The 57,671-nt window shown below is 50.5% G+C and carries 47 protein-coding genes and 1 pseudogene (2 of these 48 only partly in view); 32 read left to right on the forward strand and 16 right to left on the reverse strand.

Annotation, left to right across the window (positions count from 1 at the left end):
* A protein-coding gene (gene dmsC, locus ACJHW7_RS01080) for a dimethyl sulfoxide reductase anchor subunit DmsC (RefSeq protein ID WP_000534647.1) crosses the window boundary here: on the forward strand, window positions 1–260 show its end. 604 nt of this gene lie to the left of the window's left edge; the window shows 260 of its 864 coding nt (coding positions 605–864); its start codon lies off the left edge, out of view; the stop codon is at window positions 258–260.
* A 35-nt stretch (window positions 261–295) separates the two neighbouring features.
* Here the strand turns inward: dmsC and ycaC are convergent, their stop codons facing one another.
* Entirely contained in the window at window positions 296–922 is a 627-nt protein-coding gene (gene ycaC, locus ACJHW7_RS01085) for an isochorismate family cysteine hydrolase YcaC (protein ID WP_000165876.1), read from the reverse strand.
* 314 nt (window positions 923–1,236) lie between these two features.
* Between ycaC and ACJHW7_RS01090 the strand changes: the two genes are divergently transcribed.
* Both ACJHW7_RS01090 and ACJHW7_RS01095 read left to right on the forward strand, forming a co-directional pair.
* Window positions 1,237–2,385 (forward strand): MFS transporter, encoded by a 1,149-nt coding sequence (locus tag ACJHW7_RS01090; RefSeq protein ID WP_000109295.1) that lies wholly within the window; start codon window positions 1,237–1,239, stop codon window positions 2,383–2,385.
* 209 nt (window positions 2,386–2,594) lie between these two features.
* Window positions 2,595–4,025 (forward strand): APC family permease, encoded by a 1,431-nt coding sequence (locus ACJHW7_RS01095; RefSeq protein WP_021556649.1) that lies wholly within the window; start codon window positions 2,595–2,597, stop codon window positions 4,023–4,025.
* Here ACJHW7_RS01095 and ACJHW7_RS01100 read toward each other — a convergent pair.
* From ACJHW7_RS01100 to ycaO, 5 genes and pseudogenes are all read right to left on the reverse strand, one after another.
* Window positions 4,026–4,136 (reverse strand): annotated as a pseudogene (locus ACJHW7_RS01100) (LysR family transcriptional regulator); the annotation flags it as partial.
* Window positions 4,137–4,234: 98 nt separating this feature from the next.
* Complete coding sequence (gene pflA, locus ACJHW7_RS01105) at window positions 4,235–4,975, reverse strand: pyruvate formate lyase 1-activating protein (RefSeq protein ID WP_000111043.1); 741 nt, start codon at window positions 4,973–4,975, stop codon at window positions 4,235–4,237.
* A gap of 191 nt (window positions 4,976–5,166) precedes the next feature.
* Window positions 5,167–7,449 (reverse strand): formate C-acetyltransferase, encoded by a 2,283-nt coding sequence (gene pflB, locus ACJHW7_RS01110; protein ID WP_001292812.1) that lies wholly within the window; start codon window positions 7,447–7,449, stop codon window positions 5,167–5,169.
* 54 nt (window positions 7,450–7,503) lie between these two features.
* Window positions 7,504–8,361: a formate transporter FocA gene (gene focA / locus ACJHW7_RS01115; RefSeq protein WP_000642546.1), complete on the reverse strand. Its 858-nt coding sequence runs from the start codon at window positions 8,359–8,361 to the stop codon at window positions 7,504–7,506.
* A 405-nt stretch (window positions 8,362–8,766) separates the two neighbouring features.
* Window positions 8,767–10,527: a 30S ribosomal protein S12 methylthiotransferase accessory factor YcaO gene (gene ycaO / locus ACJHW7_RS01120; RefSeq protein WP_001307695.1), complete on the reverse strand. Its 1,761-nt coding sequence runs from the start codon at window positions 10,525–10,527 to the stop codon at window positions 8,767–8,769.
* 129 nt (window positions 10,528–10,656) lie between these two features.
* Between ycaO and ACJHW7_RS01125 the strand changes: the two genes are divergently transcribed.
* The 14 genes from ACJHW7_RS01125 (at window position 10,657) to ACJHW7_RS01190 (ending at window position 26,539) form a co-directional block, all read left to right on the forward strand.
* Window positions 10,657–11,349, forward strand: a complete 693-nt coding sequence (locus ACJHW7_RS01125) for a DUF421 domain-containing protein (RefSeq protein ID WP_000642849.1) — start codon at window positions 10,657–10,659, stop codon at window positions 11,347–11,349.
* A 198-nt stretch (window positions 11,350–11,547) separates the two neighbouring features.
* Window positions 11,548–12,636, forward strand: a complete 1,089-nt coding sequence (serC, locus tag ACJHW7_RS01130) for a 3-phosphoserine/phosphohydroxythreonine transaminase (RefSeq protein WP_000057154.1) — start codon at window positions 11,548–11,550, stop codon at window positions 12,634–12,636.
* Window positions 12,637–12,706: 70 nt separating this feature from the next.
* Window positions 12,707–13,990 (forward strand): 3-phosphoshikimate 1-carboxyvinyltransferase, encoded by a 1,284-nt coding sequence (gene aroA, locus ACJHW7_RS01135; RefSeq protein WP_000445231.1) that lies wholly within the window; start codon window positions 12,707–12,709, stop codon window positions 13,988–13,990.
* 168 nt (window positions 13,991–14,158) lie between these two features.
* Entirely contained in the window at window positions 14,159–14,923 is a 765-nt protein-coding gene (ycaL, locus tag ACJHW7_RS01140) for a metallopeptidase YcaL (RefSeq protein WP_000799175.1), read from the forward strand.
* A 172-nt stretch (window positions 14,924–15,095) separates the two neighbouring features.
* Entirely contained in the window at window positions 15,096–15,779 is a 684-nt protein-coding gene (gene cmk, locus ACJHW7_RS01145; protein WP_000125016.1) for a (d)CMP kinase, read from the forward strand.
* A gap of 110 nt (window positions 15,780–15,889) precedes the next feature.
* Window positions 15,890–17,563, forward strand: a complete 1,674-nt coding sequence (rpsA, locus tag ACJHW7_RS01150; protein WP_000140327.1) for a 30S ribosomal protein S1 — start codon at window positions 15,890–15,892, stop codon at window positions 17,561–17,563.
* Window positions 17,564–17,722: 159 nt separating this feature from the next.
* A complete protein-coding gene (ihfB, locus tag ACJHW7_RS01155; RefSeq protein WP_000167336.1) occupies window positions 17,723–18,007 on the forward strand; it encodes an integration host factor subunit beta in 285 nt (94 codons plus the stop codon).
* A 206-nt stretch (window positions 18,008–18,213) separates the two neighbouring features.
* Complete coding sequence (locus tag ACJHW7_RS01160) at window positions 18,214–20,478, forward strand: ComEC family protein (RefSeq protein WP_021556650.1); 2,265 nt, start codon at window positions 18,214–18,216, stop codon at window positions 20,476–20,478.
* A 36-nt stretch (window positions 20,479–20,514) separates the two neighbouring features.
* A complete protein-coding gene (gene msbA, locus ACJHW7_RS01165) occupies window positions 20,515–22,263 on the forward strand; it encodes a lipid A ABC transporter ATP-binding protein/permease MsbA (protein ID WP_000551270.1) in 1,749 nt (582 codons plus the stop codon).
* Complete coding sequence (gene lpxK / locus ACJHW7_RS01170) at window positions 22,260–23,246, forward strand: tetraacyldisaccharide 4'-kinase (protein ID WP_000570541.1); 987 nt, start codon at window positions 22,260–22,262, stop codon at window positions 23,244–23,246. Before msbA ends, lpxK begins: the two co-directional genes overlap by 4 nt.
* A gap of 36 nt (window positions 23,247–23,282) precedes the next feature.
* Window positions 23,283–24,515 carry a crosslink repair DNA glycosylase YcaQ gene (gene ycaQ / locus ACJHW7_RS01175; protein ID WP_000056539.1) on the forward strand — a complete coding sequence of 411 codons (1,233 nt, stop codon included), beginning with the start codon at window positions 23,283–23,285 and terminating at the stop codon, window positions 24,513–24,515.
* 51 nt (window positions 24,516–24,566) lie between these two features.
* Window positions 24,567–24,749, forward strand: coding sequence for a protein YcaR (gene ycaR, locus ACJHW7_RS01180; protein ID WP_000350058.1), 183 nt, complete (start codon window positions 24,567–24,569; stop codon window positions 24,747–24,749).
* Window positions 24,746–25,492, forward strand: coding sequence for a 3-deoxy-manno-octulosonate cytidylyltransferase (kdsB, locus tag ACJHW7_RS01185; protein WP_000011613.1), 747 nt, complete (start codon window positions 24,746–24,748; stop codon window positions 25,490–25,492). Before ycaR ends, kdsB begins: the two co-directional genes overlap by 4 nt.
* A 153-nt stretch (window positions 25,493–25,645) precedes the next feature.
* A complete protein-coding gene (locus tag ACJHW7_RS01190; protein WP_000436922.1) occupies window positions 25,646–26,539 on the forward strand; it encodes a YcbJ family phosphotransferase in 894 nt (297 codons plus the stop codon).
* On the opposite strand, the gene elyC is transcribed toward ACJHW7_RS01190, so the two are convergent.
* Window positions 26,516–27,295 (reverse strand): envelope biogenesis factor ElyC, encoded by a 780-nt coding sequence (gene elyC / locus ACJHW7_RS01195; protein ID WP_000899607.1) that lies wholly within the window; start codon window positions 27,293–27,295, stop codon window positions 26,516–26,518. The genes ACJHW7_RS01190 and elyC overlap by 24 nt on opposite strands.
* 135 nt (window positions 27,296–27,430) lie before the next feature.
* On the opposite strand from elyC, the gene cmoM reads away from it, so the two are divergent.
* From cmoM to gloC, 7 genes are all read left to right on the forward strand, one after another.
* Window positions 27,431–28,216: a tRNA uridine 5-oxyacetic acid(34) methyltransferase CmoM gene (gene cmoM, locus ACJHW7_RS01200; protein WP_001298300.1), complete on the forward strand. Its 786-nt coding sequence runs from the start codon at window positions 27,431–27,433 to the stop codon at window positions 28,214–28,216.
* Window positions 28,213–29,535: a chromosome partition protein MukF gene (gene mukF / locus ACJHW7_RS01205; protein WP_001288850.1), complete on the forward strand. Its 1,323-nt coding sequence runs from the start codon at window positions 28,213–28,215 to the stop codon at window positions 29,533–29,535. The genes cmoM and mukF overlap by 4 nt, the downstream gene beginning before the upstream one ends.
* Window positions 29,516–30,220, forward strand: coding sequence for a chromosome partition protein MukE (gene mukE / locus ACJHW7_RS01210; protein ID WP_001295347.1), 705 nt, complete (start codon window positions 29,516–29,518; stop codon window positions 30,218–30,220). Before mukF ends, mukE begins: the two co-directional genes overlap by 20 nt.
* Entirely contained in the window at window positions 30,220–34,680 is a 4,461-nt protein-coding gene (gene mukB / locus ACJHW7_RS01215; RefSeq protein ID WP_021556651.1) for a chromosome partition protein MukB, read from the forward strand. Before mukE ends, mukB begins: the two co-directional genes overlap by 1 nt.
* Before the next feature lie 260 nt (window positions 34,681–34,940).
* Entirely contained in the window at window positions 34,941–36,788 is a 1,848-nt protein-coding gene (gene ldtD / locus ACJHW7_RS01220; RefSeq protein ID WP_021556652.1) for a L,D-transpeptidase, read from the forward strand.
* A gap of 180 nt (window positions 36,789–36,968) precedes the next feature.
* Entirely contained in the window at window positions 36,969–37,517 is a 549-nt protein-coding gene (locus ACJHW7_RS01225) for a YcbK family protein (RefSeq protein ID WP_001295932.1), read from the forward strand.
* 26 nt (window positions 37,518–37,543) lie between these two features.
* Window positions 37,544–38,191: a hydroxyacylglutathione hydrolase GloC gene (gene gloC, locus ACJHW7_RS01230; RefSeq protein ID WP_001109487.1), complete on the forward strand. Its 648-nt coding sequence runs from the start codon at window positions 37,544–37,546 to the stop codon at window positions 38,189–38,191.
* Between the two features lie 50 nt (window positions 38,192–38,241).
* Here the strand turns inward: gloC and aspC are convergent, their stop codons facing one another.
* From aspC to pncB, 4 genes are all read right to left on the reverse strand, one after another.
* Window positions 38,242–39,432, reverse strand: coding sequence for an aspartate transaminase (gene aspC, locus ACJHW7_RS01235; RefSeq protein ID WP_000462687.1), 1,191 nt, complete (start codon window positions 39,430–39,432; stop codon window positions 38,242–38,244).
* A gap of 184 nt (window positions 39,433–39,616) precedes the next feature.
* Window positions 39,617–40,690 carry a porin OmpF gene (gene ompF, locus ACJHW7_RS01240; protein WP_000977905.1) on the reverse strand — a complete coding sequence of 358 codons (1,074 nt, stop codon included), beginning with the start codon at window positions 40,688–40,690 and terminating at the stop codon, window positions 39,617–39,619.
* A gap of 601 nt (window positions 40,691–41,291) precedes the next feature.
* Window positions 41,292–42,692, reverse strand: coding sequence for an asparagine--tRNA ligase (gene asnS, locus ACJHW7_RS01245; RefSeq protein ID WP_000117881.1), 1,401 nt, complete (start codon window positions 42,690–42,692; stop codon window positions 41,292–41,294).
* 167 nt (window positions 42,693–42,859) lie between these two features.
* Complete coding sequence (gene pncB / locus ACJHW7_RS01250) at window positions 42,860–44,062, reverse strand: nicotinate phosphoribosyltransferase (protein ID WP_001382979.1); 1,203 nt, start codon at window positions 44,060–44,062, stop codon at window positions 42,860–42,862.
* 265 nt (window positions 44,063–44,327) lie between these two features.
* Here pncB and pepN point away from each other — a divergent pair, with 265 nt between their 5' ends.
* Window positions 44,328–46,940 carry an aminopeptidase N gene (gene pepN, locus ACJHW7_RS01255; RefSeq protein ID WP_021556653.1) on the forward strand — a complete coding sequence of 871 codons (2,613 nt, stop codon included), beginning with the start codon at window positions 44,328–44,330 and terminating at the stop codon, window positions 46,938–46,940.
* A gap of 42 nt (window positions 46,941–46,982) precedes the next feature.
* On the opposite strand, the gene ssuB is transcribed toward pepN, so the two are convergent.
* From ssuB to ssuE, 5 genes are read right to left on the reverse strand one after another with little or no spacing between them, the layout of a single operon-like run.
* Entirely contained in the window at window positions 46,983–47,750 is a 768-nt protein-coding gene (ssuB, locus tag ACJHW7_RS01260; protein WP_021556654.1) for an aliphatic sulfonates ABC transporter ATP-binding protein, read from the reverse strand.
* Window positions 47,747–48,538, reverse strand: coding sequence for an aliphatic sulfonate ABC transporter permease SsuC (gene ssuC, locus ACJHW7_RS01265; protein ID WP_000235203.1), 792 nt, complete (start codon window positions 48,536–48,538; stop codon window positions 47,747–47,749). Before ssuC ends, ssuB begins: the two co-directional genes overlap by 4 nt.
* 11 nt (window positions 48,539–48,549) lie before the next feature.
* A complete protein-coding gene (gene ssuD, locus ACJHW7_RS01270) occupies window positions 48,550–49,695 on the reverse strand; it encodes an FMNH2-dependent alkanesulfonate monooxygenase (RefSeq protein WP_000055980.1) in 1,146 nt (381 codons plus the stop codon).
* A complete protein-coding gene (gene ssuA, locus ACJHW7_RS01275; RefSeq protein WP_021556655.1) occupies window positions 49,692–50,651 on the reverse strand; it encodes an aliphatic sulfonate ABC transporter substrate-binding protein SsuA in 960 nt (319 codons plus the stop codon). Before ssuA ends, ssuD begins: the two co-directional genes overlap by 4 nt.
* Window positions 50,644–51,219, reverse strand: a complete 576-nt coding sequence (gene ssuE, locus ACJHW7_RS01280; RefSeq protein ID WP_001263919.1) for an NADPH-dependent FMN reductase — start codon at window positions 51,217–51,219, stop codon at window positions 50,644–50,646. Before ssuE ends, ssuA begins: the two co-directional genes overlap by 8 nt.
* Window positions 51,220–51,574: 355 nt before the next feature.
* On the opposite strand from ssuE, the gene ACJHW7_RS01285 reads away from it, so the two are divergent.
* From ACJHW7_RS01285 to ACJHW7_RS01315, 7 genes are all read left to right on the forward strand, one after another.
* On the forward strand, window positions 51,575–52,114 hold the full coding sequence (locus tag ACJHW7_RS01285; protein WP_000750295.1) for a fimbrial protein: 540 nt from the start codon (window positions 51,575–51,577) through the stop codon (window positions 52,112–52,114).
* An 82-nt stretch (window positions 52,115–52,196) separates the two neighbouring features.
* Complete coding sequence (locus tag ACJHW7_RS01290) at window positions 52,197–52,898, forward strand: molecular chaperone (RefSeq protein ID WP_000845152.1); 702 nt, start codon at window positions 52,197–52,199, stop codon at window positions 52,896–52,898.
* 24 nt (window positions 52,899–52,922) lie between these two features.
* Window positions 52,923–55,523 carry a fimbrial biogenesis usher protein gene (locus tag ACJHW7_RS01295; protein WP_021556656.1) on the forward strand — a complete coding sequence of 867 codons (2,601 nt, stop codon included), beginning with the start codon at window positions 52,923–52,925 and terminating at the stop codon, window positions 55,521–55,523.
* The gene (locus tag ACJHW7_RS01300) at window positions 55,514–56,584 is read left to right on the forward strand and encodes a fimbrial protein (protein WP_001165673.1); all 1,071 of its coding nucleotides are present in this window, start codon (window positions 55,514–55,516) and stop codon (window positions 56,582–56,584) included. Before ACJHW7_RS01295 ends, ACJHW7_RS01300 begins: the two co-directional genes overlap by 10 nt.
* Before the next feature lie 11 nt (window positions 56,585–56,595).
* Window positions 56,596–57,138, forward strand: coding sequence for a fimbrial protein (locus ACJHW7_RS01305; RefSeq protein WP_000730614.1), 543 nt, complete (start codon window positions 56,596–56,598; stop codon window positions 57,136–57,138).
* Window positions 57,139–57,145: 7 nt separating this feature from the next.
* Entirely contained in the window at window positions 57,146–57,661 is a 516-nt protein-coding gene (locus ACJHW7_RS01310; protein WP_032154038.1) for a fimbrial protein, read from the forward strand.
* Window positions 57,627–57,671: the beginning of a fimbrial chaperone gene (locus ACJHW7_RS01315; RefSeq protein ID WP_161954305.1), read on the forward strand. The gene runs 693 nt beyond the window's last position; only the first 45 of its 738 coding nucleotides appear in the window; its start codon is at window positions 57,627–57,629; the stop codon falls past the right edge of the window. Before ACJHW7_RS01310 ends, ACJHW7_RS01315 begins: the two co-directional genes overlap by 35 nt.

A 57,671-nucleotide genomic window follows, 5' to 3' on the forward strand; every position in this document is an offset into this window, starting at 1 on the left:
AGGGCGCAGAGCTGGCGACTATTCATAGTTCTGTGCAGCAGGCCGCAGCGCTGGTGCCGGACTATGGTGCGCTGATGTCCTGGCGGATCGTGCTTTTGGCTGTTGCCCTGTGCTTGTGGATTGCACCACAGCTAAAAGGTTATCAGCCTGCGGTTCCGCTACTATCTGTCTCATTCATTCTGCTTCTGGCAGGGGAATTAATCGGTCGCGGCGTATTCTATGGTTTGCATATGACCGTGGGGATGGCCGTCGCAAGCTAATCAGTAACAACCGGGGTTTCGGCCCCGGTTCTCTTTTATTTCTGCTTCGTTAACGTGTCATAACTGGTCATCAAATTACGATAATCAGGAATATGGTTAGAGAACAACGTCGCCAGTCCTTCAATATCATTACGCCAGTCACGGTGCAGCTCGCAAGCCACGCCGAACCATGTCATCAATTGCGCACCTGCTTGCGACATGCGATCCCATGCCGAATGCCGGGTAATTTCATTAAAGGTCCCTGACGCGTCAGTCACAACGAAGACATCAAACCCTTCTTCAATGGCTGAAAGCGCCGGGAATGCCACGCAAACTTCGGTTACCACACCGGCAATAATTAACTGTTTTTTACCTGTCGCTTTGACTGCTTTTACAAAATCTTCGTTATCCCAGGCGTTAATATTGCCCGGGCGAGCAATGTAAGGTGCATCGGGGAATTGTGCTTTCAGTTCTGGAACTAATGGGCCGTTAGGACCGGTTTCAAAACTAGTGGTAAGAATAGTTGGTAAGTTGAAATACTTAGCCAGGTCACCCAGCGCCAGCACGTTATTTTTAAACTTATCGGGTTCGATATCCCGTACAAGGGAAAGTAAACCAGCCTGGTGATCAACAAGCAAAACGGCAGCATCATTTTTATCAAGACGAACATACGGTTTGGTCATCCTCTTCTCCTTTCGAGAGTCAGTGGTACGTCTGAAATCGGTCAGACGCGATGCATTGCTCTGAAAGCATAGACGGGAAATATGAGTTTGCTGTGACCATGAAATTTTTCGACTGAACGAAGCGTATGAAATTTGTGTTAGATCAATAAAAACAATCAGATGAGATTAATCATCTCTTCAGTATTAGCGTTATGAATGAGTAATATAAATCGATAATACCGCCGTTGCGATATGCGCGTATTTTCACCCATTGACAATGTTTTTGGCGGTGGCATGATGCGCATGAAATTTGAACTTCCTCACGGTTTTAATTCATGTCCACGTATACCCGGCCTGTCATGCTTTTGCTGTCTGGCCTGCTTTTGTTGACTCTGGCGATCGCGGTGTTAAATACACTCGTGCCGCTTTGGCTCGCCCAGGAACACATGTCCACATGGCAGGTAGGCGTTGTCAGCTCATCCTATTTTACCGGCAACCTTGTCGGTACATTGCTGACAGGGTATGTCATTAAACGCATTGGCTTTAACCGCAGCTATTATCTGGCCTCCTTCATTTTTGCCGCTGGCTGTGCGGGCCTTGGCCTGATGATTGGTTTCTGGAGCTGGTTGGCGTGGCGTTTTGTCGCGGGCGTCGGCTGTGCCATGATTTGGGTAGTCGTTGAGAGCGCGCTGATGTGCAGTGGGACGTCACGTAACCGTGGGCGTTTGCTTGCTGCGTATATGATGGTTTATTACGTGGGAACGTTTTTAGGCCAGTTACTGGTCAGCAAAGTCTCAACCGAGCTGATGAGCGTATTGCCGTGGGTTACAGGTTTGACGTTGGCAGGGATCTTACCGCTGTTGTTTACGCGTGTCCTGAATCAGCAGGCTGAAAACCATGATTCGACGTCAATTACGTCAATGCTAAAACTCCGTCAGGCGCGGCTTGGCGTGAATGGCTGCATTATCTCAGGAATCGTTCTGGGATCTCTATATGGCCTGATGCCGTTGTACCTCAATCACAAAGGGGTGAGCAATGCCAGCATTGGTTTCTGGATGGCGGTACTGGTCAGTGCGGGTATCCTCGGACAATGGCCGATTGGACGTCTGGCGGATAAGTTTGGTCGACTGCTGGTGTTGCGTGTTCAGGTCTTTGTCGTCATTCTCGGCAGTATCGCGATGCTTAGCCAGGCGGCGATGGCCCCAGCGTTATTCATCCTCGGTGCCGCTGGCTTTACGCTATATCCGGTGGCGATGGCCTGGGCTTGCGAGAAAGTTGAACATCATCAACTGGTGGCGATGAACCAGGCCTTACTGTTGAGCTATACCGTGGGAAGTCTGCTTGGCCCGTCATTTACCGCTATGCTAATGCAGAATTTCTCCGATAATTTATTGTTTATCATGATCGCCAGCGTATCGTTTATCTATTTGCTGATGCTGCTTCGCAACGCCGGTCATACGCCGAAACCCGTTGCTCACGTGTAAATGAATTCAAGCAGAGTGTGAACTTACTGTTTCACACTCTGCTTTTTTGTTTCTTCTATCTGACTTGCTTTTTTCCAAATTTTATTCGTTTAAAAATAAAATGTGCAGCAGGTTATAATTTTGCATTTCGCTATTTCCGCACTTCTTATTTGCCGCGCATAATCCCTCGTTTTACAGATGCCCCTTTAATTTTGGCGAAGGATTTGTCTATGGCTGGGAATGTTCAGGAAAAACAGCTGCGATGGTACAACATTGCGCTGATGTCTTTTATCACTGTCTGGGGTTTTGGCAACGTTGTTAATAACTATGCCAACCAGGGGCTGGTGGTTGTTTTTTCATGGGTGTTTATCTTTGCGCTCTATTTCACACCTTATGCGCTAATTGTTGGTCAGTTAGGCTCGACCTTCAAAGATGGGAAAGGCGGGGTCAGTACCTGGATTAAACACACGATGGGACCCGGACTGGCTTACCTCGCCGCGTGGACCTACTGGGTGGTGCATATTCCCTATCTGGCACAAAAACCCCAGGCAATACTGATTGCGCTCGGTTGGGCGATGAAAGGCGACGGTTCGCTAATCAAAGAATATTCAGTCGTAGCGTTACAGGGGTTAACGCTGGTGCTGTTTATCTTCTTTATGTGGGTTGCTTCACGCGGTATGAAATCGCTGAAAATCGTCGGTTCTGTGGCAGGGATTGCGATGTTTGTTATGTCGCTCCTGTATGTGGCGATGGCGGTAACCGCGCCTGCGATTACTGAAGTGCATATTGCGACCACAAACATTACCTGGGAAACGTTCATTCCTCATATCGACTTTACCTACATTACCACTATTTCAATGCTGGTTTTCGCGGTTGGCGGAGCAGAGAAGATTTCTCCTTACGTTAATCAAACGCGCAACCCAGGAAAAGAATTTCCAAAAGGGATGTTATGCCTGGCGGTGATGGTTGCGGTTTGTGCCATTCTGGGCTCACTGGCGATGGGGATGATGTTTGACTCGCGTAATATCCCGGATGACTTAATGACTAACGGTCAATATTACGCCTTTCAGAAGCTGGGCGAGTATTACAACATGGGTAATACTTTAATGGTGATTTACGCCATTGCGAATACCCTGGGACAAGTAGCTGCGCTGGTATTCTCGATTGATGCCCCGCTTAAAGTGCTATTAGGTGATGCTGACAGCAAATATATTCCAGCCAGTTTATGTCGTACCAACGCTTCTGGTACGCCCGTTAATGGCTATTTTCTGACCCTGGTGCTGGTGGCGATCCTGATTATGCTGCCGACTCTCGGCATCGGTGATATGAACAATCTCTATAAATGGCTGTTGAATCTTAACTCGGTAGTGATGCCGCTGCGTTATTTATGGGTATTTGTTGCATTTATTGCAGTCGTTCGCCTGGCGCAGAAATATAAACCAGAATATGTCTTTATTCATAACAAGCCTCTGGCAATGACCGTCGGGATTTGGTGTTTTGCCTTTACCGCCTTTGCCTGTTTGACGGGGATCTTCCCGAAAATGGAAGCCTTCACTGCAGAGTGGACCTTCCAGTTGGCGCTGAATGTTGCAACGCCGTTTGTGCTGGTAGGATTAGGACTGATATTCCCGCTGCTGGCGCGTAAAGCGAATAGTAAATAATTATTGTGGTCGGTGATGCTGACTCTGGCAGATCTGACCCGTTTTTACATAATCGAGAAATGCGCGCAAGCCGCAGGACATATACTGGCGGTTTGGGTAATACATTTGGAAGCTGTGCTGTAAGGGCGTGAGAAATAGAGCTCTGAATTATTTATGCAGCGCGGAATAAAAAAGCGGCAACTCAATAAAGTTGCCGCTTTACGGGGAAATTAGAACATTACCTTATGACCGTACTGCTCAAGAATGCCTTTCACGCGTTCCATGGTTTCTTTCTTCGGTGGTTTAACACCATCGAGTTTGTATTCTTCACCCATCGCCACCCATTTGTGTTTGCCCAGTTCGTGGTAGGGGAGAAGTTCGATTTTCTCAACGTTACCCATATCACGGGTAAATTCACCGAGGCGATGCGCTGAATCGTCATCGTCAGACCAGCCTGGGACAACAACGTAGCGGATCCACACCTTCACATTTTTGTTCGCCAGATATTTAGCGAACTCCAGCGTGCGGTGGTTGGAAACTCCAACCAGATTTTGGTGGATCTCGTCGTTCATCTGTTTGAGATCGAGCATTACCAGGTCGGTTACTTCCAGCAGTTCATCAATCACCGGATCGTAACGACGAACAAAACCGTTGGTGTCCAGACAGGTATGAATGCCTTCTTTTTTGCAGGCGCGGAACCAGTCACGAACAAACTCAGCTTGCAGGATTGCTTCACCGCCGGATGCGGTAACGCCGCCGCCGGAAGCGTTCATAAAGTGGCGATAGGTCACCACTTCCTTCATCAAATCTTCAACGGTAACTTCTTTACCGCCATGCGTGTCCCAGGTGTCGCGGTTATGACAATACAGGCAGCGCATCAGGCAGCCCTGGAAAAAGGTGATAAAGCGAATACCTGGGCCGTCTACGGTTCCACAGGATTCAAAGGAGTGAATGCGACCAATAACTGACATTGCGGTGTTTCTCCAGATGTGGCCCATCTGAGGCCGTGTTGGTGCGCAGCTCGAAGGCTACGTCGAGTCTGTTTTGGCAGTCACCTTAAAGTATAGATAGCTGACAAAAAAGGCTCTCGTGCTAAAAAAGGCCCCACTTTCGTGGAGCCTTTATTGTACGCTTTTTACTGTACGATTTCAGTCAAATCTAATTACATAGATTGAGTGAAGGTACGAGTAATAACGTCCTGCTGCTGTTCTTTAGTCAGCGAGTTGAAACGTACTGCGTAGCCAGATACACGGATGGTCAGCTGCGGATATTTTTCCGGGTTTTCCATCGCGTCAAGCAGCATTTCACGGTTCATCACGTTAACGTTCAGGTGCTGACCACCTTCGATGGATGCTTCGTGGTGGAAGTAACCATCCATCAGACCTGCCAGGTTGGTCTTACGAACTTCGTCGTCTTTACCCAGTGCGTTCGGAACGATAGAGAAGGTGTAGGAGATACCATCTTTAGCGTAAGCAAACGGCAGTTTAGCAACGGAAGTCAGAGACGCTACAGCACCTTTCTGGTCACGACCGTGCATCGGGTTAGCACCCGGTCCGAACGGCGCGCCAGCACGACGACCGTCTGGGGTGTTACCCGTTTTCTTACCATACACAACGTTAGAAGTGATGGTCAGAACAGACTGAGTCGGGATAGCGTCACGGTAGGTGTGCAGTTTCTGAATTTTCTTCATGAAACGTTCTACCAGGTCAACAGCCAGGTCATCTACACGCGGATCGTTGTTACCAAACTGCGGGTATTCGCCTTCGATTTCGAAGTCGATAGCCAGACCGTCTTCGTCACGAATCGGTTTAACTTTCGCATATTTGATTGCAGACAGGGAGTCAGCAGCAACGGACAGACCAGCGATACCACACGCCATGGTGCGGATAACGTCACGGTCGTGCAGCGCCATCAGAGAGGCTTCGTAGCTGTACTTGTCGTGCATGTAGTGAATGATGTTCAGTGCAGTGATGTACTGTTTAGCCAGCCAGTCCATGAAGTGATCCATGCGCTCCATCACTTCATCGTAGTTCAGGAGATCGCCTTTGATCGGTTCAGACTTCGGACCAACCTGCATTTTCAGTTTTTCGTCAACGCCGCCGTTGATTGCGTACAGCATGGTTTTCGCCAGGTTTGCACGCGCACCGAAGAACTGCATTTGTTTACCAACGATCATCGGGCTTACGCAGCAAGCGATAGCGTAGTCATCGTTGTTGAAGTCCGGACGCATCAGGTCATCGTTCTCATACTGCAGAGAAGAGGTGTCGATGGACACTTTAGCGGCGAATTTCTTGAAGTTCAGCGGCAGTTTTTCAGACCACAGAATGGTCATGTTCGGTTCCGGAGACGGACCCATGGTGTACAGGGTGTTCAGGAAACGGAAGCTGTTTTTGGTAACCAGGGTACGACCGTCGAGGCCCATACCACCGATAGATTCGGTTGCCCAGATCGGGTCGCCAGAGAACAGTTCATCGTATTCCGGAGTACGCAGGAAGCGAACCATACGCAGTTTCATGACCAGGTGGTCAACCATTTCCTGCGCTTCTTGTTCGGTGATCTTGCCAGCTTTCAGGTCACGTTCGATGTACACATCCAGGAAGGTGGAGGTACGACCGAAGGACATTGCAGCACCGTTCTGAGACTTAACAGCAGCCAGGTAGCCGAAGTAAGTCCACTGGATAGCTTCCTGAGCGTTGGTTGCCGGACCAGAGATGTCGTAGCCGTATTTCGCAGCCATTTCTTTCATCTGACCCAGAGCGCGGTGCTGTTCAGCGATTTCTTCGCGCAGACGGATAGTCTGTTCCAGGTTTACGCCGTTTTCCAGATCAGCCTGCAGAGAGGTGAACTGAGCGTATTTGTCTTTCATCAGGTAGTCGATACCGTACAGCGCAACGCGACGGTAGTCACCGATGATACGGCCACGGCCATAAGCATCTGGCAGACCGGTCAGAACACCGGATTTACGGCAACGCAGGATGTCCGGAGTGTAAACGTCGAACACGCCCTGGTTGTGAGTTTTACGGTATTCAGTGAAGATTTTTTTGATCATCGGGTCCAGTTCGCGGTTGTACGCTTTGCAGGAACCTTCGATCATTTTGATACCACCGAACGGGATAAGAGCACGTTTCAGCGGAGCTTCAGTCTGCAGACCAACAACTTTTTCCAACGCTTTGTTGATGTAGCCAGCGTCGTGAGAGGTGATGGTGGAAGCAACAGCGGTGTCAAAGTCAACTGGCGCGTGAGTGCGGTTTTCCAGTTTAACGCCTTCCATTACTTTGTCCCACAGGGTGGTGGTCGCTTCAGTAGCGCCAGCCAGGAAGGACTCGTCACCCTCGTACGGAGTGTAGTTTTTCTGAATGAAGTCACGGACGTTTACTTCATTCTGCCAGTCACCTTTGGTAAAACCTTCCCAGGCTGTGGCTAACTTTTCATTAAGCTCGGACATGTAACACCTACCTTCTTAAGTGGATTTTTTATTTACTGCGTACTTCGACAACCATTAATGGTGATCGTTTTCACGCAGGTAAATGACCCAGTATGTCAACCCAACCAACAAACCACCGCCGATAATATTACCGATCGTAACCGGAATCAGGTTATCAGTGATGAAGTTCATCACGGTCAGGTGAGAAAAATTTTCCGGTGCAGAACCGACAGCGGTCCAGAATTCCGGAGATGCGAAGTCGCGGATTACAATACCCATCGGGATCATAAACATGTTTGCGATACTGTGCTCAAAACCGCTGGCAACAAACATCGCGACCGGCAGCACCATGATAAACGCTTTGTCCATCAGGCTGCGGCCAGAATAACTCATCCATACTGCCAGACATACCATCAGGTTTGCCAGGATACCAAGGCAGACGGCCTCAATAAAAGTATGGTGCACTTTGTGGTCGGCGGTTTGTAGGACGTTTAGTCCCCATTGACCATTTGCGGTCATATACTCGCCGGAAAGCCACATTAAAAGTACAAACAGCAGTGCGCCGACCAGGTTGCCAAAATAGACATTTAGCCAGTTTTTAGCCAACTGACCCCAGGTGATGCGCCCACTCGCCTTAGCAACAACAATCAACACTGTGGAAGTAAAGAGATCGGCTCCGCAGACAACACAAAGAATCAGCCCCAGAGAGAAGCAAATGCCGCCAACCAGTTTTGCCATGCCGAAGGGCATTGTGCCTGTGCCAGTGGTTGCTGTGATATAGAAGACGAATGCGATTGAGATGAAAACACCGGCGGTAATCGCCAGATAGAAAGTCTTAAGCGGATGTTTCGTTGCTTTATAGACACCCGCCTCTTCGGCCACTTTGGCCATTGCAGCAGGAAGTAAAAGATCAAAAGGGTTGTCAGCTTTCACACTAACTCTCTCTTTATTAAGTCGGCGACGAGATACTAACAAAGCATTATAGATGAGAAATTGATATAGATCATATCTCGCCTGGCTTATAGGCCCGTAACTCGCATGGTTTTTATGCAAATACGGAGTAAATATTTGATTATCCAAATAAAAATAAATTTTAAAAATTAACAAATGAGTTGAATTTTTTCCGCATCCTCCGCTAAAACAGTTAATTAAAAGGGAGCACCAGGCGAATAAAGTAACAATATCGATCGTATTTATTAAATACAAATTACCGATATTTAACCTTATAATTACAATTATTTTATTAATGCAAATATATGTAAAGCGGGGCATTAAAAAAACGCCCCGTAATATAACTCAGACGAATCATTAAGCCTACATTGCGTAGGCTATTTGATTTTATTTTGCCCAGAATGCTGCTTTGGCGCGCTGCAGCTTTTCGTAGGCCTTCAACAGCGACTGATGTGCAGCAAACGCGTGCAGATCGCTATCTACTGGTTGCAAGCCATAAAACGCCGCTTCGCCGCTCATTGCCGCACTGGCGGCTTCCACGGCATCTGCGCCGTACATGCGAACAAACGCATTCAGATATTGCAGCGGCTGGCGATCTTCTTCCTGCGCCAGTAATAACAACGTTTGCAGGCAGCGATAATAGTTGGCGCGTTCCGGGCTGAATACCGATGAGTTAAACTCCATCGTCCATTCGGTCCAGACCAGAGCCTGTTCCAGATCGCCACCAGCCAGCGCCAGCATGGCTTTTAATTCACCGATACGCAGGGTGTACCAACCGTTATCCGACCCGGTCGCCAGACCCAACAGCTCACGCACGCGGGTAAAGTCATCAAAACCTTCTTCATCCAGTTGCTCGATGAGGTTCAGGTAATCTTCTTTTTCCCACTCGCTGCCTGGTAGCGAAAGAATCGTTTCACGTAAATGGCTGCCCATACTGTTATTCGCGAGCCACAGATCTTCAGCCGGATAAATATCGGACATGCCAGGCACGATAATACGGCAAGCATAAACGCCCAGATGCTCGTAATCGGCAATATAAACTTCTTTATCTTCATTGTTGAAGATAGCCATCAGCGTAGCAAACTCTTCTTCCGTGGTGCCGGAGAAATTCCAGTCCACAAACGGATAATCGGCATCCTGCTTGAACAGGTCCCAGGAGATTAAACCGCTGGAATCGATAAAGTGCGTTTCGAGGTTGGTATGTTCAGCGACTTCTTCATCATCGAAGGTTGGCGGAGTAAACACATCCAAATCTTTCAGGCCACGACCTTGCAGCAGCTCGGTCACGGTACGTTCCAGTGCTACGCCAAAATCAGGATGCGCACCGAAAGAGGCAAAGCAGGTGCCGTTAGCAGGATTAAACAGTACCACGCAAATCACCGGATACTGGCCGCCAAGGGAACCATCATATGCGAAGATCGGGAAACCTTCTGCTTCCAGTGTTTCGATCGCTTCAACCACCGCTGGGTAACGCGCCAGCACGTCTGCCGGGATTTCCGGCAAGCTGATGCTTTCAGCAATAATGCGGTTTTTCACGTAGCGTTCGAAAACTTCGGACAACCCCTGAACGCGTGCTTCGTTACGGGTATTGCCAGCAGACATACCGTTAGAAACGTACAGGTTACCAATGATATTCATCGGAATATAAACGGTCTGATTGTCGGACTGGCGCGTAAACGGCAGACCGCAAATACCACGATCTTCGTTACCGGATTGTAGGTCAATCAGCATACTGCCGGTCAATTCATTCTCCGGATCGTAAAATGCGCGCAGACGGTCATCGAGCAGCCCTTCTGGCACATCGTCATTTTCGGTCAGTGGGAACCATTTTTCGTTGGGATAATGCACAAATGGACCGTTGGCGATGGTTTCGCCCAGCCAGAAATCAGCAAAAAAGTAGTTGGTTGAGAGACGCTCGAAATATTCACCGAGTGCAGAAGCCAGCGCCGCTTTCTTGGTTGCGCCTTTACCGTTGGTAAAACACAGTGCGCACTCTTTGTCGCGAATATGTACAGACCAGACGTTAGGCACGGGATTCAGCCAGGAGGCCTCTTCAATCTGAAAGCCGAGGTCTGAAAGTTTTTGCTGGAAGCGAGCGATGGAATCTTCCAGAGCGGCATCTTTGCCGGGGATAAATGTTTGCGTCATGAAAATCACTTTAGTCGTACGGAAAGCGCGCAATAATACGGGTTTTATCTCAAAGGCGCTATCACCGCCGCCATGCCGATGAACTGTTGACTATGCTTTTAGCGGATAAACCACGATAAGAGCATAAAAATGAAGGCGTTCGATCTCCACCGTATGGCATTTGATAAAGTGCCTTTTGATTTCCTTGGCGAAGTTGCACTACGTAGTCTTTATACCTTTGTACTGGTCTTTTTGTTCCTCAAAATGACCGGAAGACGCGGTGTGCGGCAGATGTCGCTGTTTGAAGTTTTAATCATTCTGACGCTGGGATCAGCGGCGGGAGATGTGGCGTTTTATGATGATGTGCCGATGGTCCCGGTACTTATCGTCTTTATTACTCTGGCGTTGTTATACCGCCTGGTAATGTGGTTGATGGCGCACAGTGAAAAATTGGAAGATCTTCTGGAAGGCAAGCCAGTTGTCATTATTGAAGATGGCGAGCTGGCCTGGTCGAAACTCAATAACTCCAACATGACGGAATTTGAGTTCTTTATGGAGCTACGATTGCGTGGCGTGGAGCAGCTGGGGCAGGTACGTCTGGCGATTCTCGAAACCAACGGGCAAATCAGTGTCTATTTCTTTGAAGATGACAAGGTGAAACCGGGTTTACTTATTTTACCCAGTGATTGTACGCAGCGTTACAAAGTGGTGCCGGAGTCGGCGGACTATGCCTGTATTCGTTGTAGTGAAATCATTCATATGAAAGCGGGGGAAAAACAATTATGTCCGCGCTGTGCAAATCCAGAATGGACGAAGGCAAGTCGGGCAAAACGGGTGACCTGACAGTAAAAACATCGGCTTTTTGCTAATAATCCGAGAGATTCTTTTGTGTGATGCAAGCCACATTTTTGCCCTCAACGGTTTTACTCATTGCGATGTGTGTCACTGAATGATAAAACCGATAGCCACAGGAATAATGTATTACCTGTGGTCGCAATCGATTGACCGCGGGTTAATAGCAACGCAACGTGGTGAGGGGAAATGGCTCAAATCTTCAATTTTAGTTCTGGTCCGGCAATGCTACCGGCAGAGGTGCTTAAACAGGCTCAACAGGAACTGCGCGACTGGAACGGTCTTGGTACGTCGGTGATGGAAGTGAGTCACCGTGGCAAAGAGTTCATTCAGGTTGCAGAGGAAGCCGAGAAGGATTTTCGCGATCTTCTTAATGTCCCCTCCAACTACAAGGTATTATTCTGCCATGGCGGTGGTCGCGGTCAGTTTGCTGCGGTACCGCTGAATATTCTCGGTGATAAAACCACCGCAGATTATGTTGATGCCGGTTACTGGGCGGCAAGTGCCATTAAAGAAGCGAAAAAATACTGCACGCCTAATGTCTTTGACGCCAAAGTGACTGTTGATGGTCTGCGCGCGGTTAAGCCAATGCGTGAATGGCAACTCTCTGATAATGCTGCTTATATGCATTACTGCCCGAATGAAACCATCGACGGTATCGCCATCGACGAAACGCCAGACTTCGGCAAAGATGTGGTGGTTGCCGCCGACTTCTCTTCAACCATTCTTTCCCGTCCGATTGACGTCAGCCGTTATGGCGTGATTTACGCTGGCGCGCAGAAAAATATCGGCCCGGCAGGCCTGACAATCGTCATCGTCCGTGAAGATTTGCTGGGCAAAGCGAATGTCGCGTGTCCGTCGATTCTGGATTATTCCATCCTCAACGATAATGGCTCCATGTTTAACACGCCGCCGACATTTGCCTGGTATCTGTCTGGTCTGGTCTTTAAATGGCTGAAAGCGAACGGCGGTGTAGCTGAAATGGATAAAATCAATCAGCAAAAAGCAGAACTGCTATATGGGGTAATTGATAACAGCGATTTCTACCGCAATGACGTGGCGAAAGCTAACCGTTCGCGGATGAACGTGCCGTTCCAGTTGGCGGACAGTGCGCTTGACAAATTGTTCCTTGAAGAGTCTTTTGCTGCAGGCCTTCATGCACTGAAAGGTCACCGTGTGGTCGGCGGAATGCGCGCGTCTATTTATAACGCCATGCCGCTGGAAGGCGTTAAAGCGCTGACAGACTTCATGGTTGAGTTCGAACGCCGTCACGGTTAATGCCGAAATTTTGCTTAATCCCCACAGCCAGCCTGTGGGGTTTTTATTTCTGTTGTAGAGAGTTGAGTTCATGGAATCCCTGACGTTACAACCCATCGCTCGTGTCGATGGCACTATTAATCTGCCCGGTTCCAAGAGCGTTTCTAACCGCGCTTTATTGCTGGCGGCATTAGCACACGGCAAAACAGTATTAACCAATCTGCTGGATAGCGATGACGTGCGCCATATGCTGAATGCATTAACAGCGTTAGGGGTAAGCTATACGCTTTCAGCCGATCGTACACGTTGCGAAATTATCGGTAACGGCGGTCCATTACACGCAGAAGGTGCCCTGGAGTTGTTCCTCGGTAACGCCGGAACGGCAATGCGTCCGCTGGCGGCAGCTCTTTGTCTGGGTAGCAATGATATTGTGCTGACCGGTGAGCCGCGTATGAAAGAGCGCCCGATTGGTCATCTGGTGGATGCGCTGCGCCTGGGCGGGGCGAAGATCACTTACCTGGAACAAGAAAATTATCCGCCGTTGCGTTTACAGGGCGGCTTTACTGGCGGCAACGTTGACGTTGATGGCTCCGTTTCCAGCCAATTCCTCACCGCACTGTTAATGACTGCGCCTCTTGCGCCGGAAGATACGGTGATTCGTATTAAAGGCGATCTGGTTTCTAAACCTTATATCGACATCACACTCAATCTGATGAAGACGTTTGGTGTTGAAATTGAAAATCAGCACTATCAACAATTTGTCGTAAAAGGCGGGCAGTCTTATCAGTCTCCGGGTACTTATTTGGTCGAAGGCGATGCATCTTCGGCTTCTTACTTTCTGGCAGCAGCAGCAATCAAAGGCGGCACTGTAAAAGTGACCGGTATTGGACGTAACAGTATGCAGGGTGATATTCGCTTTGCTGATGTGCTGGAAAAAATGGGCGCGACCATTTGCTGGGGCGATGATTATATTTCCTGCACGCGTGGTGAACTGAACGCTATTGATATGGATATGAACCATATTCCTGATGCGGCGATGACCATTGCCACGGCGGCGTTATTTGCAAAAGGCACCACCACGCTGCGCAATATCTATAACTGGCGTGTTAAAGAAACCGATCGCCTGTTTGCGATGGCAACAGAACTGCGTAAAGTCGGTGCGGAAGTAGAAGAGGGGCACGATTACATTCGTATCACTCCACCGGAAAAACTGAATTTTGCCGAGATCGCGACATACAATGATCACCGGATGGCGATGTGTTTCTCGCTGGTGGCGTTGTCAGATACACCAGTGACGATTCTTGATCCCAAATGTACGGCCAAAACATTTCCGGATTATTTCGAGCAGCTGGCGCGGATTAGCCAGGCAGCCTGAATGAATAACGTCCAATAAATAGCCAAAACTTTCTTTATCAAAACGTCGGCACATTGCCGGCGTTTTTTTTCGGACCTTGTGAGTCATTTTGATTAATGGTAGCGTCAGTTGTCAATGTAAGTTGTTGATACATAATATTTATATATGATTAATCAACGGATGATTCACATGAAGAATACTAAATTACTGCTGGCGATTGTGACCTCTGCAGCATTACTGACGGGGTGTCAAAATACCCACGGTATTGATACCAATATGGCTATCAGCTCCGGTTTAAATGCCTATAAAGCAGCAACATTAAGTGATGCCGATGCAAAAGCGATTGCCAATCAGGGCTGTGCCGAAATGGACAGCGGCAATCAAGTCGCAAGTAAATCCAGCAAGTACGGTAAACGTCTGGCAAAAATCGCCAAAGCATTGGGTAACAATATTAATGGCACGCCGGTCAACTATAAGGTTTATATGACCAGCGACGTCAACGCATGGGCGATGGCGAACGGCTGTGTTCGTGTCTACAGTGGCCTGATGGACATGATGAATGACAACGAAATTGAAGGTGTTCTGGGCCATGAACTGGGCCACGTCGCGTTGGGTCACTCGCTGGCTGAAATGAAAGCTTCTTATGCGATCGTTGCCGCACGCGATGCCATTTCAGCTACCAGCGGTGTGGCTTCCCAGCTTTCCCGCTCACAATTGGGTGATATCGCAGAAGGCGCTATCAATGCGAAATACTCCCGTGATAAAGAGTCCGAAGCAGATGATTTCTCCTTTGATCTGTTGAAGAAACGTGGCATCAGCACCCAGGGGCTGGTTGGCAGCTTTGAAAAACTGGCTAGCCTGGATGGCGGTCGCACCCAGTCCATGTTTGACTCTCACCCACCATCAACAGAGCGTGCGCAACACATCCGTGATCGTATCGCCTCTGGTAAGTAAATCATTGTCATCTTTCGGGCTGGTCTTCTGCCAGCCCGCTATAATTGCGCAATAAATCCCCATCTGAATACAGACAAAACTGGTTTTTGCACACAACGTTAACGATTTGTGCCTTCGGCGCGTATAATGCGCGCGGTTATGTTAACGGTACGCCTGTTTTAAGGAGATAAAGATGACGGCAATTGCCCCGGTTATTACCATTGATGGCCCAAGCGGTGCAGGGAAAGGCACCTTGTGTAAGGCTATGGCGGAAGCGTTGCAATGGCATCTGCTGGACTCGGGTGCAATTTATCGCGTACTGGCACTAGCGGCATTACATCACCATGTTGATGTTGCTTCGGAAGATGCGCTGGTGCCGCTGGCATCCCATCTGGATGTACGTTTTGTGTCGACCAATGGCAATCTGGAAGTGATCCTCGAAGGGGAAGATGTCAGCGGCGAAATTCGTACTCAGGAAGTGGCGAATGCTGCTTCACAAGTCGCGGCATTCCCACGCGTTCGTGAAGCATTATTGCGTCGCCAACGCGCGTTTCGCGAATTACCAGGCCTGATTGCCGATGGCCGCGACATGGGAACGGTGGTATTCCCTGATGCGCCAGTGAAAATTTTCCTTGACGCCTCCTCGGAAGAACGTGCGCATCGCCGCATGCTACAGTTGCAGGAGAAGGGCTTTAGTGTTAACTTTGAGCGCCTTTTGGCCGAGATCAAAGAACGCGACGACCGCGATCGTAACCGAGCGGTAGCGCCACTGGTTCCGGCAGCCGATGCTTTAGTGTTGGATTCCACCACCTTAAGCATTGAGCAAGTGATTGAAAAAGCGCTACAATACGCGCGCCAGAAATTGGCTCTCGCATAAGCGACCGAATTTGCAGTACCCCCGTTGCAATGGAATGACAGCGGGTATGTTAAACAACCCCATCCGGCATGGAGCCAGGTGGACGTTAAATATAAACCTGAAGATTAAACATGACTGAATCTTTTGCTCAACTCTTTGAAGAGTCCTTAAAAGAAATCGAAACCCGCCCGGGTTCTATCGTTCGTGGCGTTGTTGTTGCTATCGACAAAGATGTAGTACTGGTTGACGCTGGTCTGAAATCTGAGTCCGCCATCCCGGCTGAGCAGTTCAAAAACGCCCAGGGCGAGCTGGAAATCCAGGTAGGTGACGAAGTTGACGTTGCTCTGGACGCAGTAGAAGACGGCTTCGGTGAAACTCTGCTGTCCCGTGAGAAAGCTAAACGTCACGAAGCCTGGATCACGCTGGAAAAAGCTTACGAAGATGCTGAAACTGTTACCGGTGTTATCAACGGCAAAGTTAAGGGCGGCTTCACTGTTGAGCTGAACGGTATTCGTGCGTTCCTGCCAGGTTCTCTGGTAGACGTTCGTCCGGTGCGTGACACTCTGCACCTGGAAGGCAAAGAGCTTGAATTTAAAGTAATCAAGCTGGATCAGAAGCGCAACAACGTTGTTGTTTCTCGTCGTGCCGTTATCGAATCCGAAAACAGCGCAGAGCGCGATCAGCTGCTGGAAAACCTGCAGGAAGGCATGGAAGTTAAAGGTATCGTTAAGAACCTCACTGACTACGGTGCATTCGTTGATCTGGGCGGCGTTGACGGCCTGCTGCACATCACTGACATGGCCTGGAAACGCGTTAAGCATCCGAGCGAAATCGTCAACGTGGGCGACGAAATCACTGTTAAAGTGCTGAAGTTCGACCGCGAACGTACCCGTGTATCCCTGGGCCTGAAACAGCTGGGCGAAGATCCGTGGGTAGCTATCGCTAAACGTTATCCGGAAGGTACCAAACTGACTGGTCGCGTGACCAACCTGACCGACTACGGCTGCTTCGTTGAAATCGAAGAAGGCGTTGAAGGCCTGGTACACGTTTCCGAAATGGATTGGACCAACAAAAACATCCATCCGTCCAAAGTTGTTAACGTTGGCGATGTAGTGGAAGTTATGGTTCTGGATATCGACGAAGAACGTCGTCGTATCTCCCTGGGTCTGAAACAGTGCAAAGCTAACCCGTGGCAGCAGTTCGCGGAAACCCACAATAAGGGCGACCGTGTTGAAGGTAAAATCAAGTCTATCACTGACTTCGGTATCTTCATCGGCCTGGACGGCGGCATCGACGGCCTGGTTCACCTGTCTGACATCTCCTGGAACGTTGCAGGCGAAGAAGCAGTTCGTGAATACAAAAAAGGCGACGAAATCGCTGCAGTTGTTCTGCAGGTTGACGCAGAACGTGAACGTATCTCCCTGGGCGTTAAACAGCTCGCAGAAGATCCGTTCAACAACTGGGTTGCTCTGAACAAGAAAGGCGCTATCGTAACCGGTAAAGTAACTGCAGTTGACGCTAAAGGCGCAACCGTAGAACTGGCTGACGGCGTTGAAGGTTACCTGCGTGCTTCTGAAGCATCCCGTGACCGCGTTGAAGACGCTACCCTGGTTCTGAGCGTTGGCGACGAAGTTGAAGCTAAATTCACCGGCGTTGATCGTAAAAACCGTGCAATCAGCCTGTCTGTTCGTGCGAAAGACGAAGCTGACGAGAAAGATGCAATCGCAACTGTTAACAAACAGGAAGATGCAAACTTCTCCAACAACGCAATGGCTGAAGCTTTCAAAGCAGCTAAAGGCGAGTAATTCTCTGACTCTTCGGGATTTTTATTCCGAAGATTGTTGAGTTTACTTGACAGATTGCAGGTTTCGTCCTGTAATCAAGCACTAAGGGCGGCTACGGCCGCCCTTAATCAATGCAGCAACAGCAGCCGCTTAATTTGCCTTTAAGGAACCGGAGGAATCATGACCAAGTCAGAATTGATAGAAAGACTTGCCACCCAGCAATCGCACATTCCCGCCAAGACGGTTGAAGATGCAGTAAAAGAGATGCTGGAGCATATGGCCTCGACTCTTGCGCAGGGCGAGCGTATTGAAATCCGCGGTTTCGGCAGTTTCTCTTTGCACTACCGCGCACCACGTACCGGACGTAATCCGAAGACTGGCGATAAAGTAGAACTGGAAGGAAAATACGTTCCTCACTTTAAACCTGGTAAAGAACTGCGCGATCGCGCCAATATTTACGGTTAAGTTTTTACTCAAACTTGAACGCGAGAAAAGCACCTGTCGGGTGCTTTTTTCATTTCTCTAATCAGGAACTGGAAGCTGCCTCGCAGAGTTTTGAGCAGTTTTCACCCTTTCGTTAAATTCTTCTGAATGTGCCTCGGGGAACGCAAAATTCCCACCAGACAACCGCTCAACAAAGTTGCACACTTTCCATAAACAGGGAGGGGGGCATGAAAATAACGACAGTCGGCGTATGCATAATTTGCGGAATTTTTCCGTTGCTGATTTTGCCCCAATTGCCTGGGACATTAACCCTTGCGTTTCTGACTCTCTTCGGCTGCGTACTGGCATTTATCCCTGTTAAAACCGTCCGTTATATCGCGCTGACGTTGCTGTTTTTCGTTTGGGGCATATTAGCAGCAAAGCAAATTTTGTTGGCAGGAGAAACCTTAACTGGCGCGACGCAGGATGCAATTGTTGAGATCACTGCTACTGACGGTATGACCACTCATTACGGTCAAATTACTTATCTACAAGGTCGACGTATATTCCCTGCGCCAGGCCTTGTGCTGTATGGCGAATATCTTCCGCAAGCGGTTTGTGCCGGACAACTGTGGTCAATGAAACTCAAAGTTCGTGCCGTTCATGGTCAACTTAATGATGGCGGCTTTGATAGCCAGCGTTATGCCATTGCCCAGCATCAGCCGCTCACCGGCCGTTTTCTGCGGGCAAGTGTCATTGAACCGAATTGTAGCCTGCGTGCACAGTATCTGGCGTCACTACAAACAACGCTGCAACCCTATATGTGGAATGCGGTTATTCTTGGTTTAGGTATGGGGGAACGGTTATCCGTCCCTAAAGAAATCAAAAATATCATGCGTGATACTGGAACGGCGCATTTAATGGCGATATCGGGATTGCACATCGCTTTTGCGGCGTTGCTGGCTGCCGGACTCATTCGCAGTGGACAAATTTTTCTGCCTGGGCGCTGGATCCACTGGCAAATGCCATTAATTGGCGGAATCTGCTGTGCTGCTTTTTATGCCTGGCTGACGGGAATGCAACCTCCTGCATTGCGTACCGTTGTGGCGCTTGCTACGTGGGGAATGCTTAAGTTAAGTGGGCGACAGTGGAGTGGCTGGGATGTATGGATATGTTGTCTGGCGGCAATTTTGCTGATGGATCCTGTTGCCATTCTCTCGCAAAGTTTATGGCTCTCTGCCGCTGCGGTCGCGGCATTGATATTTTGGTATCAGTGGTTTCCCTGTCCTGAGTGGCAACTGCCGCCGGTATTGCGTGCAGTTGTTTCCCTCATTCATTTGCAACTGGGAATCACACTTCTGCTTATGCCCGTGCAAATCGTCATATTTCATGGCATTAGTCTGACCTCGTTTATTGCAAATCTATTAGCAATTCCCTTGGTGACATTTATCACGGTTCCGTTGATCCTCGCCGCGATGGTTGTGCATTTAAGCGGGCCGTTAATCCTGGAGCAAGGGTTATGGTTTCTTGCCGACCGGTCTTTGGCTTTACTTTTCTGGGGGTTAAAGAGTTTGCCAGAAGGGTGGATCAACATTGCTGAACGTTGGCAATGGCTATCATTTTCCCCATGGTTCTTACTGGTGGTATGGCGATTAAACGCCTGGCGAACGTTGCCAGCAATGTGTGTGGCTGTAGGCTTGCTGATGTGCTGGCCGCTGTGGCAAAAACCTCGACCTGACGAGTGGCAAGTGTACATGCTTGATGTCGGGCAAGGGCTGGCAATGGTGATAGCCAGAAACGGCAAAGCGATTCTCTATGACACGGGACTGGCCTGGCCCGAAGGGGATAGTGGGCAACAACTGATTATCCCCTGGCTCCACTGGCATAATCTTGAACCGGAAGGCGTTATTCTGAGTCATGAACATCTGGATCACCGGGGAGGGCTGGACTCAATATTGCACACATGGCCGATGTTATGGATCAGAAGTCCGTTAAACTGGGAACATCATCAGCCCTGTGTGCGTGGCGAAGCGTGGCAATGGCAAGGATTGCGTTTCAGCGCGCACTGGCCTTTACAAGGTAGCAACGATAAAGGAAATAACCATTCCTGTGTGGTTAAGGTTGATGACGGGACGAATAGCATTCTTCTAACCGGTGATATTGAAGCCCCAGCTGAACAAAAGATGCTAAGCCGTTACTGGCAGCAAGTGCAGGCAACATTGCTTCAGGTACCTCACCATGGCAGTAATACCTCATCATCGTTGCCATTAATTCAGCGAGTGAATGGAAAAGTGGCACTCGCATCGGCATCGCGCTATAACGCATGGCGACTGCCCTCTAACAAAGTTAAGCATCGCTATCAACAACAAGGTTATACGTGGCTTGATACTCCTCATCAGGGGCAAGTAACGGTCGATTTTTCAGCGCAAGGCTGGCGGATTAGCAGCCTCAGGGAGCAAATTTTACCTCGTTGGTATCATCAGTGGTTTGGCGTGCCAGTGGATAACGGGTAGAATATGCGGCTATTTCAACAAATGCTGGTTTTTTGAATGCATAACGACAAAGATCTCTCTACGTGGCAGACATTCCGCCGACTGTGGCCAACCATTGCGCCTTTTAAAGCGGGTCTGATCGTGGCGGGCGTAGCGTTAATCCTCAACGCAGCCAGCGATACCTTCATGTTATCGCTCCTTAAGCCACTTCTTGATGATGGCTTTGGTAAAACAGATCGCTCCGTGCTGGTGTGGATGCCGCTGGTGGTGATCGGGCTGATGATTTTGCGTGGTATCACCAGCTATGTCTCCAGCTACTGTATCTCCTGGGTATCAGGAAAGGTGGTAATGACCATGCGTCGCCGCCTGTTTGGTCACATGATGGGAATGCCGGTTTCATTCTTTGACAAACAGTCAACGGGTACGCTGTTGTCACGTATCACCTACGATTCCGAACAGGTTGCTTCTTCCTCTTCCGGCGCACTGATTACTGTTGTGCGTGAAGGTGCGTCGATCATCGGCCTGTTCATCATGATGTTCTATTACAGTTGGCAATTGTCGATCATTTTGATTGTGCTGGCACCGATTGTTTCGATTGCGATTCGCGTAGTATCGAAGCGTTTTCGCAACATCAGTAAAAACATGCAGAACACCATGGGGCAGGTGACCACCAGCGCTGAACAAATGCTGAAAGGCCATAAAGAAGTATTGATTTTCGGTGGTCAGGAAGTGGAAACGAAACGCTTCGATAAAGTCAGCAACCGAATGCGTCTTCAGGGGATGAAAATGGTTTCAGCCTCTTCCATCTCTGATCCGATCATTCAGCTGATCGCCTCTTTGGCGCTGGCGTTTGTTCTGTATGCGGCGAGCTTCCCAAGTGTCATGGATAGCCTGACTGCCGGTACGATTACCGTTGTTTTCTCTTCAATGATTGCACTGATGCGTCCGCTGAAATCGCTGACTAACGTTAACGCCCAGTTCCAGCGCGGTATGGCGGCTTGTCAGACGCTGTTTACCATTCTGGACAGTGAGCAGGAGAAAGACGAAGGTAAGCGCGTGATCGAGCGTGCGACTGGCGACGTGGAATTCCGCAACGTCACCTTTACTTATCCGGGACGTGACGTACCCGCATTGCGTAACATCAACCTGAAAATTCCGGCAGGGAAGACGGTTGCTCTGGTTGGACGCTCTGGTTCAGGTAAATCAACCATCGCCAGCCTGATCACGCGTTTTTACGATATTGATGAAGGCGAAATCCTGATGGATGGTCACGATCTGCGCGAGTATACCCTGGCGTCGTTACGTAACCAGGTTGCTCTGGTGTCGCAGAATGTCCATCTGTTTAACGATACGGTTGCTAACAACATTGCTTACGCACGGACTGAACAGTACAGCCGTGAGCAAATTGAAGAAGCGGCGCGTATGGCCTACGCCATGGACTTCATCAATAAGATGGATAACGGTCTCGATACAGTGATTGGTGAAAACGGCGTACTGCTCTCTGGCGGTCAGCGTCAGCGTATTGCTATCGCTCGAGCCTTGCTGCGTGATAGCCCGATTCTGATTCTGGATGAAGCTACCTCGGCTCTGGATACCGAATCCGAACGTGCGATTCAGGCGGCACTGGATGAGTTGCAGAAAAACCGTACCTCTCTAGTGATTGCCCACCGCTTGTCTACCATTGAAAAGGCAGACGAAATCGTGGTCGTTGAGGATGGTGTCATTGTGGAACGCGGTACGCATAACGATTTGCTTGAGCACCGCGGCGTTTACGCGCAACTTCACAAAATGCAGTTTGGCCAATGATCGAAAAAATCTGGTCTGGTGAATCCCCTTTGTGGCGGCTATTGCTGCCACTCTCCTGGTTGTATGGCCTGGTGAGTGGCGCGATCCGTCTTTGCTATAAACTAAAACTGAAGCGCGCCTGGCGTGCCCCCGTACCGGTTGTCGTGGTTGGTAATCTCACCGCAGGCGGCAACGGAAAAACCCCGGTCGTTGTCTGGCTGGTGGAACAGTTGCAACAGCGCGGTATTCGCGTGGGGGTCGTATCGCGGGGATATGGTGGTAAGGCTGAATCTTATCCGCTGTTATTGTCGGCAGATACCACCACAGCACAGGCGGGTGATGAACCTGTGTTGATTTATCAACGCACTGATGCGCCTGTTGCGGTTTCTCCCGTTCGTTCTGATGCGGTAAAAGCCATTCTGGCGCAACACCCTGATGTGCAGATCATCGTAACCGACGACGGTTTACAGCATTACCGTCTGGCGCGTGATGTGGAAATTGTCGTTATTGATGGTGTGCGTCGCTTTGGCAATGGCTGGTGGTTGCCGGCGGGGCCAATGCGTGAGCGAGCGGGGCGCTTAAAGTCAGTTGATGCGGTAATCGTCAACGGCGGTGTCCCCCGCAGCGGTGAAATCCCCATGCATCTGCTGCCGGGTCAGGCGGTGAATTTACGTACCGGTACGCGTTGTGACGTTGCTCAGCTTGAACATGTGGTGGCGATGGCAGGGATTGGGCATCCGCCGCGCTTTTTTGCCACGCTGAAGATGTGCGGCGTACAACCGGAAAAATGTGTACCGCTGGCCGATCATCAGTCTTTGAACCATGCGGATGTCAGCGCGTTGGTAAGCACCGGGCAAACGCTGGTAATGACTGAAAAAGATGCGGTGAAATGCCGGGCCTTTGCAGAAGAAAATTGGTGGTATTTGCCCGTTGACGCACAGCTTTCAGGTGATGAACCAGCGAAACTGCTTGCGCAACTAACCTCGCTGGCTTCTGGCAACTAGTTACGCCGCGGCAGCGTTCGATTGATGGAGTCATGAATGTCGCTGCCGCACCTCTCCCTTGCTGATGCGCGTAATCTTCACCTTGCCGCGCAAGGCCTGTTAAACAAACCCCGCCGTCGAGCGTCGTTGGAGGATATTCCGGCAACGATCTCCCGCATGTCCTTGCTGCAAATCGATACCATCAATATTGTTGCCCGTAGCCCATATCTGGTGCTTTTCAGTCGTCTGGGAAATTATCCTGCCCAGTGGCTGGATGAGTCTCTGGCGCGTGGCGAATTAATGGAATACTGGGCGCATGAAGCCTGCTTTATGCCGCGTAGCGACTTTCGTCTTATTCGCCACCGCATGCTGGCACCTGAAAAAATGGGCTGGAAATACAAAGACGCCTGGATGCAGGAACATGAGGCGGAAATTGCACAGTTAATTCAGCATATTCATGATAAGGGGCCGGTACGTTCAGCCGATTTTGAGCATCCTCGTAAAGGTGCAAGCGGCTGGTGGGAATGGAAGCCGCATAAACGGCATCTGGAAGGTTTATTTACTGCCGGAAAGGTGATGGTGATTGAACGGCGCAACTTCCAGCGCGTTTATGATTTAACCCACCGTGTCATGCCTGACTGGGATGATGAGCGCGATCTCGTTTCGCAAACAGAAGCAGAAATCATCATGCTGGATAACAGTGCGCGTAGCCTGGGAATATTCCGCGAACAGTGGCTGGCAGATTACTATCGGCTGAAACGTCCGGCACTGGCAGCGTGGCGCGAAGCGAGGGCTGAACAGCGGCAAATCATTGCTGTGCATGTTGAAAAATTGGGCAATCTTTGGCTGCATGCTGATTTGCTGCCGCTACTCGAGCGAGCGCTGGCCGGAAAGCTCACTGCAACGCACAGCGCGGTACTTTCGCCTTTTGATCCTGTTGTCTGGGATCGCAAACGCGCAGAGCAGCTTTTTGATTTTAGCTACCGGCTGGAGTGCTATACCCCAGCGCCGAAACGCCAGTATGGCTATTTTGTTCTGCCGTTATTACATCGTGGGCAATTAGTTGGGCGAATGGATGCCAAAATGCATCGCCAGACAGGCATCCTTGAAGTTATCTCTCTGTGGTTACAGGAAGGTATTAAACCAACGACAACGCTGCAAAAAGGGTTACGTCAGGCGATTACTGATTTCGCTAACTGGCAGCAGGCAACGCGGGTGACATTAGGACACTGCCCGCAAGGTCTCTTTACGGATTGCCGCACCGGCTGGGAAATAGACCCCGTCGCATAAATGATTATGATAAGATTTATGCATTCATAACCCGATCCATCTGGAGGAACTATGGATCATCGTCTGCTTGAAATCATTGCCTGCCCGGTTTGCAACGGAAAACTTTGGTATAACCAGGAAAAACAAGAGCTTATTTGCAAACTGGACAACCTGGCTTTCCCGCTGCGCGATGGCATTCCAGTGTTGCTGGAAACGGAAGCCCGCGTGCTGACTGCTGATGAGAGTAAATCATGAGTTTTGTGGTCATTATTCCCGCGCGCTACGCGTCAACGCGTCTGCCCGGTAAACCATTGGTTGATATTAATGGCAAACCCATGATTGTTCATGTTCTTGAACGTGCTCGCGAATCAGGTGCCGAGCGCATCATCGTGGCAACCGATCATGAGGATGTCGCCCGCGCCGTTGAAGCCGCTGGCGGTGAAGTATGTATGACGCGCGCCGATCACCAGTCAGGGACAGAACGCTTGGCGGAAGTTGTCGAAAAATGCGCGTTCAGCGACGACACGGTGATCGTTAATGTGCAGGGTGATGAACCGATGATCCCTGCGACAATCATTCGTCAGGTTGCTGATAACCTCGCTCAGCGTCAGGTGGGTATGGCGACTCTGGCGGTGCCAATCCACAATGCGGAAGAAGCGTTTAACCCGAATGCGGTGAAAGTCGTTCTCGACGCTGAAGGGTATGCACTGTACTTCTCACGCGCAACCATTCCGTGGGATCGTGATCGTTTTGCAAAAGGCCTTGAAACCGTTGGCGATAACTTCCTGCGTCATCTTGGTATTTATGGCTACCGTGCAGGCTTTATCCGTCGTTACGTCACCTGGCAGCCAAGCCCGTTAGAACACATCGAAATGTTAGAGCAGCTTCGTGTTCTGTGGTACGGCGAAAAAATCCATGTTGCTGTCGCGCATGAAGTTCCTGGCACAGGTGTGGATACCCCTGAAGATCTCGAGCGCGTTCGCGCTGAAATGCGCTAATTTCACTTCACGACACTCCAGCCAATTTTGGGAGGAGTGTCGTACCGTTACGATTTTCCTCAATTTTTCTTTTCAACAATTGATCTCATTCAGGTGACATCTTTTATATTGGCGCTCATTATGAAAGCAGTAGCTTTTATGAGGGTAATCTGAATGGAACAGCTGCGTGCCGAATTAAGCCATTTACTGGGCGAAAAACTCAGTCGTATTGAGTGCGTCAATGAAAAAGCGGATACGGCGTTGTGGGCTTTGTATGACAGCCAGGGAAACCCAATGCCGCTAATGGCAAGAAGCTTTAGTACGCCCGGAAAAGCCCGACAACTGGCATGGAAAACCACCATGCTGGCAAGAAGTGGGACTGTCCGTATGCCGACTATTTATGGTGTGATGACGCATGAAGAACACCCCGGCCCTGATGTCCTGCTACTGGAGCGGATGCGTGGTGTTTCGGTGGAGGCACCAGCCCGAACACCAGAACGCTGGGAACAGCTCAAAGACCAAATCGTTGAAGCCTTACTGGCCTGGCACCGTCAGGACAGTCGCGGTTGCGTCGGCGCGGTCGACAATACTCAGGAAAATTTCTGGCCCTCATGGTACCGGCAACATGTTGAAGTGCTATGGACCACGCTCAATCAGTTCAATAACACCGGTCTGACGATGCAGGATAAGCGGATCCTGTTTCGCACTCGCGAATGTCTCCCGGCATTATTTGAAGGCTTTAACGACAATTGTGTGTTGATTCACGGTAACTTCTGTTTACGCAGCATGCTGAAAGATTCGCGCAGCGATCAGTTACTGGCGATGGTCGGGCCGGGACTAATGCTTTGGGCACCGCGAGAATACGAACTGTTCCGACTAATGGATAATTCTCTGGCGGAAGATTTGCTCTGGAGTTACCTGCAACGCGCGCCAGTGGCGGAGTCGTTCATCTGGCGGCGTTGGTTGTATGTGTTATGGGATGAAGTTGCGCAACTGGTTAATACCGGACGATTTAGTCGGCGCAACTTCGATCTGGCATCAAAATCACTCTTGCCGTGGCTCGCCTGACGGACCTTTCAGCCACTGCCAGATGCGGCCAAGCGTTTCATAGCCAACACGATCGCTATGCATCAGCCAGACCGGAGAAGGGATTGCCCGTTCCCACGGATTAAGCGGCGAGTCGATGGCCAACTGATTCGCCGGGGCTGGTAGCGGATTTAACCCTTCCTGCTGAAAAAAGATCATCGCCCGCGGCAGATGTGATGCGGAGGTCACCAGCAGGAAAGGGGCGTCACCAATCGCCTGTTTCACTGCCGCAGCTTCTTCTTCGGTATCTTTTGGCAAATCCAGGGTGATAATTTGCTCGCGCGGTACGCCCAGCGATTGCGCAACTCTGGCACCTACTTCCGCTGTACTCACCGTATTGGTTTTTGCTACGCCTCCCGTGAAGATCAGTTTTGAACCCGGATTATCGCGCCATAAACGGATACCCTCATTCAGGCGTGGCAGACTGTTATTGATTAAATTAGAGCTCGGTGCCCACTGCGGGTTCCAGGTATAACCACCTCCGAGCACCACGATATAGTCCACTTTTTGCGAATTATTCCATGTCGGATAGGTGCTTTCGATGGGACGCAGCAGGCGGTCGGCTACCGGTTGCAAACTCAATAACAAGAGTGACAGCCACCCAATGCTAATAAAAATCTTCCCGGTTTTTTGAAAACGGCTAAACCACAGCAGCGCCAGGCCAGCGCCAATAATTAACAACATCAGCGGAAGTGGCAGCAACATATTGCCAATCACTTTTTTCAGTGTAAAAAGCATCCTTTCTGGTTCCTTTTTTAACCATATAGCAAGGGATCGCCAGCGATATTACACCAGACGGGTTCATTCTCGCCGTGGCTGTGACAAAATAGCGTCTTTATCAGAAAACGTCTTAGCCAACCGGTGGAGAAAGCAATGCAGGATCGCAATTTTGATGATATTGCGGAAAAGTTTTCCCGTAACATTTACGGCACCACCAAAGGGCAGCTTCGACAGGCTATTCTGTGGCAGGATCTCGATCGCGTGCTGGCGGAAATGGGTCCGCAAAAACTGCGTGTGCTGGATGCGGGCGGTGGAGAAGGGCAGACCGCAATCAAAATGGCCGAGCGCGGGCATCAGGTCATTTTATGCGATCTTTCTGCGCAGATGATCGACCGCGCAAAACAGGCGGCAGAAGCAAAAGGTGTGAGCGACAACATGCAATTTATACATTGCGCCGCTCAGGATGTTGCTTCGCATTTGGAAACGCCCGTTGATCTGATATTGTTCCATGCGGTGCTCGAGTGGGTGGCTGATCCCCGCAGCGTATTGCAGACCCTGTGGTCAGTGTTGCGTCCAGGCGGCGTGTTGTCGTTAATGTTCTACAATGCGCATGGTTTGTTGATGCATAACATGGTCGCCGGGAATTTTGATTACGTGCAGGCGGGAATGCCGAAAAAGAAAAAACGGACGCTTTCGCCAGATTATCCACGCGACCCGGCGCAGGTTTATCTGTGGCTGGAAGAAGCTGGTTGGCAAATTATGGGTAAGACAGGCGTTCGCGTGTTTCATGATTATCTGCGCGAGAAGCACCAGCAGCGCGACTGCTATGAAGCATTACTTGAATTAGAAACGCGTTATTGCCGTCAGGAACCGTATATTACCCTGGGGCGTTATATTCATGTCACCGCGCGCAAACCGCAGAGCAAGGATAAAGTATGAGTGAATTTTCCCAGACAGTCCCCGAACTGGTTGCCTGGGCCAGAAAAAATGACTTCTCCATCTCGCTGCCGGTAGACCGACTCTCTTTTCTGCTGGCGGTTGCCACGCTGAACGGCGAGCGTCTGGATGGTGAGATGAGTGAAGGCGAGCTGGTGGATGCATTCCGCCATGTGAGTGATGCGTTTGAGCAAACCAGCGAAACCATCGGCGTGCGCGCCAATAACGCGATCAACGACATGGTGCGTCAACGTCTGCTGAACCGCTTTACCAGCGAGCAGGCAGAAGGGAACGCAATTTACCGTCTGACGCCGCTCGGCATCGGCATTACTGACTATTACATCCGTCAGCGCGAGTTTTCTACGCTGCGCCTTTCTATGCAGTTGTCGATTGTGGCGGGTGAGCTCAAACGCGCAGCAGATGCCGCCGAAGAGGGCGGTGATGAATTTCACTGGCACCGTAATGTCTATGCGCCACTGAAATATTCGGTAGCAGAAATTTTCGACAGTATCGACCTGACGCAACGTCTGATGGACGAACAGCAGCAGCAGGTGAAGGACGATATCGCCCAGTTGCTGAACAAAGACTGGCGGGCGGCGATTTCCAGCTGTGAATTGTTGCTTTCGGAAACTTCCGGAACGCTGCGTGAATTGCAGGATACACTGGAAGCGGCAGGCGACAAATTGCAGGCTAATCTGTTGCGCATTCAGGATGCGACGATGACTCATGACGATCTGCATTTTGTCGATCGTCTGGTGTTCGATCTGCAGAGCAAACTCGACCGTATTATCAGTTGGGGCCAGCAATCCATCGACTTGTGGATTGGCTACGACCGCCACGTACACAAATTTATTCGTACCGCGATCGATATGGATAAAAACCGCGTCTTTGCTCAGCGGTTACGTCAGTCGGTACAAACCTATTTTGATGAGCCGTGGGCGCTAACTTATGCCAATGCCGATCGTCTGCTGGATATGCGTGACGAAGAGATGGCACTGCGCGATGAAGAAGTGACTGGGGAACTTCCTGAGGATCTGGAATACGAAGAGTTTAACGAGATCCGCGAACAGCTGGCGGCGATCATCGAAGAACAACTTGCTGTGTACAAAACTAGACAAGTGCCGCTGGATCTTGGTCTGGTGGTACGCGAATATCTGTCACAGTATCCGCGTGCACGTCACTTTGACGTTGCGCGCATTGTTATTGATCAGGCGGTACGTCTTGGCGTAGCGCAAGCAGATTTCACCGGACTGCCAGCGAAATGGCAGCCGATTAATGATTACGGAGCCAAGGTACAGGCGCATGTCATCGACAAATATTGAACAAGTGATGCCGGTTAAGCTGGCGCAGGCGCTGGCGAATCCGTTATTTCCGGCGCTGGACAGCGCCTTACGTTCAGGCCGCCATATTGGCCTCGACGAACTGGATAATCATGCATTCCTGATGGATTTTCAGGAATATCTGGAAGAGTTTTACGCGCGTTATAACGTTGAGCTTATTCGTGCACCGGAAGGGTTCTTCTATTTACGTCCACGTTCCACCACGCTGATCCCTCGTTCCGTCTTGTCGGAACTGGATATGATGGTCGGGAAAATCCTCTGCTATCTCTATCTCAGCCCGGAACGGCTGGCGAATGAGGGGATTTTTACTCAACAGGAACTGTACGACGAACTGCTCACCCTGGCCGATGAAGCGAAACTGCTGAAACTGGTGAACAACCGTTCAACCGGTTCAGACGTTGACCGTCAGAAGTTGCAGGAAAAAGTACGTTCTTCGCTCAACCGTCTGCGTCGTTTAGGCATGGTGTGGTTTATGGGCCACGACAGCAGCAAGTTCCGCATTACCGAATCGGTGTTCCGCTTCGGAGCCGATGTGCGTGCTGGCGACGATCCCCGTGAAGCACAGCGTCGCCTGATTCGTGATGGCGAAGCAATGCCGATTGAAAATCATCTGCAACTCAACGATGAAACCGAAGAGAATCAGCCAGATAGCGGAGAGGAAGAATAATGATTGAACGCGGTAAATTTCGCTCACTGACGCTGATTAACTGGAACGGCTTTTTTGCCCGAACTTTTGACCTTGACGAGCTGGTCACGACGCTTTCTGGCGGTAACGGGGCGGGTAAATCCACCACCATGGCGGCGTTCGTTACGGCGCTGATCCCCGACCTGACCCTGCTGCATTTCCGTAACACTACGGAAGCCGGGGCCACCAGCGGTTCGCGCGATAAAGGTCTGCACGGTAAGCTGAAAGCGGGTGTCTGTTATTCGATGCTCGACACCATTAACTCGCGCCACCAGCGCGTGGTGGTCGGTGTGCGTCTGCAACAGGTTGCCGGACGCGATCGTAAAGTGGATATCAAACCATTTGCCATTCAGGGACTGCCGATGTCGGTGCAGCCGACACAGCTGGTGACCGAAACTCTGAACGAACGCCAGGCGCGCGTGCTGCCGCTTAACGAGCTGAAAGACAAGCTCGAGGCGATGGAAGGCGTGCAGTTTAAACAGTTCAACTCCATTACCGATTACCACTCGCTGATGTTCGATCTGGGCATCATCGCGCGTCGTCTGCGCTCCGCATCTGACCGTAGCAAATTCTATCGTCTGATCGAAGCTTCGCTGTATGGCGGGATCTCCAGTGCCATTACCCGTTCTCTGCGCGACTACCTGTTGCCGGAAAACAGCGGCGTGCGTAAAGCGTTCCAGGACATGGAAGCGGCGCTGCGTGAAAACCGCATGACGCTGGAAGCGATTCGTGTCACCCAATCGGACCGTGACCTGTTTAAGCATCTGATCAGCGAAGCTACCAACTACGTGGCGGCGGACTACATGCGTCACGCCAACGAGCGCCGTGTCCATCTCGACAAAGCGCTGGAGTTTCGTCGCGAGCTACATACTTCGCGTCAGCAACTGGCGGCTGAGCAGTACAAACACGTCGATATGGCGCGTGAGCTGGCAGAGCACAACGGTGCCGAAGGCGATCTGGAAGCGGATTATCAGGCGGCCAGCGATCACCTGAACCTGGTGCAAACCGCACTGCGTCAGCAGGAGAAGATCGAACGCTACGAAGCGGATCTCGATGAGCTGCAGATCCGTCTGGAAGAGCAAAACGAAGTGGTGGCAGAAGCCATCGAACGCCAGGAAGAGAACGAGGCTCGTGCGGAAGCTGCCGAACTGGAAGTGGACGAGCTGAAAAGCCAGCTTGCTGACTACCAGCAGGCGCTGGACGTCCAGCAAACGCGCGCGATCCAGTATAACCAGGCGATTGCTGCGCTTAATCGTGCCAAAGAACTGTGCCATCTGCCGGACTTAACCGCCGACAGCGCCGCCGAATGGCTGGAAACCTTCCAGGCGAAAGAGCTGGAAGCGACTGAAAAAATGCTCTCTCTTGAGCAGAAAATGAGCATGGCGCAAACCGCGCACAGCCAGTTTGAGCAGGCTTATCAGCTGGTGGTGGCAATCAACGGCCCGCTGGCGCGTAACGAGGCGTGGGATGTCGCTCGCGAACTATTGCGCGAAGGGGTCGATCAGCGTCACCTGGCAGAGCAGGTTCAGCCGCTGCGGATGCGATTAAGCGAACTGGAACAGCGTCTACGCGAGCAGCAAGAAGCTGAGCGTCTGCTGGCAGATTTCTGCAAACGTCAGGGCAAGAATTTTGATATTGATGAACTGGAAGCTCTGCATCAGGAGCTGGAAGCACGCATTGCCTCTCTTTCCGATAGCGTATCTAACGCCCGTGAAGAGCGGATGGCACTGCGGCAGGAACAGGAACAGCTGCAGTCTCGCATTCAGAGTTTGATGCAGCGTGCGCCGGTTTGGCTGGCAGCGCAAAACAGTCTCAACCAGTTGAGCGAACAGTGCGGCGAAGAGTTCACCTCCAGCCAGGACGTCACCGAATTCCTGCAACAGCTGCTGGAGCGTGAGCGCGAAGCCATTGTTGAACGCGATGAAGTGGGCGCGCGCAAAAACGCTGTCGATGAAGAGATCGAACGTTTAAGCCAGCCTGGCGGCTCTGAAGACCAGCGTCTGAATGCGCTGGCGGAGCGTTTTGGCGGCGTGCTGCTGTCAGAAATTTATGATGACGTTAGCCTGGAAGATGCGCCGTACTTCTCAGCGCTGTATGGCCCGTCACGCCACGCCATCGTGGTGCCAGATCTATCACAGGTAACTGAACACCTGGAGGGCTTGACCGATTGCCCGGAAGATCTCTATTTGATCGAAGGGGATCCGCAGTCATTCGATGACAGCGTGTTCAGCGTTGATGAGCTGGAAAAAGCGGTAGTGGTGAAAATCGCCGATCGTCAGTGGCGTTATTCACGTTTCCCGGAAGTGCCGCTGTTTGGTCGTGCTGCGCGTGAAAGCCGTATTGAAAGCCTCCATGCCGAGCGTGAAGTGCTTTCCGAACGCTTCGCCACGCTCTCCTTTGACGTACAGAAAACCCAGCGTCTGCATCAGGCGTTCAGCCGCTTTATCGGTAGTCATCTGGCGGTGGCGTTTGAGTCTGACCCGGAAGCAGAAATCCGTCAACTGAACAGCCGTCGCGTCGAACTGGAGCGGGCGTTGAGTAATCATGAAAATGATAACCAGCAGCAGCGTATTCAGTTTGAGCAGGCGAAAGAAGGCGTTACGGCGCTGAACCGCATTCTGCCGCGTCTCAACCTGTTGGCTGATGATAGCCTGGCGGATCGCGTCGATGAAATCCGCGAACGTCTGGATGAAGCCCAGGAAGCCGCGCGTTTTGTTCAGCAGTTTGGCAATCAACTGGCGAAACTGGAACCGATCGTTTCGGTATTGCAGAGCGACCCGGAACAGTTCGAACAGTTAAAAGAAGATTACGCGTACTCTCAGCAGATGCAGCGCGATGCCCGTCAGCAGGCGTTTGCCCTGACGGAAGTGGTGCAGCGTCGTGCGCACTTTAGCTATTCTGACTCGGCAGAAATGCTTAGCGGTAACAACGATCTCAACGAAAAACTGCGTGAACGTCTGGAACAGGCGGAAGCGGAGCGTACCCGCGCTCGCGAAGCGTTGCGCGGTCACGCAGCGCAGTTGAGTCAGTACAACCAGGTGCTGGCTTCGCTGAAAAGTTCTTACGACACCAAAAAAGAGCTACTCAACGATCTGCAACGTGAATTGCAGGATATCGGCGTGCGTGCTGATAGCGGGGCAGAAGAGCGGGCACGTATTCGCCGTGACGAGTTGCACGCACAACTGAGCAATAACCGTTCGCGCCGCAATCAACTGGAAAAAGCGCTTACATTCTGCGAAGCGGAGATGGACAACCTGACCCGCAAACTGCGCAAGCTGGAGCGGGATTACTTTGAGATGCGCGAGCAGGTAGTGACCGCCAAAGCGGGCTGGTGTGCGGTGATGCGCATGGTGAAAGATAACGGCGTTGAGCGCCGCTTACACCGTCGTGAGCTGGCTTATCTCTCCGCTGATGATTTGCGTTCCATGTCGGATAAGGCGTTAGGTGCGCTGCGTCTGGCGGTGGCGGATAACGAACATCTGCGCGACGTGCTGCGCATGTCGGAAGATCCGAAACGTCCGGAGCGTAAAATTCAGTTCTTCGTGGCGGTTTATCAGCATCTGCGTGAACGTATTCGTCAGGATATTATTCGTACCGATGATCCGGTGGAAGCTATCGAACAGATGGAGATCGAACTTAGCCGTCTGACCGAAGAATTAACCTCCCGTGAACAGAAACTGGCGATCAGTTCCCGCAGCGTGGCGAACATCATTCGCAAAACCATTCAGCGCGAGCAGAACCGTATCCGTATGCTCAACCAGGGGTTGCAGAACGTATCGTTTGGTCAGGTGAACAGCGTGCGCCTCAACGTGAACGTGCGTGAAACACACGCCATGCTGCTGGATGTGCTCTCTGAACAGCATGAGCAGCATCAGGATCTGTTTAACAGCAACCGTCTGACCTTCTCGGAAGCGCTGGCGAAATTGTATCAGCGTCTTAATCCGCAGATTGATATGGGGCAGCGCACGCCGCAGACCATTGGCGAAGAACTGCTGGATTACCGCAATTATCTGGAAATGGAAGTTGAGGTTAACCGTGGTTCCGATGGCTGGTTGCGCGCAGAGTCTGGTGCATTGTCGACCGGTGAGGCGATTGGTACCGGTATGTCGATTCTGGTGATGGTGGTACAAAGCTGGGAAGATGAATCTCGCCGCCTGCGCGGTAAAGATATCTCTCCTTGCCGCCTGCTGTTCCTCGATGAAGCAGCGCGACTGGATGCTCGTTCTATCGCCACGCTGTTTGAATTGTGTGAACGTTTGCAAATGCAGCTCATCATCGCAGCGCCGGAAAATATCAGTCCGGAAAAAGGCACCACCTATAAACTGGTGCGTAAAGTCTTCCAGAATACCGAACACGTTCACGTCGTCGGCCTGCGAGGATTTGCGCCGCAACTCCCTGAAACGCTTCCAGGAAGTGACGAAGCGCCTTCCCAGGCGAGTTAAAATGAAGGCGGCAGCAATGCCGCCTTTTCTTTTTCCGAAAACTCCGTTTCTGCACTAAAAAAGTGGCACATTACGGCGCGCTTTTCTTTAAACTTCTTTACATTAGGTTATGTAAAAACGTATCGGCGTTTATATACTGAAGATAAGCCTGATGAGTAACAGGCTTGCTCGTCATACTTTCGTGAGTATTGGCGTTGTACAGGCAAGTCGTAAAATAACAGCCTGGCTATTCAGAGTATGATAAAAACAGGGGGCAAGGGATGTTGCTTAATATGATGTGTGGTCGTCGGCTGTCGGCAATCAGTTTGTGCCTGGCCGTAACATTCGCTCCACTGTTCAATGCGCAGGCCGATGAGCCTGAAGTAATCCCTGGCGACAGCCCGGTGGCTGTCAGTGAACAGGGCGAGGCACTGCCGCAGGCGCAAGCCACGGCAATAATGGCGGGGATCCTGCCATTGCCTGAAGGTGCGGCAGAAAAAGCCCGCACGCAAATCGAATCTCAATTACCCGCAGGTTACAAGCCGGTTTATCTTAACCAGCTTCAACTGTTGTATGCCGCACGCGATATGCAACCCATGTGGGAAAACCGTGATGCTGTTAAAGCCTTCCAGCAACAGCTGGCAGAGGTGGCGATTGCCGGTTTCCAGCCGCAGTTTAATAAATGGGTAGAGTTACTGACCGATCCTGGTGTTAACGGGATGGCACGCGACGTGGTGCTCTCTGATGCGATGATGGGCTATCTCCATTTCATTGCAAATATTCCGGTCAAAGGCACTCGCTGGCTATATAGCAGTAAACCTTATGCGCTTTCAACGCCGCCGCTTTCGGTGATTAACCAATGGCAGCTAGCGCTGGATAAAGGTCAATTGCCTACGTTTGTTGCAGGACTGGCACCGCAGCATCCGCAATATGCGGCGATGCATGAATCGTTACTGGCCTTACTCAGTGACACCAAACCGTGGCCCCAACTGACCGGCAAAGCAACGTTGCGCCCAGGGCAGTGGAGTAACGACGTACCGGCGTTGCGCGAAATATTGCAACGCACAGGCATGTTGAACGGGGGACCGAAAATTACGCTACCTGGCGATGACACGCCAACTGACGCGGTAGTCAGCCCATCCGCTGTTACTGTTGAAACAGCAGAAACTAAGCCGATGGACAAGCAAACGACGTCTCGTAGTAAACCTGCGCCTGCCGTTCGTGCCGCCTACGATAATGAACTGGTGGAAGCCGTTAAACGTTTTCAGGCATGGCAAGGATTGGGGGCAGATGGTGCTATTGGCCCGGCAACGCGGGACTGGTTAAACGTAACGCCCGCCCAGCGTGCTGGCGTGTTGGCACTCAACATCCAGCGATTGCGCTTGCTGCCAACAGAGCTTTCTACCGGGATCATGGTTAACATTCCGGCCTATTCGCTGGTCTACTATCAGAACGGCAATCAGGTGCTGGATTCGCGAGTCATTGTCGGTCGCCCCGATCGTAAAACGCCGATGATGAGCAGTGCACTTAACAACGTAGTGGTAAACCCGCCGTGGAACGTACCACCAACTCTGGCACGCAAAGATATTCTGCCGAAAGTGCGCAACGATCCGGGATATCTCGAAAGCCATGGCTATACGGTGATGCGCGGCTGGAACAGCAGAGAAGCGATTGACCCATGGCAGGTTGACTGGTCTACAATCACGGCCTCGAATTTACCGTTCCGCTTCCAGCAGGCTCCAGGCCCACGGAACTCGCTGGGGCGCTATAAATTCAATATGCCGAGTTCAGAGGCCATTTATTTGCATGACACGCCGAACCACAATCTGTTCAAGCGTGATACACGCGCATTGAGCTCAGGCTGTGTACGAGTGAATAAAGCTTCCGATCTGGCGAATATGCTGTTGCAGGATGCAGGCTGGAATGACAAACGTATTTCTGATGCGCTGAAGCAGGGTGATACACGTTACGTCAATATTCGGCAGTCGATTCCGGTGAATCTCTACTACCTGACGGCCTTTGTTGGTGCAGATGGTCGTACCCAGTATCGTACAGATATTTACAATTATGATCTGCCTGCGCGATCCAGCTCGCAAATCGTATCGAAAGCGGAACAATTAATCAGGTAAATGAAGTAGTTCGGGGAAATCAGTTGTCGTAATAATTAGCATGATTGGGGGTGATTCTCTGCAGCCCCCGTCACTGCTGGGGTTGAGTCATCTTGACGTCTGCTTTACGGGCGGTTAAGGTGCCTCTTGTGCGCCAGAAGTGCATATAAACGATAACATTGACCTGTAGACTTGATTATCATGGACAAATTCGACGCTAATCGCCGCAAATTGCTGGCGCTTGGTGGCGTTGCACTCGGTGCCGCCATCCTGCCGACCCCTGCGTTTGCAACACTCTCTACCCCACGCCCGCGCATTTTGACACTCAATAATCTTCATACCGGAGAGTCAATCAAAGCGGAGTTTTTCGATGGCAGAGGCTATATTCAGGAAGAATTGGCAAAACTTAACCATTTTTTCCGCGATTACCGCGCGAACAAAATAAAGTCCATCGACCCAGGATTATTCGACCAGTTGTATCGCCTGCAAGGGTTGTTAGGCACGCGCAAACCGGTGCAACTCATTTCCGGTTATCGTTCCATTGATACCAACAATGAACTACGCGCCCGCAGCCGTGGAGTAGCGAAGAAAAGCTATCACACTAAAGGCCAGGCGATGGATTTCCATATTGAAGGTATCGCGTTAAGCAATATTCGCAAAGCCGCGTTATCTATGCGCGCAGGTGGTGTAGGATATTACCCACGTAGTAACTTTGTGCATATTGATACCGGGCCAGCACGGCACTGGTAGTAATTGCTTAACGAAACAGGGGCAGTATGAACTATCGTATTATTCCGGTCACCGCATTCTCCCAGAACTGTTCATTGATCTGGTGTGAACAAACCCGCCTGGCCGCACTGGTCGATCCTGGCGGCGATGCGGAAAAAATCAAACAGGAAGTTGATGACAGCGGCCTGACACTGATGCAGATCCTGCTGACGCATGGTCATCTGGACCACGTTGGCGCAGCGGCGGAACTGGCGCAACATTACGGCGTGCCGGTTTTTGGTCCGGAAAAAGAAGATGAGTTCTGGCTGCAAGGCTTGCCTGCGCAAAGTCGTATGTTTGGTCTGGAAGAGTGCCAGCCGCTGACGCCAGATCGTTGGCTGAACGAAGGCGATACCATCAGCATAGGGAATGTGACTTTACAGGTGTTACATTGCCCTGGGCATACGCCGGGTCATGTCGTGTTTTTTGATGATCGGGCAAAGCTGCTGATTTCTGGCGATGTTATTTTCAAAGGCGGAGTAGGGCGCAGTGACTTCCCGCGTGGCGATCATAATCAACTGATTTCTTCAATCAAAGATAAGTTGCTGCCACTGGGGGATGACGTGACATTTATTCCGGGTCACGGACCATTATCCACACTTGGTTATGAACGCCTGCATAATCCCTTCCTGCAAGACGAAATGCCCGTCTGGTAAGGCACACATAAAAAAGCCCGCTTTTCAGCGGGCTTCATTGTTTTTAACGCTTACAGCACTGCCACAATCGCTTCGCACAGCGGAGCCATGTTATCTGGTGTCATCCCGGCCACGTTTACGCGACCAGAAGCAACAGCATACACGCCAAACTCTTCGCGCAGACGCAGCACTTGTTCTTTTGTCAGGCCACTGAAGGAGAACATGCCGTTCTGTTTGATGATAAAGCTGAAGTCGCGGTTTGCGCCTTTTTCCTGCAGCGTATTGACGAACAACTGACGCATACGCTGAATACGCTGGCGCATATCAGTCAGCTCTTGTTCCCAAATCGCACGTAACGCATCGTTGCTCAGGATGGTGGCAACAACAGAAGCGCCGTGTGCTGGAGGGTTAGAGTAGTTAGCGCGAATCGCCGCTTTCATTTGGCTGAATGCGCGATCAACGGTTTCACTGTCGGCAGCAACCAGAGTACAAGCGCCAACACGCTCGTTGTACAGGCCAAAGTTTTTAGAGTAGGAACTGGCAACAATCAGCTCTTTATGCATAGCCGCGAAAGCGCGCAGTCCTTCAGCATCTTCTTCTAGACCACGGGCAAAACCCTGGTAAGCGAAGTCAAACAGCGGTAACCAGCCTTTCTCAACGGAGAGTTGTGCCAGTGTCTGCCATTGTTCCAGCGTAGGGTCGATACCGGTTGGGTTATGGCAGCAGCCATGGAACAGCACTACGTCGCCAGCCTGAGCTTCGTTCAGGCTGTTAATCAGTGCATCGAAGTCAAGGGTGTGATTTTCCGCATCATAATAAGCGTATTCACGAACTTCCAGACCTGCAGAGTTAAAGACGCTCTTATGGTTCGGCCAGCTTGGGTTGCTCACCCACACACGCTTAACGCTGGTATTTTTTGCCAGGAAGTCGGCAGCCACGCGTAGTGCGCCAGTGCCACCCGGAGTCTGTGCCGTGCGAGCACGTTTGTCATTGATCAGGGCGCTACCTTTACCAAACAGCAGTTCCTGAGTGCAGCGACCAAATTCAGGGATGCCGTCAATGCCGAGGTAATTTTTGGTGGTTTCATTTTCGAGCAGATACTGTTCAGCCTTTTTCACGCTGGTCAGTACCGGGGTTTTGCCCGTCTCATCTTTATAGACACCAATCCCGAGGTTAATTTTGCCGGGACGTTCATCGGCACGAAACAGATCGGCCAGGCCCAGAATCGGGTCGGCAGGAGCGGCGGTAATGTTCTCAAACATGACGAGGTTCCATTATGGTTACAGAAGGGAAGTCCGCTATCAGGGTAACGGGAGATTTACAAAATTCCAACTATTACTGATGAAAACGCAGGCTGTTTTTGCAAGACGTGAGATTGCTCTGGAAGGCATAAAAAAAACAGGACCAAAGTCCTGTTTTTTCGGCATTTAACAAAGAGGTGTGCTATTAGAACTGGTAAACGATGCCCACAGCAACGGTGTCGTCTGAACCTACGCCCAGTTTGTTGTCAGAATCGATCTGGTTGATGATGTAGTCAACATAGGTGGACATGTTTTTGTTGAAGTAGTAGGTTGCGCCCACTTCAAAGTAGTTCACCAGATCAACATCACCGATACCTTCTACGTCTTTCGCTTTAGATTTGGTGTAAGCGATGGACGGACGCAGACCGAAATCGAACTGGTATTGCGCAACTAACAGAACGTCTTGCGTTTTGTTGGCGAAGCCGCCTTCAATTGGCGTAGCGTTACGGGTTTCACCGTAGTTCGCTGCCAGGTAGATGTTGTTCGCGTCATACTTCAGACCAGTTGCCCACTGTTCAGCTTTTTTACCCTGACCGCGGAATTCGGCTTCCTGGGCGTCGGTACGGTCTGCTGCACCGTAAGCACCTACGATACCAAAGCCTTCGAATTCGTAGCTGATAGAGCCACCGACGCCGTCGCCGTTGGAACGCTCAGGAATACCAGCACGTTCGTTTTTGCCCAGGTACTGAACGGCAAAGTTCAGGCCGTCAACCAGACCGAAGAAGTTGGAGTTACGATAGGTAGCAACGCCGCCTACACGACCAACGAAGAAGTCATCGCTGTATGCCGTGTCACCGCCAAACTCAGGCAGCATATCAGTGTAACCCAGTGCGTCGTAAACCACACCGTAGTTACGACCGTAGTCGATAGAACCCGCATCAGCGAATTTCAGACCTGCGAATGCCAAACGAGTTTTGTTACCTTTCTGGGCATCAGCGCCTTCAGAGTTGTTACCCTGGAAGTTATATTCCCACTGACCATAACCGGTCAGATCGGAATTGATTTGTGTTTCCCCTTTAAAACCAAGACGGGCATAAGTTTTGTCGCCGTTTCCGCCGTAACTGTTTACACCATTGTCTTTAGAAAAATAATGCAGACCGACAGCTTTACCGTACAGATCTACTTTGTTGCCATCTTTGTTATAGATTTCTGCAGCGTTTGCAGTACCTGCTACTAACAGAGCAGGGACGATCACTGCCAGAATATTGCGCTTCATCATTATTTATTACCCTCATGGTTTTTTTATGACACCTGCCACTGCCGTCAATAAGTTCTGTCAATAAAAATTTACGGAACTATTGATGAGAGTTTGGTGTCTTTATGTGTCTGCAGGCATCTTTCCATTCAAGCTAACGTTTCGCTACCGTGAAAGTGCTACAAAGATAAAGATTTGGTTTCAAAAAGAAAAAATATGTAACTAAAAGTAAAAATTAAGGAACTTTGTGAACACCGTCATATTTCCATAGAGGCGTGATGATATTTACAGCAATTTTTATCTATTTATATGATTTCCTTATATTTAAATTAACTAAACGGAAATTTTGTTTCTGATGGAAACTTTATCAACCTGGCACAAAATCCTCTTTCAGACATCCAGAACGCCAAAAAATAGTATGAAAATTGTGCTATCAGCTAAGAAAAAACTAATCCGCAATAAGAATGCGGATTATTTTTTGCGCATAAATGTTGCAATGTAATATTCCGTAACAGGATGATCGTTATGGCGGGGTTGCAAATAGATTGCTTGACTTAACAAACAGATAACTTGACAGAAAAGATAAAAAAAGAGCCAGCGGGCGCTGGCTCTTGAAGACGCTAAATTAGAAGCTGGCGTTACGCGGAGTACGTGGGAACGGAATCACATCACGCACGTTTTGCACACCAGTTACGTAAGCAATCAGGCGTTCAAAACCAAGACCGAAACCTGAATGCGGAACAGTACCGTAGCGACGCAGATCGCGATACCACCAGTAATCTTCTTTATTCAGGCCCATTTCCAGCATACGCTCGTCCAGCACGTCCAGACGTTCTTCACGCTGGGAGCCACCAATGATCTCACCGATGCCCGGAGCCAGAACGTCCATAGCCGCAACGGTTTTACCGTCTTCGTTAAGACGCATATAGAACGCTTTAATATCTTTCGGATAGTTTTTAACCACTACCGGTGCTTTAAAGTGTTCTTCCGCCAGATAACGTTCATGCTCAGAAGAGAGATCAACGCCCCAGTAAACCGGGTTTTCAAACTTCCTGCCGCAGTTTTCGAGAATGGTCACTGCGTCGGTGTAATCCACCTGCGCAAAATCGGCTTCAATGAAGCGTTCCAGACGTGAAACGGCATCTTTATCTACGCGTTCAGCGAAGAATTTCATGTCGTCAGCGCGTTCTTCGAGAACCGCTTTGAAGACATATTTCAGCATGGCTTCAGCCAGTCCCGCGATATCGTTCAGGTTAGCAAACGCCACTTCCGGTTCCAGCATCCAGAATTCCGCCAGGTGACGGCTGGTGTTGGAGTTTTCAGCACGGAAAGTCGGGCCGAAGGTATAAATTTTGGACAATGCGCAAGCGTAGGTTTCGCCGTTCAACTGGCCAGATACGGTCAGGAAAGACTCTTTACCAAAGAAGTCTTTGTCGAAATCCACTTTGCCCTGATCGTTACGCGGCAGGTTTTCCAGATCCAGCGTAGAAACGCGGAACATTTCGCCAGCACCTTCGGTATCAGATGCGGTAATCAGTGGCGTTGAAACCCAGAAGAATCCCTGCTCGTTAAAGAAGCGATGCAGCGCCTGCGCCAGCGTATGACGAACGCGCGCGACGGCACCAATCAGGTTTGTGCGCGGACGCAGGTGAGCGACTTCACGCAGATACTCAATGCTGTGGCGTTTTGCCGCCATCGGGTACGTGTCTGGATCTTCAACCCAACCAGCAACTTCAACCTTGCTGGCCTGAATTTCAAATTGTTGCCCCTGGCCCGGCGACGCCACGACTTTACCCGTCACAATGACCGAGCAACCGGTGGTCAGACGCAGGACGTCTTCATTGTAATTGGGCAGAGAATTATTGATGACAGCCTGTACAGGATCAAAGCAGGAACCGTCATAAACGGCGAGGAAGGAGATGCCAGCTTTTGAATCTCGGCGGGTACGTACCCATCCGCGTACGGTGACTTCGCTGTCAACGGCTACGCGGCCCTGGAGTACGTCGGCTACAGGCACAACGCTCATAATATTCTCTCTGTTAATAGTCGGAAAAAATAAACACTTGTCCACCCGTAAATGGGGGGATACCTATGTTACCTGGCATCTGCAATCAGACAAGCAGAATTCGCAAATGCAGCGAAAGATTTCGGAATTAAAGGTAAAAAAGGGAGCCGATTAGCTCCCTGATGATATTAACTGGCTTTTTTAATATGCGGAAGGTCGAACGCTTTGCGCAGCGCCCGAACAAACGCTTTATCGTGGCAGATAGTTTTGCCAGGGCTGTCAGAAAGTTTCGCCACCGGTTTACCGTTACACTCTACCAACTTAATCACAATATTCAGGGGTTTTACCTGGGGGATATCGCAGGTCAGGCGAGTCCCAATACCAAAACTTAATTGCACGCGGGAAGAGAAGTGGCGGTATAGCTCAACCGCTTTGCGTAAATCCAGATTGTCAGAGAAAACCAGCGTTTTACTCTGTGGATCAATTCCCAGCTTTTCATAATGTGCAATGGCTTTTTCACCCCATTCAACCGGGTCGCCAGAGTCATGACGCAGGCCCTGATACCGACTAGCGAACTCGACACCGAAATCACGCAGGAAAGCATCCATAGTGATGCAGTCGGTTAATGCAATGCCAAGTTGGTCGGGATACTCTTCCAGCCAGGCAGCAAGTGCAGCTCGCTGGCTGTTGGCTAGATCCGGGCTGATTTGCTGATGTGCCTGGAACCATTCGTGTGCCTGTGTTCCCATCGGCGTGAGGGAAAGCCGACGCGCCAGATCGTAGTTGCTGGTGCCCACGAACCAGGATTCCTGTTGCAGACGCTTAACGATGGTTTCTTGTACTTCGCGAGAAAAACGGCGACGGGTGCCAAAATCCATCAGATGGAAGCGCGACATATCAAGACCGGCGGTTAACGCCGAGAAGTCGACTAATTTGCTTTCCAGCGTGTCGAGGGCTTGCGCAACGTCGGCCTGCGGTGAGCGATAGCGATGTACCATTTCACTGATAACCGCCAGCAAAGGAACTTCCCAGAGGATGACTTCACGCCACGGGCCGCTTAAACGAATATCCAGCTTGCCATTATCGTTGGACACGGTGACTTGTTCCGGGTTAAAGCGGAACTCGCGTAGCCAGTTAAGATAGTCGGCCTTAAAGAAAGGCAGGGCAGAGAGCCACTGATATTCATCATCCTGCAGGCGCAGGTACTGCATCGCCTGAACCTGTTCACGAATAGCATCGGCATAAATACCCAGCAGATCGTCACCTCGGCAACGAAACTCCGCCGCGACATGCACATCGTAATAATGATGAAACACGGCTTGCTGCATATGCAACTTATAAGCATCTGTATCCAGCAACGAGTGCAGAACAGGAGAAGCGAATTGTGTCATAGGTGCGCAGTAGCGTCCTCGTACAGGAGCGTTTAGTACAATAAACATCTTCAGGAACTGCTGGAGTATACCTTGTTTCGCAATTTATTGAACCCCGATCACACCATATGCCACCTTTCTGGTCGATGGCATTACGCGGTGTATGTTATAAAAATGTAGCAATAAAGGCGTTTGTACCTGAAAAGATGAAGATTCTGCATAGCGCGATTTACGCAACAGGAATAGACTGAACACCAGACTCTATAAAAGATGCTAAAGGTTATTTATGACTCAACAGCCACAAGCCAAATACCGTCACGATTATCGTGCGCCGGATTACCAGATTACTGATATTGACTTGACCTTTGACCTCGACGCGCAAAAGACGGTCGTTACCGCGGTCAGCCAGGCTGTCCGTCATGGTGCATCAGATGCTCCGCTTTGTCTCAACGGCGAAGACCTCAAACTGGTTTCTGTTCATATTAATGATGAGCCGTGGTCCGCCTGGAAAGAAGAAGAGGGCGCACTGGTCATCAGTAATTTGCCGGAGCGTTTTACGCTTAAGATCATTAATGAAATAAGCCCGGCGGCGAATACGGCGCTGGAAGGGCTTTATCAGTCAGGCGATGCGCTTTGCACCCAGTGTGAAGCCGAAGGTTTCCGCCATATTACGTATTATCTCGACCGCCCGGACGTGCTGGCGCGTTTTACCACCAAAATTATTGCCGATAAAATCAAATATCCCTTCCTGCTTTCCAATGGTAACCGCGTTGCGCAAGGCGAACTGGAAAACGGACGTCATTGGGTGCAGTGGCAGGACCCGTTCCCGAAACCATGCTACCTGTTTGCGCTGGTGGCAGGCGACTTTGATGTACTGCGCGACACCTTTACCACGCGTTCTGGTCGCGAAGTAGCGCTGGAGCTGTACGTCGATCGCGGCAACCTTGATCGCGCGCCGTGGGCGATGACCTCGCTGAAAAACTCCATGAAATGGGATGAAGAACGCTTTGGCCTGGAGTATGACCTAGACATCTATATGATCGTCGCGGTGGATTTCTTCAATATGGGCGCAATGGAGAATAAGGGTCTGAATATCTTTAACTCCAAATATGTGCTGGCCCGCACCGACACCGCCACCGACAAAGATTACCTCGATATTGAACGCGTTATCGGCCATGAATATTTCCATAACTGGACCGGTAACCGAGTGACCTGCCGCGACTGGTTCCAGCTCAGCCTGAAAGAAGGTTTAACCGTCTTCCGCGATCAGGAATTCAGCTCTGACCTTGGTTCCCGCGCAGTTAACCGCATCAATAATGTGCGCACCATGCGCGGATTGCAGTTTGCGGAAGACGCCAGCCCGATGGCGCACCCAATCCGCCCGGACATGGTCATTGAGATGAACAACTTCTACACCCTGACCGTTTACGAGAAGGGCGCGGAGGTGATTCGCATGATCCACACCCTGCTTGGCGAAGAAAATTTCCAGAAAGGGATGCAGCTCTATTTCGAGCGTCATGATGGTAGCGCAGCGACCTGTGACGATTTTGTGCAGGCGATGGAAGATGCGTCGAATGTCGATCTCTCCCATTTCCGCCGTTGGTACAGCCAGTCCGGTACGCCGGTTGTGACCGTCAAAGACGACTACAATCCGGAAACCGAGCAGTACACCCTGACCATCAGCCAGCGCACGCCAGCCACGCCGGATCAGGCAGAAAAACAGCCGCTGCATATTCCGTTTGCCATCGAATTGTATGACAACGAAGGCAAAGTGATCCCGTTGCAGAAAGGCGGTCATCCGGTGAATTCCGTGCTGAACGTCACCCAGGCGGAACAGACCTTTGTTTTTGATAATGTCTACTTCCAGCCGGTGCCTGCGCTGCTGTGCGAATTCTCTGCGCCAGTGAAACTGGAATATAAGTGGAGCGATCAGCAACTGACCTTCCTGATGCGTCATGCGCGTAATGATTTCTCCCGTTGGGATGCGGCGCAAAGTTTGCTGGCAACCTACATCAAGCTGAACGTCGCCCGTCATCAGCAAGGGCAGCCGCTGTCTCTGCCGGTACATGTGGCTGACGCTTTCCGCGCGGTGCTGCTCGATGAGAAGATTGATCCGGCGCTGGCGGCAGAAATCCTGACGCTGCCTTCTGTCAATGAAATGGCTGAACTGTTCGATATCATCGACCCGATTGCTATTGCCGAAGTACGCGAAGCACTCACTCGTACTCTGGCGACTGAACTGGCGGATGAGCTACTGGCTATTTACAACGCGAATTACCAGAGCGAGTACCGTGTTGAGCATGAAGATATTGCAAAACGCACTCTGCGTAATGCCTGCCTGCGTTTCCTCGCTTTTGGTGAAACGCATCTGGCTGATGTGCTGGTGAGCAAGCAGTTCCACGAAGCAAACAATATGACCGATGCGCTGGCGGCGCTTTCCGCGGCGGTTGCCGCACAGCTGCCATGCCGTGACGCGCTGATGCAGGAGTACGACGACAAGTGGCATCAGGACGGTCTGGTGATGGATAAATGGTTTATCCTGCAAGCCACCAGCCCGGCGGCGAATGTGCTGGAGACGGTGCGCGGCCTGTTGCAGCATCGCTCATTTACCATGAGCAACCCGAACCGTATTCGTTCGTTGATTGGTGCGTTTGCGGGCAGCAACCCGGCAGCGTTCCATGCCGAAGATGGGAGCGGTTACCAGTTCCTGGTGGAAATGCTTACCGACCTGAACAGCCGTAACCCGCAGGTAGCTTCACGCCTGATTGAACCGCTGATTCGCCTGAAACGTTATGATGCCAAACGTCAGGAGAAAATGCGTGCGGCGCTGGAACAGTTGAAAGGGCTGGAAAATCTCTCTGGCGATCTGTACGAGAAGATCACCAAAGCACTGGCTTGATAAATCCCCGAATGGCGGCAATAGCGCCGCCATTCGGGGATTTTACCCCTGTTTTCTCAGGCGAGTTTCAGACTCACCACGCTGCATTACCCGTTGCAACACTTCCGCTTCCAGCTCCGCTAATCGCACCGACCCTAACCGGCGCGGACGGGGAATATCCACCGTCAAATCCAGACCAATTTTTCCCTCTTCAATTAACAACACCCGATCAGCCATTGCTACCGCTTCGCTCACATCATGCGTCACCAACAGTACGGTAAAGCCGTGCTCCTGCCAAAGTGACACAATCAAATCCTGCATCTCGAGTCGCGTTAAGGCATCCAGCGCACCGAGCGGTTCATCAAGCAACAATAAACCCGGTCGATGAATCAACGCTCTTGCCAGCGCCACTCGCTGTTTCTGCCCGCCAGAAAGTGCGGCAGGCCATTCCCCGGCGCGATTCTCCAGTCCTACCGCAGCCAACGCCCGACGCGCGGCATCGCGCCACTGGCCTTTAAGGCCTAACCCAACGTTATCAATCACCGATTTCCACGGTAGCAGACGCGCATCCTGAAACATCATTCGCGTGTCTTCCTGAATTTCAGCCAGCGGTGTGGTGCCCGCTAACACATCGCCAGCGGTTGGCGTTTCCAGACCTGCCAGCAGGCGCAGCAGGGTACTTTTGCCACCACCGCTGCGGCCCACCACCGCCACAAACTGACCTGCCGGAATATGCAAATCCAGTTGGTTCAGGACGATATTTTCCGTGTAATGTTTGCTTACTGCATTGAGCAACAATGGCGTGCCCTGGTTCAGACGAGCAGTATTCATACCGTGGCCTCCTTCAAATGATAAGCCGGGTTCCAGCGCAACCAGAGGCGCTCTAACAGCTGCGCGCTGACGTCAGCAAGTTTGCCGAGCAGGGCGTAAAGAATAATAGCGACCACCACCACGTCCGTTTGCAAAAACTCCCGCGCATTCATCGCCAGATAACCAATGCCTGAATTGGCAGAAATGGTTTCGGCAACAATCAGCGTCAGCCACATCAGGCCCAACGCAAAACGCACGCCGACCATAATTGAGGGCAGGGCACCAGGCAGGATCACATGGATAAACAGCGGTATGCCGGATAATCCATAGCTACGCGCCATCTCCACCAACCCGCGATCGATATTACGGATGCCATGCCAGGTGTTGATATAAATGGGGAATAGCGTACCGAGCGCCACCAGAAAGATTTTTGCGGATTCATCAATGCCAAACCACAAAATCACCAGCGGGATCAGCGCCAGATGCGGCACGTTGCGCAACATCTGAATTGAGGTATCCAGCAGTCGCTCACCCCAGCGTGACAGCCCGCTAATCAGTCCCAAAATCAACCCCAGCGATCCGCCAATTGAAAAGCCAATCAGCGCCCGCCAGGAGCTGATCGCCAGATGCTGCCACAGTTCGCCGCTGGCGGAGAGCGTCCAGAACGCCGTCACCACTCCTTCCGGTGAAGGCAAAATACGCGTCGACAGCCAGCCAACCGAGGAGGCCAGTTGCCACACCGCCACGATGCCCACCGGTAAAAACCAGGGGGCAACGCGCAATAACCACTTCTTCACTGGCGTTGCCATCATCGTGTTCCTTAGCTTTGCGCGACTCTGCGAGGGATAAAATCATTCGCCACCGCTTCGCCTTGCGGATTCAGCGGCTGCGGCTGGGGAATTTCCGGAATGGCGACATCCAGATGTGGGAACAGCAACTCGCCGACCCGATACGCTTCTTCCAGATGCGGATAGCCCGAAAGCACAAAGCTGTCGATGCCAAGCGCGGCATATTCGTTGATTCGCGCAGCGACCGTAGGACCATCGCCCACCAGCGCCGTCCCGGCACCGCCGCGCACTAAGCCAACGCCCGCCCATAAATTGGGGCTGATCTCCAGATTGTCGCGCTTGCCGTTATGTAGCGCTGCCATTCGCTGTTGCCCCACGGAATCCGTGCGGGCGAATGCGGCTTGTGCTTTGGCGATAGTCTCATCATCAAGATGCGAGATTAACCGCTCGGCGGCCTGCCACGCTTCGTCGTTAGTTTCACGAACAATCACATGCAGACGAATGCCGAAACGAATTTTGCGTCCATGCGCGGCAGCTTTCGCCCGCACTTGTTCGATTTTCTCTTTAACCAGTTCCGGCGGTTCGCCCCAGGTGAGGTAGAGATCAACCTGTTCTGCCGCCAGCTCCTGGGCGACGTCTGACGATCCGCCAAAGTAAAGCGGAGGATACGGCTGTTGAATCGGCGGGAAGAGCAGTTTGGCTCCCCGCACATGAATATGTTTACCGTTGAAATCGACGGTTTCCCCCAGCAATAAACGCCGCCAGACCTGGGTAAATTCCGCCGAGGCTTCGTAGCGCTCACTATGATCAAGGAACACGCCGTCGCCTGCCAGTTCTTGTGGATCGCTGCCTGTGACCAGGTTAAACAACGCACGTCCATTTGAGAGACGGTCAAGCGTGGCGGCCTGGCGGGCGGCAACGGTAGGTGAGGTTACGCTGGGACGCAGGGCGACAAGAAACTTCAGCCGCTGCGTCACCGGGATCATCGATGCGGCAACCAGCCACGCATCTTCGCAGGAGCGCCCCGTTGGGATCAGCACACCGGTATAACCCAGACGATCCGCCGCTTGCGCAATTTGTTGCAGATAACCGTGATCAACCGGGCGTGAACCTTCTTCCGTTCCCAGATAATGCCCGTCACCATGGGTCGGTAAAAACCAGAACATATTCAGACTCATAATTGTTTTCCTTCCAGTTGAGTGGGCTGCCAGATGCGTTGGCGAATATCGACTTTTTTCGGCACCAGACGGTTTTCATAAAACAGATCTGACGTTTGCTGCTGTAAGGCGGCAACCTCGGCGTTAACCGGTTTGATGGTGGTAGGAGGGCGATGATCTAAGTAAGAGGCAATCACCGGTGCCGGTAAGCCCATCGTTTTTGCCAGTAAAGCGATGCTTTGCTCGCGCTGGCTGCGGGTTAACGCATCGGCCTCACTAAAGGTTGCCAGTACACCCTGAATAAAAGCGCCGTTTTTTTCTGCATAGGGGCGAGCTGCCAGATAAAACGATCCGGTTTGATTGAGATCGGTGCCGTCTTTCAACACCCGCACGCCGCCCTGTAATAATGCAGCGGAGTAGTAGGGATCCCAGATAGCCCAGGCGTCAACGTTACCTTGCTGGAACGCGGCGCGGGCATCAGCGGGTGTCAGGTAAGTGGGTTGTATATCGGTAAACTTAAGCCCGGCCTGGCGTAGTGCGCGCAGTAAAAGGTTGTGCGAACTGGAACCTTTCTGAAAGGCAACTTTGTGACCTTTAAGATCGGCTACGGTTTTGATCGGGCTGTTTTCTGCCACCAGAATCACTTCGGCTTTGGGCTTCGGTGGCTCGACGCCCACATATACCAAATCAGCCCCGGCAGCCTGGGCAAAGATTGGCGGAATATCCCCGGTACTGCCGAGATCAATACTGCCAACGTTTAACGCTTCCAACATTTGCGGACCCGCGGGGAACTCCACCCAGGAGATTTTTGATTGCGGATAGCGTTTTTCCAGTAACTGGTGGCTTTTTGCCAATACCATACCAATACTGCCTTTCTGATAGCCTATACGTAACGCTTCAGGCGAGGATTCTGCAGCAACCACAATCGTAGAGACGCTAAGCAATCCCACCAGCGCCAGTTTAATGATGTTACGCATGGGCATTACCTCGCAGAGAATGAAGATCAGGAACCTGAACATCGCGGCGGTGCAATGCCTGCCAGAAAGTTTCTAGCGCGGTATCAAGACGGGTTTGTAAATTCGGCGTGAACTGGGGTTTGTGATGGTAATCAATTACTTGTGAGTCATCGGCAAACACGCCGTGCAGGATCTCCTGGGCTTTCAGCGCACTTAAAACTGGCTTAAGGGCATAATCGACCGCCAGCAGATGGGCCACCGTACCGCCCGTCGCCAGCGGTAGCACCACCTTGCCTTGCAACGCACGTTCTGGCAGCAGGTCGAGCAGGGTTTTCAGCGCACCGGAATAGGCGGCTTTATACACAGGCGTGGCGACAATCAGCCCGTCAGCCTGTTGCAACTGTTCGGTGAAGGTATGGAGTGCCGGACTATCGAAACGAGCATAAAGCAGATCTTCCGCGGCGAAGTTTTGCAGATTCCAGTGATAAACCTCAACATCCAGGCCATTTAGTTTTTCCCGCGCATATTCCAGCAAGGAGCTGGAGCGAGAAGGAAAGCGAGGACTACCCGCCAGGGTGATGACACGCATACTCTCTCCTTATAACCAATTGTTCTTGTTTTGTTAACATTGATAACAATTCGCTCAGTCTGTCGGAGAGACAAGAAAATGCCAAATATAAATTTTGTGTATCTTTTTCTGAAAATAAACTAAAGAAAGGGCTTTATATATCACGCATATTTATTTATTGGATAGTCATTAGATGTTGAATCAATGAATTACTCGTTCAGGTAATATTTAAATATTCATGAAATCTATAAATTAAAGATTTGTCACTTATTGGATTTAGTATGCTTGATTTAAATGGCGGACAATTATTGTTATTATTAAGTCTGATGTCATTTAAAGGCATTATCATATTTACGAAGAGATCAGGATGATAACGATGAAAAAAAGTGTATTGACGGCGTTTATAACTGTGGTATGTGCAACGTCCAGCGTTATGGCTGCTGATGATAATGCTATCACGGATGGCTCAGTAACATTTAATGGTAAAGTTATTGCTCCAGCTTGTACCCTGGTAGCTGCGACGAAAGATTCCGTGGTGACTTTGCCAGATGTTAGTGCCACGAAGTTGCAAACCAATGGTCAGGTTTCTGGCGTGCAAACTGATGTGCCAATTGAATTAAAAGATTGTGATACTACCGTAACAAAAAATGCAACGTTCACCTTTAATGGCACTGCGGATACTACTCAGATTACAGCGTTTGCTAACCAGGCCTCATCTGATGCTGCTACAAACGTGGCCCTGCAAATGTATATGAATGATGGTACAACGGCCATCAAGCCAGACACAGAAACCGGGAACATTTTGTTGCAAGATGGAGATCAGACGTTGACTTTTAAAGTTGATTATATCGCTACGGGGAAAGCGACTTCTGGTAATGTGAATGCGGTAACAAATTTCCATATTAACTATTATTAATAGAACTCATTAATTGTTTTATTAATTAGTACCCCTCCAGTGTTCTGGAGGGGATATTCATATTTTTTAAGAGTGACTGTTTATGAAAACTTGCATAACAAAGGGAATTGTGACCGTAAGTTTAACGGCAATATTACTCAGCTGCTCATCCGCATGGGCGGCAGGTAAAGGCGGGATTGGACTTGCAGCAACACGTCTTGTTTATTCAGAAGGTGAAGAGCAAATTTCACTGGGTGTACGTAACACCAGTCCGGATGTTCCTTATCTTATTCAGTCATGGGTGATGACCCCAGATAATAAAAAATCAGCAGACTTTATTATTACACCACCGCTATTTGTGCTGAATCCGGCTAATGAGAATCTGTTACGCATTATGTACATTGGTGCGCCGTTGGCGAAAGACAGAGAAACCCTTTTCTTCACTAGCGTACGGGCAGTCCCTTCAACAACGAAGCGGGAAGAGGGAAATACCCTGAAGATTGCCACACAAAGCGTCATCAAACTTTTCTGGCGACCAAAAGGTTTAGCGTATCCCTTAGGCGAGGCTCCGGCGAAACTGCGTTGCACTTCGTCAGCTGACATGGTTACGGTCAGTAACCCAACACCTTATTTCATTACCCTGACAGACCTGAAAATAGGTGGAAAGGTAGTTAAAAATCAAATGATTTCCCCCTTTGATAAATACCAATTCTCTCTGCCAAAGGGTGCCAAAAATAGCAGCGTAACGTATCGAACCATCAATGACTACGGGGCGGAAACGCCGCAACTCAACTGTAAATCGTAATTCGTCTTCAGTTAAGAGAGCGAGATGTATAGAACTCACCGACAACACAGCCTGTTAAGCTCTGGTGGAGTGCCATCGTTTATTGGTGGGCTGGTGGTGTTTGTGTCGGCATCGTTCAATGCACAAGCTGAAACCTGGTTCGATCCAGCCTTTTTCAAAGATGATCCCTCAATGGTGGCCGATTTGTCTCGTTTCGAAAAAGGACAAAAAATAACGCCAGGGGTTTATCGTGTCGATATTGTTCTGAATCAGACAATTGTAGATACGCGCAACGTCAATTTTGTTGAGATAACGCCAGAGAAGGGGATTGCCGCCTGTTTGACGACTGAAAGCCTGGATGCAATGGGCGTGAATACTGATGCATTTCCGGCTTTTAAACAACTGGACAAACAAGCGTGTGCGCCATTGGCGGAGATTATTCCGGATGCCAGCGTAACTTTTAATGTGAATAAACTCCGTCTGGAAATTTCAGTACCGCAAATTGCTATAAAAAGTAACGCTCGTGGTTATGTCCCCCCTGAACGTTGGGATGAAGGGATCAACGCGCTATTACTGGGATATTCATTTAGCGGGGCTAACAGTATTCATAGCAGCGCAGATAGTGATTCTGGCGACAGTTATTTTCTGAATTTAAACAGTGGCGTTAATTTAGGCCCATGGAGATTGCGCAACAATTCAACATGGAGTCGCAGTAGTGGCCAAACCGCAGAATGGAAGAATCTCAGCAGCTATTTGCAGCGGGTGGTTATTCCACTAAAAGGCGAACTGACCGTAGGTGATGATTATACTGCAGGCGATTTTTTCGATAGTGTCAGCTTTCGTGGTGTGCAGCTGGCGTCAGATGACAACATGCTGCCAGACAGCCTGAAAGGGTTTGCGCCTGTGGTGCGTGGTATCGCCAAAAGCAATGCCCAGATAACGATTAAGCAAAATGGTTACACCATTTACCAAACTTATGTATCGCCTGGTGCTTTTGAAATTAGTGATCTCTATTCCACGTCGTCGAGCGGTGATTTGTTAGTTGAAATCAAAGAAGCGGACGGCAGCGTCAATAGCTACAGCGTACCCTTTTCCAGCGTGCCATTACTCCAGCGTCAGGGGCGAATCAAATACGCGGTGACACTGGCGAAATACAGAACCAATAGTAATGAACAGCAGGAGAGCAAATTTGCCCAGGCCACGTTGCAGTGGGGCGGACCGTGGGGAACGACCTGGTATGGTGGTGGACAATATGCTGAATATTACCGTGCCGCCATGTTTGGTCTGGGATTTAACCTCGGCGATTTCGGAGCAATTTCGTTCGATGTGACCCAGGCGAAGAGTACGCTGGCAGACCAAAGCGAACATAAAGGTCAGTCATATCGTTTTCTGTATGCCAAAACGCTCAACCAATTGGGTACTAACTTTCAATTGATGGGCTATCGCTATTCGACGTCGGGTTTCTACACCCTTTCCGACACCATGTATAAACATATGGATGGCTACGAATTTAATGACGGTGATGATGAAGATACGCCGATGTGGTCGCGTTATTACAATTTGTTTTACACCAAACGTGGCAAACTGCAGGTCAATATCTCCCAGCAATTAGGCGAGTACGGTTCGTTTTATTTAAGTGGTAGCCAGCAAACTTACTGGCATACCGATCAACAGGATCGGCTATTACAGTTTGGCTACAACACGCAAATTAAAGATCTCTCGCTAGGGGTTTCCTGGAATTACAGTAAGTCCCGTGGTCAACCTGATGCTGATCAGGTGTTTGCACTTAATTTTTCCCTGCCGATCAATCTGTTGCTCCCCAGAAGTAATGATAGCTATACCAGCAAAAAAAATTACGCCTGGATGACCTCTAACACCAGTATCGATAACGAAGGGCACACTACACAAAACCTGGGTTTAACGGAGACACTACTCGATGACGGTAACCTGAGCTACAGCGTGCAACAGGGATATAACAGCGAGGGGAAAACGGCTAATGGTAGCGCCAGCATGGACTACAAAGGGGCGTTTGCGGATGCCCGGGTGGGCTACAACTACAGCGATAACGGCAGTCAACAACAACTGAACTACGCTCTTTCAGGCAGTTTAGTTGCCCATTCACAGGGCATTACCCTGGGGCAATCGCTGGGGGAAACTAACGTTCTGATTGCAGCGCCAGGCGCAGAGAATACTCGTGTGGCGAACAGCACCGGGCTGAAAACTGACTGGCGCGGATATACCGTTGTTCCTTATGCCACTTCTTATCGTGAAAATCGAATCGCACTTGATGCGGCGTCGTTAAAACGTAACGTGGATCTTGAAAATGCAGTAGTCAACGTGGTTCCCACCAAAGGGGCGTTGGTTCTGGCGGAGTTCAATGCCCATGCGGGAGCAAGGGTATTAATGAAAACAACAAAGCAGGGTATACCGCTGCGTTTTGGCGCGATAGCGACGCTGGACGGGGTACAGGCTAATAGCGGCATAATTGATGATGATGGCTCGCTCTATATGGCGGGTTTACCGGCGAAGGGAACAATAACCGTACGCTGGGGCGAAGCACCCGATCAAATTTGTCATATCAGTTACGAGCTTACCGAACAACAAATTAACTCTGCGATTACGCGAATGGATGCCATATGCAGATAATCTTTGGAGAAAAATGCGTGTCATTACTACGACTATTTTTTGCCGCCGTCTTAATGCTATGGTGCGCTCAAACCGCTGCTTATAGCGGGCAGTGTCATACCACTCAGGGGAATCCGTATATTGGCGTCAATTTTGGCGTTAAAACCCTGGAGGAAGAAGAAAATACTGCAGGGGTAGTTAAAGACAAATTTTATCAGTGGAACGAATCGAATGATTATTATGTTTCCTGTGATTGCGATAAAGACAATGTCAGAAATGGTCGATGGGCATTCGCCGCGGATTCACCGTTAGTCTATTTAGGCGACAACTGGTACAAAATTAATGACTATCTTGCCGCCAAAGTTTTATTGCAGGTTAAAGGCAGTTCTCCTACTGCGGTTCCTTTCGAAAACGTGGGCACAGGGGGGGATACCCGATGGCATATTTGCGACCCTGGCGGTCAACGTTTAGGCGGCCAGGGGGCTAGCGGTAATAGCGGTAGCTTTTCCCTGAAAATATTGCAGCCGTTCGTTGGCTCGGTCGTCATTCCTCCTATGGCGCTGGCGCGATTATTTGAATGCTACAACATACCTGCAGGTGATTCCTGCACGACTACAGGTACACCGGTTTTAGTGTATTACCTGTCTGGTACGATCAATTCACTTGGCTCATGTTCCGTCAATGCCGGAGAAACAATCGAGGTTGATCTGGGCGACGTATTTGCGGCTAACTTTCGTGTTGTAGGGCATAAGCCTCTTGGGGCCAGAACGGCAGAACTTGCAATTCCGGTCAGGTGTAACACGGGAAACGCGGGGTTAGTTAACGTCAACCTGAGTCTGACTGCAACCTCAGACCCCAGCTATCCCCAGGCGATTAAGACGTCACGTCCTGGCGTGGGCGTGGTGGTGACCGATAGCCAGAACAACATTATTTCCCCTGCTGGTGGAACACTACCGCTCTCTATTCCTGATGATGCAGACAGTATCGCGCGAATAAATGTCTATCCAGTCAGCACGACAGGTGTACCACCAGAAACCGGGCGATTTGAAGCCACGGCAACGGTGAGAATAAATTTTGATTAACGCGTGAACGTATGAAGAAAAAAACGATATTTCAGTGCGTTATCTTGTTCTTTAGCATTCTTAACATCCATGTCGGGATGGCTGGGCCTGAACAAGTTAGTATGCATATTTATGGGAATGTGGTCGATCAGGGCTGTGATGTCGCCACCAAAAGTGCATTACAAAATATTCATATTGGTGATTTTAATATCAGTGATTTTCAGGCCGCGAATACCGTAAGCACTGCTGCTGATTTGAATATCGATATCACCGGTTGTGCCGCTGGTATTACTGGCGCGGACGTCCTTTTTAGCGGCGAGGCTGATACCCTTGCGCCGACACTGCTCAAACTAACTGACACAGGCGGAAGCGGTGGTATGGCAACGGGGATTGCCGTGCAAATTCTTGATGCGCAAAGTCAGCAAGAAATCCCGCTCAATCAGGTCCAGCCTCTTACGCCCTTAAAAGCCGGGGATAACACACTCAAATATCAACTTCGTTATAAGTCCACAAAGGCGGGAGCAACGGGCGGTAATGCGACGGCGGTTCTCTATTTTGATCTGGTTTACCAGTGAAGGAGTGATGTTGAAACGGATAATCTGGATTCTGTTCTTACTGCGATTAACGGGGGGTTGTGAGCTATTTGCCCATGATGGCACGGTCAACATTAGCGGATCGTTTCGCCGTAATACATGCGTGCTGGCACAGGATAGCAAGCAAATCAATGTGCAGTTAGGCGATGTCTCACTGACACGTTTTTCTCATGGGAATTATGGCCCGGAGAAATCTTTCATCATTAATTTGCAGGATTGCGGAACAGATGTCAGCACGGTTGACGTCACCTTTTCAGGAACCCCCGACGGAGTGCAGAGCGAAATGTTGTCCATTGAAAGTGGTACGGATGCAGCCAGCGGGCTGGCAATTGCGATTCTGGATGATGCGAAGATATTGATTCCGCTTAACCAGGCGAGTAAAGACTACAGCCTACATAGCGGTAAGGTGCCATTAACTTTTTATGCGCAATTGCGACCTGTCAATAGCGATGTGCAGTCGGGTAAAGTGAATGCCAGCGCGACATTTGTACTTCATTATGACTAATACGTGGAAC

The sequence above is a fragment of the Escherichia sp. WS1152 genome, assembly GCF_046487665.1.
Classification (GTDB): Bacteria; Pseudomonadota; Gammaproteobacteria; order Enterobacterales; family Enterobacteriaceae; genus Escherichia; species Escherichia coli.

Excerpts from the sequence above, each read along its gene's own strand:
- ACJHW7_RS01125 (WP_000642849.1), top strand. The coding sequence starts at position 10,657 with ATGAAGGCGTTCGATCTCCACCGTATGGCATTTGATAAAGTGCCTTTT.
- pflB (WP_001292812.1), bottom strand. The coding sequence starts at position 7,449 with ATGTCCGAGCTTAATGAAAAGTTAGCCACAGCCTGGGAAGGTTTTACC.
- aspC (WP_000462687.1), bottom strand. The coding sequence starts at position 39,432 with ATGTTTGAGAACATTACCGCCGCTCCTGCCGACCCGATTCTGGGCCTG.
- ssuC (WP_000235203.1), bottom strand. The coding sequence starts at position 48,538 with ATGGCAACGCCAGTGAAGAAGTGGTTATTGCGCGTTGCCCCCTGGTTT.
- lpxK (WP_000570541.1), top strand. The coding sequence starts at position 22,260 with ATGATCGAAAAAATCTGGTCTGGTGAATCCCCTTTGTGGCGGCTATTG.
- ssuE (WP_001263919.1), bottom strand. The coding sequence starts at position 51,219 with ATGCGTGTCATCACCCTGGCGGGTAGTCCTCGCTTTCCTTCTCGCTCC.
- serC (WP_000057154.1), top strand. The coding sequence starts at position 11,548 with ATGGCTCAAATCTTCAATTTTAGTTCTGGTCCGGCAATGCTACCGGCA.
- mukB (WP_021556651.1), top strand. The coding sequence starts at position 30,220 with ATGATTGAACGCGGTAAATTTCGCTCACTGACGCTGATTAACTGGAAC.
- ycaR (WP_000350058.1), top strand. The coding sequence starts at position 24,567 with ATGGATCATCGTCTGCTTGAAATCATTGCCTGCCCGGTTTGCAACGGA.
- ACJHW7_RS01190 (WP_000436922.1), top strand. The coding sequence starts at position 25,646 with ATGGAACAGCTGCGTGCCGAATTAAGCCATTTACTGGGCGAAAAACTC.
- ACJHW7_RS01310 (WP_032154038.1), top strand. The coding sequence starts at position 57,146 with ATGTTGAAACGGATAATCTGGATTCTGTTCTTACTGCGATTAACGGGG.
- ycaC (WP_000165876.1), bottom strand. The coding sequence starts at position 922 with ATGACCAAACCGTATGTTCGTCTTGATAAAAATGATGCTGCCGTTTTG.
- ompF (WP_000977905.1), bottom strand. The coding sequence starts at position 40,690 with ATGATGAAGCGCAATATTCTGGCAGTGATCGTCCCTGCTCTGTTAGTA.
- ACJHW7_RS01300 (WP_001165673.1), top strand. The coding sequence starts at position 55,514 with ATGCAGATAATCTTTGGAGAAAAATGCGTGTCATTACTACGACTATTT.
- rpsA (WP_000140327.1), top strand. The coding sequence starts at position 15,890 with ATGACTGAATCTTTTGCTCAACTCTTTGAAGAGTCCTTAAAAGAAATC.
- ssuA (WP_021556655.1), bottom strand. The coding sequence starts at position 50,651 with ATGCGTAACATCATTAAACTGGCGCTGGTGGGATTGCTTAGCGTCTCT.
- mukE (WP_001295347.1), top strand. The coding sequence starts at position 29,516 with ATGTCATCGACAAATATTGAACAAGTGATGCCGGTTAAGCTGGCGCAG.
- cmoM (WP_001298300.1), top strand. The coding sequence starts at position 27,431 with ATGCAGGATCGCAATTTTGATGATATTGCGGAAAAGTTTTCCCGTAAC.
- ycaO (WP_001307695.1), bottom strand. The coding sequence starts at position 10,527 with ATGACGCAAACATTTATCCCCGGCAAAGATGCCGCTCTGGAAGATTCC.
- ldtD (WP_021556652.1), top strand. The coding sequence starts at position 34,941 with ATGTTGCTTAATATGATGTGTGGTCGTCGGCTGTCGGCAATCAGTTTG.
- ACJHW7_RS01285 (WP_000750295.1), top strand. The coding sequence starts at position 51,575 with ATGAAAAAAAGTGTATTGACGGCGTTTATAACTGTGGTATGTGCAACG.
- ACJHW7_RS01305 (WP_000730614.1), top strand. The coding sequence starts at position 56,596 with ATGAAGAAAAAAACGATATTTCAGTGCGTTATCTTGTTCTTTAGCATT.
- ycaQ (WP_000056539.1), top strand. The coding sequence starts at position 23,283 with ATGTCGCTGCCGCACCTCTCCCTTGCTGATGCGCGTAATCTTCACCTT.
- pncB (WP_001382979.1), bottom strand. The coding sequence starts at position 44,062 with ATGACACAATTCGCTTCTCCTGTTCTGCACTCGTTGCTGGATACAGAT.
- ACJHW7_RS01090 (WP_000109295.1), top strand. The coding sequence starts at position 1,237 with ATGTCCACGTATACCCGGCCTGTCATGCTTTTGCTGTCTGGCCTGCTT.
- ACJHW7_RS01295 (WP_021556656.1), top strand. The coding sequence starts at position 52,923 with ATGTATAGAACTCACCGACAACACAGCCTGTTAAGCTCTGGTGGAGTG.
- kdsB (WP_000011613.1), top strand. The coding sequence starts at position 24,746 with ATGAGTTTTGTGGTCATTATTCCCGCGCGCTACGCGTCAACGCGTCTG.
- ssuD (WP_000055980.1), bottom strand. The coding sequence starts at position 49,695 with ATGAGTCTGAATATGTTCTGGTTTTTACCGACCCATGGTGACGGGCAT.
- msbA (WP_000551270.1), top strand. The coding sequence starts at position 20,515 with ATGCATAACGACAAAGATCTCTCTACGTGGCAGACATTCCGCCGACTG.
- ssuB (WP_021556654.1), bottom strand. The coding sequence starts at position 47,750 with ATGAATACTGCTCGTCTGAACCAGGGCACGCCATTGTTGCTCAATGCA.
- asnS (WP_000117881.1), bottom strand. The coding sequence starts at position 42,692 with ATGAGCGTTGTGCCTGTAGCCGACGTACTCCAGGGCCGCGTAGCCGTT.
- cmk (WP_000125016.1), top strand. The coding sequence starts at position 15,096 with ATGACGGCAATTGCCCCGGTTATTACCATTGATGGCCCAAGCGGTGCA.
- elyC (WP_000899607.1), bottom strand. The coding sequence starts at position 27,295 with ATGCTTTTTACACTGAAAAAAGTGATTGGCAATATGTTGCTGCCACTT.
- ACJHW7_RS01095 (WP_021556649.1), top strand. The coding sequence starts at position 2,595 with ATGGCTGGGAATGTTCAGGAAAAACAGCTGCGATGGTACAACATTGCG.
- ACJHW7_RS01160 (WP_021556650.1), top strand. The coding sequence starts at position 18,214 with ATGAAAATAACGACAGTCGGCGTATGCATAATTTGCGGAATTTTTCCG.
- mukF (WP_001288850.1), top strand. The coding sequence starts at position 28,213 with ATGAGTGAATTTTCCCAGACAGTCCCCGAACTGGTTGCCTGGGCCAGA.
- ycaL (WP_000799175.1), top strand. The coding sequence starts at position 14,159 with ATGAAGAATACTAAATTACTGCTGGCGATTGTGACCTCTGCAGCATTA.
- aroA (WP_000445231.1), top strand. The coding sequence starts at position 12,707 with ATGGAATCCCTGACGTTACAACCCATCGCTCGTGTCGATGGCACTATT.
- pflA (WP_000111043.1), bottom strand. The coding sequence starts at position 4,975 with ATGTCAGTTATTGGTCGCATTCACTCCTTTGAATCCTGTGGAACCGTA.
- pepN (WP_021556653.1), top strand. The coding sequence starts at position 44,328 with ATGACTCAACAGCCACAAGCCAAATACCGTCACGATTATCGTGCGCCG.
- ihfB (WP_000167336.1), top strand. The coding sequence starts at position 17,723 with ATGACCAAGTCAGAATTGATAGAAAGACTTGCCACCCAGCAATCGCAC.
- gloC (WP_001109487.1), top strand. The coding sequence starts at position 37,544 with ATGAACTATCGTATTATTCCGGTCACCGCATTCTCCCAGAACTGTTCA.
- ACJHW7_RS01290 (WP_000845152.1), top strand. The coding sequence starts at position 52,197 with ATGAAAACTTGCATAACAAAGGGAATTGTGACCGTAAGTTTAACGGCA.
- ACJHW7_RS01225 (WP_001295932.1), top strand. The coding sequence starts at position 36,969 with ATGGACAAATTCGACGCTAATCGCCGCAAATTGCTGGCGCTTGGTGGC.